45 protein-coding genes and 1 tRNA gene (1 of these 46 cut by a window edge) are annotated in these 47,093 nt (G+C 70.9%); 21 read left to right on the plus strand and 25 right to left on the minus strand.

All coding sequences use genetic code 11. From position 1 onward, the window contains the following. Positions 1–899 carry the 5' portion of an MMPL family transporter gene (locus ACTWQF_RS22270; RefSeq protein ID WP_443281374.1) on the minus strand. The gene continues 1,345 nt to the left of window position 1, outside the view, so 899 of the gene's 2,244 nt are visible here — the first part of the coding sequence; its start codon is at positions 897–899; the stop codon falls past the left edge of the window. Between the two features lie 229 nt (positions 900–1,128). Between ACTWQF_RS22270 and ACTWQF_RS22275 the strand changes: the two genes are divergently transcribed. Both ACTWQF_RS22275 and ACTWQF_RS22280 read left to right on the plus strand, forming a co-directional pair. Further along, positions 1,129–4,509, plus strand: coding sequence for a S41 family peptidase (locus tag ACTWQF_RS22275; protein WP_443281375.1), 3,381 nt, complete (start codon positions 1,129–1,131; stop codon positions 4,507–4,509). A 97-nt stretch (positions 4,510–4,606) separates the two neighbouring features. Continuing rightward, a complete protein-coding gene (locus ACTWQF_RS22280) occupies positions 4,607–4,789 on the plus strand; it encodes a hypothetical protein (protein ID WP_443281376.1) in 183 nt (60 codons plus the stop codon). Between the two features lie 156 nt (positions 4,790–4,945). Here the strand turns inward: ACTWQF_RS22280 and ACTWQF_RS22285 are convergent, their stop codons facing one another. The 3 genes from ACTWQF_RS22285 to ACTWQF_RS22295 are packed head-to-tail and all read right to left on the minus strand — an operon-like array spanning position 4,946 to position 8,402. Continuing rightward, entirely contained in the window at positions 4,946–5,836 is an 891-nt protein-coding gene (locus tag ACTWQF_RS22285) for an SDR family oxidoreductase (protein ID WP_443281377.1), read from the minus strand. Next, a complete protein-coding gene (locus ACTWQF_RS22290) occupies positions 5,833–6,789 on the minus strand; it encodes an alpha/beta fold hydrolase (protein ID WP_443281378.1) in 957 nt (318 codons plus the stop codon). Before ACTWQF_RS22290 ends, ACTWQF_RS22285 begins: the two co-directional genes overlap by 4 nt. Continuing rightward, positions 6,786–8,402 carry a flavin-containing monooxygenase gene (locus tag ACTWQF_RS22295; RefSeq protein ID WP_443281379.1) on the minus strand — a complete coding sequence of 539 codons (1,617 nt, stop codon included), beginning with the start codon at positions 8,400–8,402 and terminating at the stop codon, positions 6,786–6,788. The genes ACTWQF_RS22290 and ACTWQF_RS22295 overlap by 4 nt, the downstream gene beginning before the upstream one ends. Before the next feature lie 195 nt (positions 8,403–8,597). Between ACTWQF_RS22295 and ACTWQF_RS22300 the strand changes: the two genes are divergently transcribed. Then, a complete protein-coding gene (locus ACTWQF_RS22300) occupies positions 8,598–9,434 on the plus strand; it encodes a MerR family transcriptional regulator (RefSeq protein WP_443281380.1) in 837 nt (278 codons plus the stop codon). Here ACTWQF_RS22300 and ACTWQF_RS22305 read toward each other — a convergent pair. The 3 genes from ACTWQF_RS22305 to ACTWQF_RS22315 form a co-directional block, all read right to left on the minus strand. Further along, the gene (locus ACTWQF_RS22305; protein WP_443281381.1) at positions 9,375–10,712 is read right to left on the minus strand and encodes a cytochrome P450; all 1,338 of its coding nucleotides are present in this window, start codon (positions 10,710–10,712) and stop codon (positions 9,375–9,377) included. The two genes, ACTWQF_RS22300 and ACTWQF_RS22305, sit on opposite strands and share 60 nt — an antisense overlap. Continuing rightward, entirely contained in the window at positions 10,712–11,494 is a 783-nt protein-coding gene (locus ACTWQF_RS22310; RefSeq protein WP_443281382.1) for an alpha/beta fold hydrolase, read from the minus strand. Before ACTWQF_RS22310 ends, ACTWQF_RS22305 begins: the two co-directional genes overlap by 1 nt. Positions 11,495–11,752: 258 nt before the next feature. Further along, on the minus strand, positions 11,753–12,556 hold the full coding sequence (locus ACTWQF_RS22315) for an exodeoxyribonuclease III (protein ID WP_443281383.1): 804 nt from the start codon (positions 12,554–12,556) through the stop codon (positions 11,753–11,755). 38 nt (positions 12,557–12,594) lie between these two features. Between ACTWQF_RS22315 and ACTWQF_RS22320 the strand changes: the two genes are divergently transcribed. Together ACTWQF_RS22320 and ACTWQF_RS22325 are read left to right on the plus strand one after the other, a co-directional pair. Then, positions 12,595–12,732, plus strand: a complete 138-nt coding sequence (locus ACTWQF_RS22320) for a hypothetical protein (RefSeq protein WP_443281384.1) — start codon at positions 12,595–12,597, stop codon at positions 12,730–12,732. A 135-nt stretch (positions 12,733–12,867) separates the two neighbouring features. Beyond that, on the plus strand, positions 12,868–13,371 hold the full coding sequence (locus tag ACTWQF_RS22325; RefSeq protein ID WP_443281385.1) for a GNAT family N-acetyltransferase: 504 nt from the start codon (positions 12,868–12,870) through the stop codon (positions 13,369–13,371). 70 nt (positions 13,372–13,441) lie between these two features. On the opposite strand, the gene ACTWQF_RS22330 is transcribed toward ACTWQF_RS22325, so the two are convergent. Next, complete coding sequence (locus ACTWQF_RS22330; protein WP_443281386.1) at positions 13,442–14,197, minus strand: acyltransferase domain-containing protein; 756 nt, start codon at positions 14,195–14,197, stop codon at positions 13,442–13,444. A 163-nt stretch (positions 14,198–14,360) separates the two neighbouring features. Between ACTWQF_RS22330 and ACTWQF_RS22335 the strand changes: the two genes are divergently transcribed. Next, entirely contained in the window at positions 14,361–14,975 is a 615-nt protein-coding gene (locus ACTWQF_RS22335; protein ID WP_443281387.1) for a DUF1269 domain-containing protein, read from the plus strand. 77 nt (positions 14,976–15,052) lie between these two features. Here the strand turns inward: ACTWQF_RS22335 and ACTWQF_RS22340 are convergent, their stop codons facing one another. Further along, positions 15,053–15,637, minus strand: a complete 585-nt coding sequence (locus tag ACTWQF_RS22340) for a class I SAM-dependent methyltransferase (protein ID WP_443281388.1) — start codon at positions 15,635–15,637, stop codon at positions 15,053–15,055. Between the two features lie 55 nt (positions 15,638–15,692). On the opposite strand from ACTWQF_RS22340, the gene ACTWQF_RS22345 reads away from it, so the two are divergent. Further along, positions 15,693–16,475 (plus strand): AraC family transcriptional regulator, encoded by a 783-nt coding sequence (locus tag ACTWQF_RS22345; protein WP_443281389.1) that lies wholly within the window; start codon positions 15,693–15,695, stop codon positions 16,473–16,475. Here ACTWQF_RS22345 and ACTWQF_RS22350 read toward each other — a convergent pair. After that, on the minus strand, positions 16,400–17,422 hold the full coding sequence (locus ACTWQF_RS22350; protein WP_443281390.1) for an alpha/beta fold hydrolase: 1,023 nt from the start codon (positions 17,420–17,422) through the stop codon (positions 16,400–16,402). The two genes, ACTWQF_RS22345 and ACTWQF_RS22350, sit on opposite strands and share 76 nt — an antisense overlap. Before the next feature lie 92 nt (positions 17,423–17,514). Here ACTWQF_RS22350 and ACTWQF_RS22355 point away from each other — a divergent pair, with 92 nt between their 5' ends. Then, entirely contained in the window at positions 17,515–17,892 is a 378-nt protein-coding gene (locus tag ACTWQF_RS22355; protein WP_443281391.1) for a MerR family transcriptional regulator, read from the plus strand. An 82-nt stretch (positions 17,893–17,974) separates the two neighbouring features. On the opposite strand, the gene ACTWQF_RS22360 is transcribed toward ACTWQF_RS22355, so the two are convergent. Together ACTWQF_RS22360 and ACTWQF_RS22365 are read right to left on the minus strand one after the other, a co-directional pair. Further along, on the minus strand, positions 17,975–18,904 hold the full coding sequence (locus ACTWQF_RS22360) for a putative RNA methyltransferase (RefSeq protein ID WP_443281392.1): 930 nt from the start codon (positions 18,902–18,904) through the stop codon (positions 17,975–17,977). Positions 18,905–18,942: 38 nt separating this feature from the next. Beyond that, entirely contained in the window at positions 18,943–19,608 is a 666-nt protein-coding gene (locus tag ACTWQF_RS22365; RefSeq protein ID WP_443281393.1) for a maleylpyruvate isomerase family mycothiol-dependent enzyme, read from the minus strand. A 126-nt stretch (positions 19,609–19,734) separates the two neighbouring features. Here ACTWQF_RS22365 and ACTWQF_RS22370 point away from each other — a divergent pair, with 126 nt between their 5' ends. Both ACTWQF_RS22370 and ACTWQF_RS22375 read left to right on the plus strand, forming a co-directional pair. Continuing rightward, positions 19,735–20,676 (plus strand): LysR family transcriptional regulator, encoded by a 942-nt coding sequence (locus tag ACTWQF_RS22370; protein ID WP_443281394.1) that lies wholly within the window; start codon positions 19,735–19,737, stop codon positions 20,674–20,676. Continuing rightward, entirely contained in the window at positions 20,673–20,993 is a 321-nt protein-coding gene (locus tag ACTWQF_RS22375) for a hypothetical protein (RefSeq protein WP_443281395.1), read from the plus strand. Before ACTWQF_RS22370 ends, ACTWQF_RS22375 begins: the two co-directional genes overlap by 4 nt. 44 nt (positions 20,994–21,037) lie before the next feature. Here ACTWQF_RS22375 and ACTWQF_RS22380 read toward each other — a convergent pair whose 3' ends face one another. Then, positions 21,038–22,273 carry a macrolide family glycosyltransferase gene (locus ACTWQF_RS22380; RefSeq protein ID WP_443281396.1) on the minus strand — a complete coding sequence of 412 codons (1,236 nt, stop codon included), beginning with the start codon at positions 22,271–22,273 and terminating at the stop codon, positions 21,038–21,040. A 447-nt stretch (positions 22,274–22,720) separates the two neighbouring features. Between ACTWQF_RS22380 and ACTWQF_RS22385 the strand changes: the two genes are divergently transcribed. Next, complete coding sequence (locus tag ACTWQF_RS22385; RefSeq protein ID WP_443281398.1) at positions 22,721–23,563, plus strand: DUF2637 domain-containing protein; 843 nt, start codon at positions 22,721–22,723, stop codon at positions 23,561–23,563. A gap of 34 nt (positions 23,564–23,597) precedes the next feature. On the opposite strand, the gene ACTWQF_RS22390 is transcribed toward ACTWQF_RS22385, so the two are convergent. Beyond that, positions 23,598–24,212, minus strand: coding sequence for a helix-turn-helix domain-containing protein (locus tag ACTWQF_RS22390; RefSeq protein WP_443281399.1), 615 nt, complete (start codon positions 24,210–24,212; stop codon positions 23,598–23,600). Between the two features lie 93 nt (positions 24,213–24,305). Here ACTWQF_RS22390 and ACTWQF_RS22395 point away from each other — a divergent pair, with 93 nt between their 5' ends. Further along, positions 24,306–25,331, plus strand: coding sequence for an NAD(P)/FAD-dependent oxidoreductase (locus tag ACTWQF_RS22395; protein WP_443281400.1), 1,026 nt, complete (start codon positions 24,306–24,308; stop codon positions 25,329–25,331). Next, on the plus strand, positions 25,328–26,236 hold the full coding sequence (locus ACTWQF_RS22400) for a class I SAM-dependent methyltransferase (RefSeq protein WP_443281401.1): 909 nt from the start codon (positions 25,328–25,330) through the stop codon (positions 26,234–26,236). Before ACTWQF_RS22395 ends, ACTWQF_RS22400 begins: the two co-directional genes overlap by 4 nt. Positions 26,237–26,298: 62 nt before the next feature. Here ACTWQF_RS22400 and ACTWQF_RS22405 read toward each other — a convergent pair. From ACTWQF_RS22405 to galU, 7 genes are all read right to left on the minus strand, one after another. Then, positions 26,299–26,372 (minus strand) — tRNA-Ala (locus ACTWQF_RS22405). 72 nt (positions 26,373–26,444) lie between these two features. Then, entirely contained in the window at positions 26,445–27,941 is a 1,497-nt protein-coding gene (locus ACTWQF_RS22410) for a hypothetical protein (protein WP_443281402.1), read from the minus strand. 184 nt (positions 27,942–28,125) lie between these two features. After that, complete coding sequence (locus tag ACTWQF_RS22415; protein ID WP_443281429.1) at positions 28,126–28,755, minus strand: GNAT family N-acetyltransferase; 630 nt, start codon at positions 28,753–28,755, stop codon at positions 28,126–28,128. Beyond that, complete coding sequence (locus tag ACTWQF_RS22420; RefSeq protein ID WP_443281403.1) at positions 28,752–29,432, minus strand: MogA/MoaB family molybdenum cofactor biosynthesis protein; 681 nt, start codon at positions 29,430–29,432, stop codon at positions 28,752–28,754. The genes ACTWQF_RS22415 and ACTWQF_RS22420 overlap by 4 nt, the downstream gene beginning before the upstream one ends. After that, positions 29,429–29,935 carry a cyclic pyranopterin monophosphate synthase MoaC gene (gene moaC, locus ACTWQF_RS22425; RefSeq protein ID WP_443281404.1) on the minus strand — a complete coding sequence of 169 codons (507 nt, stop codon included), beginning with the start codon at positions 29,933–29,935 and terminating at the stop codon, positions 29,429–29,431. The genes ACTWQF_RS22420 and moaC overlap by 4 nt, the downstream gene beginning before the upstream one ends. A 66-nt stretch (positions 29,936–30,001) precedes the next feature. Further along, positions 30,002–31,342 carry a molybdotransferase-like divisome protein Glp gene (gene glp, locus ACTWQF_RS22430; RefSeq protein WP_443281405.1) on the minus strand — a complete coding sequence of 447 codons (1,341 nt, stop codon included), beginning with the start codon at positions 31,340–31,342 and terminating at the stop codon, positions 30,002–30,004. Positions 31,343–31,345: 3 nt separating this feature from the next. Further along, a complete protein-coding gene (gene galU, locus ACTWQF_RS22435) occupies positions 31,346–32,248 on the minus strand; it encodes a UTP--glucose-1-phosphate uridylyltransferase GalU (RefSeq protein ID WP_443281406.1) in 903 nt (300 codons plus the stop codon). A gap of 117 nt (positions 32,249–32,365) precedes the next feature. Here galU and ACTWQF_RS22440 point away from each other — a divergent pair, with 117 nt between their 5' ends. Beyond that, positions 32,366–32,980 (plus strand): 5-formyltetrahydrofolate cyclo-ligase, encoded by a 615-nt coding sequence (locus tag ACTWQF_RS22440; RefSeq protein ID WP_443281407.1) that lies wholly within the window; start codon positions 32,366–32,368, stop codon positions 32,978–32,980. Between the two features lie 78 nt (positions 32,981–33,058). Here the strand turns inward: ACTWQF_RS22440 and ACTWQF_RS22445 are convergent, their stop codons facing one another. After that, positions 33,059–35,878: a penicillin acylase family protein gene (locus tag ACTWQF_RS22445; RefSeq protein ID WP_443281408.1), complete on the minus strand. Its 2,820-nt coding sequence runs from the start codon at positions 35,876–35,878 to the stop codon at positions 33,059–33,061. A 213-nt stretch (positions 35,879–36,091) separates the two neighbouring features. Between ACTWQF_RS22445 and ACTWQF_RS22450 the strand changes: the two genes are divergently transcribed. The 6 genes from ACTWQF_RS22450 (at position 36,092) to mscL (ending at position 42,221) form a co-directional block, all read left to right on the plus strand. Continuing rightward, complete coding sequence (locus ACTWQF_RS22450) at positions 36,092–37,768, plus strand: potassium/proton antiporter (protein WP_443281409.1); 1,677 nt, start codon at positions 36,092–36,094, stop codon at positions 37,766–37,768. A 274-nt stretch (positions 37,769–38,042) separates the two neighbouring features. Then, positions 38,043–39,425 (plus strand): MFS transporter, encoded by a 1,383-nt coding sequence (locus ACTWQF_RS22455; protein WP_443281410.1) that lies wholly within the window; start codon positions 38,043–38,045, stop codon positions 39,423–39,425. Between the two features lie 67 nt (positions 39,426–39,492). Beyond that, complete coding sequence (locus tag ACTWQF_RS22460) at positions 39,493–39,852, plus strand: FmdB family zinc ribbon protein (protein WP_443281411.1); 360 nt, start codon at positions 39,493–39,495, stop codon at positions 39,850–39,852. A gap of 79 nt (positions 39,853–39,931) precedes the next feature. Continuing rightward, positions 39,932–40,768, plus strand: a complete 837-nt coding sequence (locus ACTWQF_RS22465; RefSeq protein WP_443281412.1) for an S-methyl-5'-thioadenosine phosphorylase — start codon at positions 39,932–39,934, stop codon at positions 40,766–40,768. Between the two features lie 241 nt (positions 40,769–41,009). Next, positions 41,010–41,492: a hypothetical protein gene (locus tag ACTWQF_RS22470; protein WP_443281413.1), complete on the plus strand. Its 483-nt coding sequence runs from the start codon at positions 41,010–41,012 to the stop codon at positions 41,490–41,492. 174 nt (positions 41,493–41,666) lie between these two features. Continuing rightward, entirely contained in the window at positions 41,667–42,221 is a 555-nt protein-coding gene (gene mscL / locus ACTWQF_RS22475; protein ID WP_443281415.1) for a large conductance mechanosensitive channel protein MscL, read from the plus strand. A 163-nt stretch (positions 42,222–42,384) separates the two neighbouring features. Here the strand turns inward: mscL and ACTWQF_RS22480 are convergent, their stop codons facing one another. After that, positions 42,385–42,585: a hypothetical protein gene (locus ACTWQF_RS22480; RefSeq protein WP_443281416.1), complete on the minus strand. Its 201-nt coding sequence runs from the start codon at positions 42,583–42,585 to the stop codon at positions 42,385–42,387. Between the two features lie 47 nt (positions 42,586–42,632). Here ACTWQF_RS22480 and ACTWQF_RS22485 point away from each other — a divergent pair, with 47 nt between their 5' ends. Further along, the gene (locus ACTWQF_RS22485) at positions 42,633–43,784 is read left to right on the plus strand and encodes a P1 family peptidase (protein ID WP_443281417.1); all 1,152 of its coding nucleotides are present in this window, start codon (positions 42,633–42,635) and stop codon (positions 43,782–43,784) included. Positions 43,785–43,936: 152 nt separating this feature from the next. Here the strand turns inward: ACTWQF_RS22485 and ACTWQF_RS22490 are convergent, their stop codons facing one another. Both ACTWQF_RS22490 and pfkB read right to left on the minus strand, forming a co-directional pair. After that, complete coding sequence (locus ACTWQF_RS22490; RefSeq protein ID WP_443281418.1) at positions 43,937–46,066, minus strand: fructose-specific PTS transporter subunit EIIC; 2,130 nt, start codon at positions 46,064–46,066, stop codon at positions 43,937–43,939. Then, on the minus strand, positions 46,063–47,031 hold the full coding sequence (gene pfkB, locus ACTWQF_RS22495) for a 1-phosphofructokinase (RefSeq protein ID WP_443281430.1): 969 nt from the start codon (positions 47,029–47,031) through the stop codon (positions 46,063–46,065). The genes ACTWQF_RS22490 and pfkB overlap by 4 nt, the downstream gene beginning before the upstream one ends. Positions 47,032–47,093: the final 62 nt, after the last annotated feature.

Genomic DNA, 47,093 nt, shown 5'->3' on the forward strand with positions numbered 1-47,093 from the left:
ACCGGGATGTTGACGACGGCGAGCCCGACGAGCGCGATCACGACGGTCAGTCCGGCGAAGACGACGGCGGACCCCGCCGTTCCGACGGCGCGTCCGGCCGCGTCCTCGCGTTCCCGGCCCTCGGTCAGCTCCGCGCGGTAGCGGGAGGCGATGAAGAGCGCGTAGTCGATGCCGACCGCGAGGCCGATCATCATGGCCAGCGTCGTCGTGTTGGCGGACAGGCCGAGGGTGGCACCCAGCGCGGTGATCGAGGAGATCCCGATCATCACGCCGATCAGCGCCGTGATCAGCGGCAGCCCGGCGGCGATGAGCGAGCCGAAGGTGAGGATCAGCACGACGGCGGCGACACCGATACCGATGATCTCGGCGTTGCCCATCTCGGGCTCGACGATGAGCGCGTCGCCGCCGGTCTCGACGGTCAGACCGGTGTCGCGGGCCGACTTCGCCGCGTCCTTGATGCCCTCACGGGTCTTGTCGGTGATGTCCTGCGCCGGGACCTTGTAGGTCACGGAGGCGTAGGCGATGCTGCCGTCTTTGCTGATCGCCCCGCTGTTCTTGAGGAACGGGTCGGAGACGGCTGCCGCCTGGCCGCCGCTCAGCTCCTTGCGGGTCTTCTCGACAGCGGCCTTGTTGTCGGAGGCGGTGATCTTCTCGCCAGTTGGCGCGCGGAAGACCATACGGGCCGTCGCGCCCTCAGCGTTGGCGTCCGGGAAGCGCTCTTCCAGTACGTCGAAGGCTTTCTGGGCCTGCGTGCCGGGCAGCGCGAAGTCGTCGTCTGGCGGGGTGGAGGCAGTGGATGCGCCCACTCCGGCCGCCACCAGCAGCGCCACCCATATCAGGGCGACGATGCGGCGACGCCGGAAGGCGAGTCTGCCGAGCTTGTACAGGAAGGTGGCCACGAGAGAGGTTCTCCGGTCTCGAGGTCGGACAGTCGGACGGTGCGGTGGTGCAGGAGCAGCTACAGCTGGGTGAGCTGAGGGAGCGCGGCGGAGGGGGGCGCCGCAGGCCCGGCAATGACAGCTCATGTCAATCGACGCTTTCTCGCACCCCTAGGGGTGACTGGGGGCCCGGAAATGAGGGACACGTCACAAGTTGCCTAGGTACAAATCCACGCGAAACATGGAATAGATGACTGACCACGGCGCGTATCTCCGCTTTCCTCACCTGCACGGCGATCTGCTCTGCTTCGTCGCCGAGGACGACCTGTGGGTCGCCCCGGTCCCGGAGGCCGGAGCGCCGTCGGGGCGGGCGTGGCGGCTGACCGTGGACCGGACCCGGATCAGTCACCCCCGCTTCTGCCCGGACGGACGGCGCATCGCCTTCACCACATGGCGCAGCCTGGACCCGGAGATCTATCTGGTCTCCGCGCAGGGCGGTCCCGCGCGGCGGCTGACGTACTGGGGCGCGACCGACACCCGGGTGCGCGGCTGGACCCCGGAGGGCGATGTGCTGGCGGTGGCCTCGCACGGGGAGCCGTTCGCCCACCGCGCGTGGGCCTACCGCGTCCCCGTCGACAGCCCCGACGGCCCGCCCGTCAGCCACCCGGACGCCTCGTCCCCGGGCAGCAGACTGCCGTGGGGGCCGGTCTCGGACATCTGCGTGGCCGAGCAGGAGGGGGAGCGGCGCACGCTGCTGCTGACCGGAACGCCGCCGCACGAGCCCGCGAGCTGGAAGCGGTACCGGGGCGGTGCCATGGGGCGGATGTGGCTCCAGGGTGAGCGGCTGCTGGCGGAACTGGACGGGCATCTGGACTCGGTGATGCTCGTGGGCGACCGGATCGCCTTCCTCTCCGATCACGAGGGCGTCGGCAACCTCTACTCCTGCTGCCCGGACGGCAGCGATCTGCGTCGGCACACCGACCACGACGCGTTCTACGCCCGGCACGCGGCCACCGACGGGCGGCGGGTGGTCTACCAGTGCGCGGGCGAGCTGTGGATGGTCGACGACTTCGCGCACGTGGCCCGTCCCCGCCGGCTCGACGTACGGCTCGGCGGCCAGCGCGCCGGCCGGCGCTCCTACCAGGTGCCCGCCGCCTCACATGTGAACGCGCTGGCCGTCGACCCCACCGGGCGGGCCGGCGCGGTCGGCGTACGCGGCAGCCTGTACTGGCTCACCCACCGCGACGGTCCGGCCCGGGCGCTGGCGGACACGCCCGGAGTACGGGTGCGGCTGCCCACCATGCTGGGCGGCACAGGGCGGATCGCCTATGTCACCGACGCGGAGGGCGAGGACGCCATCGAGATCGCGGACCTGCCCCGCGCCTCCCGTCCCCGGCCTCCCTACCGGATCGCCGCCGGACGGCTGGGGCGGGTGCTGGAGCTGGTCGCCTCGCCCTCCGGCGAACGGCTGGCCGTGGTGGCACACGACGGGCGGCTGCTGCTGGTCGACGTTCCCGAGCCGGACGAGGCCGCAGATCTCCCCGCCGAGGGCCCCGACACGGAAGGAGCGGCTCCGGAAGCCTCCTTCGCCCCGGAAGCTGCCATCAGCGAGGTCGTACGCTCCGACAACGGCCCGGTGCACGACCCGGCCTTCGCGCCGGACTCGCGGTGGCTGGCCTGGGCCCACCCCGGGGTGGGGCGGTCACTGGCCTGCATCAAGATCGCGAAGGTCTCCGAGCCGGAGGGCGAGCGCACCGTACTTGACGTCACGGACGGGCGGTTCGAGGACGAGCAGCCCGTCTTCACCCGCGACGGGCGCTACCTCGCCTTCCTCTCCTGGCGCGGCTTCGACCCGGTGTACGACGTGCACACCGGCGACCTCTCCTTCCCGCTGGGCTGCCGCCCGTATCTGGTGCCGCTGTCCTCAGCGACGCTCTCGCCGTTCGCGCTGACCCCGGAGGGGCGCCCGGCCGCAGGCGGGCTCGATCCGCAGGACCGTCCGGCCGGCGGCGACGGCGAGGAGGAAGGCCCCGAGGCCCAGGTGCTGGTGGAGGCGGAGGGGCTGCCGAACCGGGTCACCCCGTTCCCGGTGACGGCCTCCAAGTACGCGGCACTGTGCCCGGTCGCCGGGGGCGGGCTGATCTGGCTGCGGTACCCGATCTCCGGAGCGCTCGGCGAGACCTTCGTCAACCCGGCCGACATCTCGGGGCGCCCCACCCTCGAACACTTCGATCTGACCACCGCCAAGCGCACCGAACTCACCAGCGAGATCGACTGGTTCGCGCCCAGCGGCGACGGCACCCGGCTGGTCGTCAACGACGAGGGACTACTGCGGGTGATCCCGGCCGACCAGCAGGCCGACTCGGACACGACCACCTACATCGACCTGCGCCGCATCCTGCACGACGTCGATCCGGCGGCCGAGTGGCGGCAGGCGTACGCGGAGGCGGGCCGGCTGATCAAGGCGTACTTCTGGGACCCGGGGATGAGCGGCATCGACTGGGAGGCCGTACTGGAGCAGTACCGCCCGCTGGTCGAACGCGTCGCCTCGCCCGACGAGTTCGCCGATCTGCTGCGCGAGGTGCTCGGCGAACTCGGCACCTCGCACGCCTACGTCACCCCCGCGCGGCGCGACGAGGGACCGTCGCACTACCAGCGGCCCATCGGCTTCCTGGGCGCCGATCTGATCCGTACTTCCGAGGGCGACTGGCAGATCGCCCGCATCCTGCCCGGCAACTCCTCCGACTCGCGGGCCCGTTCGCCGCTCGCGGGCTCGCCGGTACGCGAGGGCGCACTGCTCACCCACGTCGACGCGCGGCCCGTCGATCCGGTCAGCGGCCCGGCGCCGCTGCTGGCCGCGGCGGGCGGAACGACCGTCGAACTGACGCTCCAGCAGCCGGGGCCGCGCCGGGTCGCCGCAGTCCCGCTGATCGACGAGCGCCCGCTGCGCTACCAGGACTGGGTGGCCCGCCGCCGGGATGTCGTCCGCGAACTGAGCGACGGCAGGTGCGGCTATCTGCACATCCCCGACATGGGCGGCTCCGGCTGGGCACAGTTCAACCGCGATCACCGGCTGGAGGTCTCCCGGCCCGCGCTGATCGTGGACGTACGGGGCAACGCGGGCGGGCACATCAGCGAGCTCGTCCTGGAGAAGCTCACCCGCACCATCCTGGGCTGGGACCTCACCCGCAACGCGCAGCCCGTCACCTACACCAGCAACGCACCACGCGGCCCGATCGTCGCCGTCGCCGACGAGGCCACGGCCTCCGACGGCGACATGATCATCGCCGCGTTCCGGCTGCTCGGCCTGGGTCCGGTCGTCGGCGCCCGCACCTGGGGCGGGGTCGTCGGTATGACGGGCAGGCACCGGCTCGGCGACGGCACGGTGATCACGGTGCCGATGAACGCCGCATGGTTCGAGGGCTACGGATGGTCGGTGGAGAACCGCGGCGTGGAGCCGGACATCGAGGTGCTGCGCACCCCGCTGGACTGGGCCGAGGGCCGCAGCTCGGTGCTGGGCACCGCCGTACGGACCGCCCTCGATCTGCTGGAGCGGCACCCCGCCCGGACTCCGCCCGACTACGGCAACGTCCCGGACCGCGCCCGCCCCCAGCTCCCGCCCCGCCACTGAGCTGCGCCTTCTGATATGGAATGCGGGCTATGCACCGGCGTGGCAGGGTGGAAAGTGCCCGTGAGGAGACACTTCCGACACGTCTGAAGGAGTGACGATGGGCTTCGCAGACCAGTTCAAGTCCAAGGCCGAGCAGCTTCGGCGCAGGGGCAAGGAGAAGAAGCAGTCCAAGTCGCGGTCCGGCGGTCAGGGTGGCGGCCAGGACGCCCGCCAGAGGGCGCAGGAGCTGAAGGACAAGGCCCAGCAGCGCGCCCAGGAGTGGAAGGACAAGAACCGCTGAGCGGTTTGTCCCGCTGCAATGGCGGGGCCCTCTCTTCTCACCGCAGCCGCGAGAGGGGCGCCCTCCTAAGAGAGTGCCCCTGTCCGCCGTCCGCAGGCTGCGGGTCTGTTGTGGCTGGTCGCGCAGTTCCCCGCGCCCCTTACGGGGCCTGTCGGTCTAGCGCGAGGCCCGCGCCCTCTCGTCCGCTTCGCCGCCCGCGCCGACGAGGCCCGTCGAAACGCCACCCGCAGCCTCCAGTCGGGGGGCGACAGCCTTCATCTCGCGCTGTCCGAGGGGGCCACCGATGAGCGGGGCCAGATAGCCGCGTATGCCCTGCATACCGCGCAGCCACCACTGCCCGTACACATGCGGGGAGCGCCGCTCGATGCCCGCGACGAGCCGGTCGACGGCGGGCCCGAGAGGGTAGGTCTTGTTGGTCGGGTACGGCAGCCGCTGCCGTACCCCGCGCATCACCTCGTCCGCGTCGGCACCGCGCACCATGTCGGTGTCGGTCCAGCTCAGATAGCCGACGCCGACGCCGACACCCTTGTAGCCGACCTCCGCGCGCAGGCTGTGCGCGAACGCCTCCACACCGGACTTGGAGGCGCAGTACGCCGTCATCATCGGTGCCGGAGTGATGGCCGCGAGTGAGGCGATCTGGAGGAAGTAGCCGCGCGACTCCTCCAGTACGGGCAGGAAAGCACGCCCCGTGACCGCGCCGCCGATGAGGTTGACCTCGATCACCCGGCGCCATGCGACCGGGTCGGAGTCCATGAACGGCCCGCCCGCTGCCACCCCGGCGTTGGCGACGGTGATGTCGACCTTCCCGAAGTGCTCCTTGACCTCGCGGGCGACGTGAGCCATGGCCTCGTGGTCGGTGACGTCCGCGTACCAGTACGCCGAGTCGGTGTGCAGCGAGTCGGCGACCCGCTTCAACTCGTCGGGCTCCAGCCCGACCAGCGCGATCCTCGCGCCGCGTGCGGCCATCTTCCGCGCGAGCAGCGCCCCCACGCCGCGGGCCGCGCCCGTGATGACGGCGACCTGGCCCTCCAGACTGACCCTGCTCATGCGCTCGTCGCCTCCATGTCCTTGGCTGCGAGGTGGTTCCGGGCGAGTCCGGCGAGTACGGCGCTGACCGTCTCCGGCTCCTCCAGCGGCGTCATGTGCCCGCGCCGTTCCAGCTCGTGCACTCCCGTGCAGCGGGGCAGCAGGGCTGCCAGCCGGTGGGCGTGCGGGAGGGGGGTGAGTCGGTCGTGGGTGCCGATGACGACGGCGGTGGGCGCGTCCAGGTGCGGCACCTTGGCCGACAGGTCGAGCCCGGCCAGCACCCCGCCCCACGCCGACCTGACGCGCGTCGCGCAGGCGTGCACGATGCGCGCCGTGACCTCTGCGGTGGCCGGGTCGGGAGCGGGCCCGAGGGTGCCGTACGCGAGGGCCTTGCGGGTCAGCGGTGTGACAGGGCCCAGCGGGGCTGCCGAGCCCAGCAGCATCCGGTGCGCGACGGCACGCATCCTTTCGGAGCGGAACGGCAGCACCCGCGCCTGCCCCGTCAGATGTTCGGCGCCGGTGCTGCACAGCAGCAACGCCGCGCCGTGCTCGTGCAGTTGCTTCCGGCCGGCCGCGGCCATGATCGTCATGCCGCCCATCGAGTGGCCACCGATCACTGCCCGCTCGCCCGGCTCCAGAGCGGCGTCCAGTACGGCACACAGATCGTCGGCGAGCATGGCGGTGCTGTACGCCATGCGGGCCGCGGCGGCGGGGCTGCGGCCGTGCCCGCGCTGGTCGTAGACGATGACGCGGTGGCCGCTCGCGGTCAGCTCCCGGATCACCGGCGCCCAGAACAGCGTCGAGCAGGTCCAGCCGTGGGCGAGGACGACGGCAGGGCCGTCGGCGGGGCCGTGCACCTCGACGGGGAGGCGTACGCCGTCCCCGGAGAGCGCGGTCAGCTCTCGCGTGGGCATGGGCGGCACATACCGACCGGTCAGTCCCCCGCGCCGGTCCGTACTGGTGATACGGCTCATCGTGCGTCCTCCCGCGCCCCCGAGGGCATGTCCTCCGCGGGGTGGAAGGCGTCGGTGGCGGCTCCGGTGCCGACGCTCCCGGCCAGCAGCGGTGCCTTGCGGCGAGCAGCAGTGCCCCCGCCGCTGCGCGGCGCCCGCAGCACCTCGTACTCCTCCAGCCACACCTCACGTGTGACCTTGCGGAACTCGGCTGTGGTGCCCGGCCACACGGCAACGGGCCGACCCTGTGCGTCCAGATACCAGCTCGTACAGCCGGTGTCCCAGACGCTGGATTTGATGCGTTCGCGCAGTTTGGCGTTGTAGGTGTGCTGCGCGATGGGCCGCACGTCCAGCGCGACCTTGTCACCGCCGCCGAGGGTGTCCAGCTTGCGCACGTAGTCGATCAGGTAGTTGAGCTGCGCCTCGATGATCAGCACCATCGAGCTGGTGCCCAGCCCGGTGTTGGGACCGATGACGAACAGGAAGTTGGGGAAACCGGTGGTGGTCGTGCCGCGCAGCGCGTTCATCCCGTCCCCGGCCCAGGACTGGGCCAGCGTCTCGCCGTCTGCGCCCTTGACGAGGTGCGCCACGGGCATGTCGGAGACGTAGAAGCCGCTGCAGAAGACCACCGCGTCGACCTCCGCCTCGCGGCCGTCCGCGGAGATCAGCGTGTTGCCGCGGATCTCCTTGAGACCGGAGTCGATGACGTGCGTATTGGGCTGCGCGAGCGCCGGGTAGTAGTCGTCGGACAGCAGACAGCGCTTGCAGCCGACGCGGTAGTCGGGCGTCAGCTTGCGGCGCAGCCCGGGGTCCTTGACGGCGCGCTTCATGTGCAGCTTGGCGACCTGCTCCACGGCAGGCAGCAGTTTCGGATAGTTGGCGAAGACCTGCGTCTCCAGCTCTCGTACGCCCCACAGTGCGAACCGGCGCAGCTTCTGGGTGGCGGGGAAGCGGGCGTGCAGCTTCCGCTCGGCCCTGCTGATACGGCGGTCGCCTCGCGGCAGCACCCAGGCGGGGGTGCGCTGGAAGACGGTCAGCTCGCCGACGACCGGCTGGATGGCGGGGATGATCTGGATGGCCGAGGCCCCCGTGCCGATGACGGCCACCCGCTTGCCGCGCAGGTCGTAGTCGTGGTCCCAGGTGGCGCTGTGGAAGACCTTGCCCTCGAAGGAGTCCAGCCCCGGGACATCGGGAAGCTTGGGCTCGGACAGCGGCCCGGCGGCGGAGACGACGACGTCGGCCGTCAGCGTGCCCGCCGAGGTCACCACCCGCCAGTGCAGCTCCTCGGCGTCCCAGCTCATCTGCTGGACCTCGGTGTTGAAGCGGATGTGCTGGCGCAATCCGAAGGTGTCGGTGACCCGCTCCAGATAGTCGCGAATGTCCGGCTGGGGCGAGAAGCTGCGCGGCCACTCCGTGTTGGGCGCGAAGGAGAACGAGTACAGGTGCGAGGGGATGTCGCACGCGCACCCGGGATACGTGTTGTCGTGCCAGGTGCCGCCGACGGCCTCCCTGCGTTCCAGGAGGACGAAGTCCGTCACCCCCGCGCGGCGCAGCCGGACAGCGGCCCCCAGACCGCCGAATCCGGTACCGATCACCGCCACCCGTACGTGCTCCTGCTCGTGCTCGGCCGCCATGCCGCCGCCTCCCGGGATCTGTCGCGTACTGCACCTTCGTGGGGGACCGTGGGGGACCACCAACTGTGCCAGTAATCACTGGCACGGTCACGAGAGTAGGGCAGCGGAATACTCATGGGTAGTGGTCGGTCCGAGGAAAGTTACCGGCGGTCGCACCTGGGTGGAGGCCCACGGCCGCCACTTAGGCTGGACGGCGTGGCGAGCGCGAACGAGCAACACACGACGGACGGGCCGGGCCGGCCGACCGGGGGCACACCTGGCGAGCCCGCCAAGAAGCGGGAGTTCCGCGCGCAGGAGCTGGCCGAGGCCGCCGGCATCACCACTCGCACCCTGCGCTTCTACCGCGAACGCAAACTTCTCCCGCCGCCCCGCCGCGAGGGGCGTATCGCCTGGTACGACGAGCACCATCTGGCACGGCTGCGCAGCATCACGGCCCTGCTGGCCCGCGGCCACACCCTCGGCGGCATCGCCGACCTGCTCGACGCCTTCGAGAAGGGCCGCGACGTACGCTCGGCCGCCGAGGTCATGGGGCTGGACAGCACCGTGTTCACCCCGTTCTCCGAGGAGACCCCCGTCCGCCTCACACCGGAGGAGCTCGCCGACTACTTCCAGGGCGAGGCCACCGCGGACAATCTGGCCGCCTCCCTGCACCTCGGCTATGTCGCCATCGACGGCGACGAGTTCGTCCACACCAGCCGCCGCCTGCTGGAGGGCTCCGCCGACCTGGTCGCCAAGGGCATCCCGCTGGCCGACGTCCTGGAGGCGGCCCGCGAACTTCGCACCCAGACGGACGAGATCGCCGCCACCTTCGCCCGCCTCTTCCGCTCCCACCTCCTGCCCCGGCAGAACTCCACCGACCCGGCCGAGCTCAACGATCTCCTCGCCCGCCTGGCCCCCGTCGCCAAACAGGTCGTCGAGGCGGAGCTCGGCCTCGCCCTGGACCGGCGGGTGCGGGCGGAACTGGAGGAATGGCTAACCGGCGGACAGGCGGACGGGGAGGGACTTGATGCCATGGATGAAGTTGGAGACTAGACGGCGCACTTCCCCCGCACCGCCTGCTCCTCCCCTCTCGGGCACCCGCTCCTGCCGCGCCGGCAGCTCGTAAGGCGGCAGCAGTCGGGCCGCCTCCTGGTACAGCACGAGCAGCTGGAGGCGGGCGAAATGGGCGCCCAGGCAGACGTGCGGGCCCTCTCCGAACGCCAGGTGCGGGTTGGGCGTACGGGCCAGGTCCAGGGTGTGCGGCGCGGAGAAGACCCGCTCGTCGTAGTTGGCGGAGGCGTGGAAGACCACCACCTTTTCCCCGGCACTGATGCGACGTCCCGACAGTTCGAGATCTCGCACTGCCGTGCGCCGGAAACTGAGCACGGGAGTGTGCCAGCGCAGCAGCTCCTCCACCGCTGCAGCCTGCGCTTTCACATTCCCGGTCCGTACCAGCCGGCGCATGGTGCGCTGTGCCTGCGGATGCTCAGCCAGTGCGAGCAGTCCACCGGGTGCCGCACTGCGCACCGTGTCGTTGCCCGCGACAGTCAGCAGGAAGAAGAACATCTCCAGCTCGGCGCCCGTCAGTTCGTGGGCGAGCGCCGTCATCACATCGTCCGCCGGATGTGCGCGCTTGTACGCCGCGAGCCGGCGCGCGTAGGCGAACATCTCCTGCAGCATCGCGGGCGACCGGGGGTTGGCCGGACGGCCGTCCGGCCCGAGGACGGTGACGGCCTGGTCCGGGTCCTGGTACCCGATGATCCGCTCGGTCCACTCCAGCAACAGGCCGCGGTCCCCTGCCGGTACGCCCAGCAGATCCGCGAGGTTCAGCAGCGCGAAGTCGTCGGTGACCCCGGCCACCAGGTCGCAGCCGCCCCGCTCTTGCAGTTCCTCGCCCGCCGCCGTCAGCGACCGCCGGGCCCGTGCCCGCACGTCCGCCTCGAACCGCTCCACCCGGCGCCGCGTGAAGGCCCGGCTGACAAGGGTGCGCAGCCGGTTGTGCGCGGGCGGATCCTGGTTGAGCATCATCCGCCGGATGAACGGCAGGTCCTCCGGATCCGGGTCCCGGATCTGGGTGGCCCCCTCGAAGGAGGAGAAGTCGGCGGACGAGCGCAGCACTCGCAGCACGTCCGCGTGCCGCGTCACCGCCCAGAACCCCGGCCCCGCGGGCCAGCCCAGCACCTCGTACTCCTCCTGCCACGCGACCGGATCACCGTCCCGCAGGGCGCGGAACGCCTCGTGCGGCAGCCCGGAGGCGTAGCGGCGCGGATCGAACACGTCCACGCCGGGTGCAGGGGCGGGCGAGGCCGCGGCCTGGTGCACGGTGCCCATCAGTTGCCGCCCTCCACGGGCAGCTCCTCCCCGGGCAGTTCCTCCGCGCGCAGGTCCTCGGCGCCCACCTCCGCGCGCAGGAAGTCCTCCACGGCCCGGACGGTCTCCAGGGGCGTCTCGTCGAGCGGATAGTGCCCGGCGGCAGGCACCTCCACCAGCTCGGCAGCCGTGTACCAGCGCAGCCATGTCGTACGGACCACCTCCGCCGACAGCACCGGATCGCCGTCGCCGACCACCAGCCGTACCGGCACCCGGCAGCCCCGCACCTGCTCGTGGAAGTCCTCCAGCGCCCAGGAGTCCAGCCAGGCGCGGAAGGCAGTCGGATCGGTGCACGACAGCGACCGCTCGACCATGAGGTCCAGCCAGGCGTCCGGGCGCCGGTTGCCGGTGCTCAGATCGATGATCGCTCTGCGGTTGGCGGGGCGCTGTGCGGCCTGGGCGAAAAGCTCCCACTGCTCCCCTTGCAACGGCACCCCGCTCGCGGGCACCGGTGCGATACCCACCATCCGGCGCACCCGTTCCGGCGCCGCGAGCGCGACACGCTGGATGACGGCGCCGCCCATCGAGTGCCCGACGAGCGAGAACCGTTCCCAGCCGAGCGCATCCGCCAGCGCCAGGATGTCCCCCGCGGCCTCATCGGTCGTGAAGGCGCCCCCGATGTCCCGCGCCTCGCCGTAGCCGCGCAGATCGGGCACGGCGTAGCTGAACGTGGCCCGGTCGAGGACATCGAACACCGGCGCATACGCCCGCCGGTCCGCGAACCAGCCGTGTACGGCGATCACATGGTGCGCGCCGTCACCGATCCGGACGGCAGGTAATACGACGGCACCGGACCGGCCACCGGCACCCCTCGCGGCTCCCCCTCCTGCGTCATCGGTTCCGGCCCCTGCGGCAGCGTCCATGGCGGCCTCCCCTGAGCACGGCGGGGCCCCGGCACCCCGCCCCGGCTCCACGGTGACCCGGCCCCTCCCGGCCGCACAAGACCACGGCAGACGGCTTCAAGCCCTCGCGGCGCCTCGAACTCCCTCTGCGGGGCCCTCTCAAGCCCCGAAGTCGACGGTCACCGGCGCATGGTCGCTCCACCGCTCCGCGTGGGTGGCGGCCCGCTCGACGTACGCCTTCACCGCACGGCCCGCCAGCCCGGGCGTGGACACGTGGTAGTCGATCCGCCAGCCCGTGTCGTTGTCGAAGGCACGCCCCCGGTACGACCACCACGAGTACGGTCCCGCGACGTCCGGATGGAGCGAGCGGACGACATCCGTGTAGCCGCCCTCGGCCGGGTCGAAGACGCGGGACAGCCAGGCGCGCTCCTCCGGCAGGAACCCGGAGTTCTTCTTGTTGCCGCGCCAGTTCTTCAAGTCGGCTTCCTGGTGGGCGATGTTCCAGTCCCCGCAGACGAGCACCTCGCGCCCGGCCGCCGCCGCGCGCTCACGCAGGTCGCACAGGTAGGGCAGAAACGCCGCCATGAAGCGCTCCTTCTCGTCCTGCCGCTCCGTACCGACCTCCCCGGAGGGCAGATACAGGCTGGCGACCGTCACGCCGGGCAGGTCCGCCTCCACGTAGCGGCCGGACTCCTCGAACTCGGACGCGCCGAAACCCACCCGCACGCTGTCGGGCTCCCGACGGGTGAGCAGGGCGACACCGGCCCTGCCCTTCGCGGAGGAGGGCGCCCAGAAGGCATGCCAGCCCTCCGGACACCGCACCGCCTCAGGCAGCTGCTCCGGCTCCGCCCGGACCTCCTGGAGACAGATCACATCCGCCTCAGTGGTCCCCAGCCACTCCGCAAACCCCTTCTTGGCCGCTGCCCGCAGCCCATTGACGTTCACCGTGCTCACCTTGCGCAAAACATGCCCCCCATCGGTACGCGGACGACCCGCACCCTATGTGGCGGTGGCGGCCACCACGGCGCGACCGTCATCCACGGCTGGAGGGCGACAAGTGCGACGACGAGGCCGGCAACACCGACAACGAACCTGAGGATGCCCCAAAAGCCGACCTCGGCGAGCTGGACGAGGAGTGAGCCATCTCTCGGCCCAGCACGGGCAGCAGCTCGGCCCAGCACGGGCAGCAGACGGCACGCTGCAGCCGCCCTCGCCCGCGGCCCCGGGCGAAAAGCAACAGGCGCAAAACCATCGGGCACCTTACGATGCCGGGCATGCAGATCGTTCCCGCCGATTTCGACCACCCGGACGCCCGGAAGCTCAACGATCTCGTACTCCAGGAGTACGCGCTGCGCTACGGCGACCCGGAAGGCGACGCGACGCCGCTTGACCCCATGATGTTCAAGCCGCCGCGCGGTCTGTACCTGCTGGCCTACGACGAGGAGCAGCGACCCGTCGCCACCGGTGCCTGGCGGTCGATGGACGCCGCGCGAGGGCCGGACGAGAAGGACGAGAACTACGCGGACGGCGACGGCGAGATCAAGCGCATGTTCGTCGTGCCCGAGGCGCGTGGCCAGGGCCTCGCCCGTCGGATCCTCACCCTGCTGGAGCGGGACGCGCGGGAGGCGGGGCGCACGCGCATGGTGCTGGAGACGGGCATGGAGCAGCCGGAAGCCATCGCGCTGTACACATCGGCGGGGTACGAGCCGGCTCCGGAGAAGTTCGGCCTCTACCGGTTCCACGAGGAGAGCCGGTGCTTTGTGAAGCCCCTTCGTTGAACAGCTCCGCGAAGCCGGTTGGCGAAGCCCATTCGCGAAGCCAGTCAGTGAAGCCCGTTAATAAACCACGTTAGCCAACAGGGAAGTCCCCCTCCCCCGCTGCATCCCCCGCCACACCCCGCGCGAAGTCCGCGGCCTCCGCGATCCCCCGTTCCTCCACCGAGACAACCTGCACCCCGGGGCCTGGCCCGGCTGCGCCGGGCCCCTCTCCCGCCAGGTGCGCGGTCAGAGCGCGCCCGGGCGGCAGCTCCACCCATCGGTCGGCCGCCGTCCGCAGGGACGCCTTCATCTCTTCCCAGCGCACCGGCAGCGCGACGGAACGGGCCAGGTCGTCGAAGACCCCGTTCGCGTTCCCGTGCAGGCACGCACCGCTCGTGCAGGCCACATAGGGCAGCGTGTGCGTGCGGCGCGGAATGGTCGCCAGGTGCTGTGCCATCCGGATGCCGATGTCGTGCGGCGGTTCCTCGGCCCGCTCCAGCAGCTCGGCACGCAGCCGGACCGCCCGCAGCGCCTCGGGGAAGGTGAGCAGCTCCGCGACGACGGCTGCGGCGTACCCCCCGAGGCCGTGCCCCGCCACGACAGCCGGTCGCACGTCCTCGTCCTCCATCAGCGCCCTGGCCCCCGCCACTCCGGCGACCAGCAGACTCACATGCCGTGCCACCTCGGACTCCGCCAGTGCCTCGGCGGTGTCCAGCTGCGCAATCCCTCCCGGGTGGCCCCACTCGGCCTCGGCGAGCACGGTCGCCGAGGCGGCGGTGTCCGGCAGCCGGTGCAGCATGCCCGCCCGCAGCGAGCCCAGACCGGGAAAGAGGAACGCGACGTTCATGGGGCCACCCTCACCCGCCGCGCCCCCGCCGTGCCAGTCGCACGCCCCCACCTGTACCGACTGCCGAACCGGTCACCCACGTCCTGCCAGGCTGCGCCGCAGGTCGCGGCGCCGGTGCCGGACTGCGGATGCCGTCCGCCGCGGGAGCGCCGATGGTGGGCGTATGACGGAAAACATCTTGTGCGCCGACTTCACCGAGCGGGGCGCCCGAGCGGCACTGAACGCGCTGGACAGGCTGGACAGCGCGCACCGCCTGGGCGTGCTCGAACTGCTCGAGGCGCGGGTGGTCGACCGGGACACGGACGGGAACGCCGAGGTCCTCGGCGAGGTGGACAACGTCAGCGGCGCCACCGGCTTGGCCGTCGGAGGGCTCGTCGGTGCGCTGCTGGGCCTGGTGGGCGGCCCGAAGGGGGCTCTGCTGGGCTTCGGCGCGGGCGGGCTGATCGGCGGTGGTCACGACGCCCGCCGGGTGATCGAGACGAACGAGGGGCTGGAGGAGCTGACCGCGGAGATCCCGCCCGGCAGCACGGTCGTGGTGGCCGACGTGAAGGAGACGTCCACCGACCCCGCGGACGAGGCCCTGGGGCCGGACGTCAGCCGTTATCTGGCCGCTACGGTGCGCAAGGAGCTGGAGGAGGTCCTGTCCACCCCCCAGCCGACGCCGAACCCCTCGGACGCCCCCACCGGCCCCGCGGCGGCAGGGCACGAGGTCGGCCCGCACGGCGAGGGCGAGCGGGAGCGGGCGAGCGGGCGCGAGGAGCACTGGTGGCGGCGGTAGACCGCTGGACCGTGGTGGAGCACTGGTGACGGCGCAGGCGGCGAGGGAGCACCGAATGGGACCGTCCTCAGCCGTCCTCAGCCGTCCTCCGCCGGGCGCCGCGCACGGAAGCGCAGCCCACCACTCTCCGGATGGCGGTCCACGGCGATGTCGGTGAACCCCGCCCTGGACAGCCGGGCGGGCAGTGCCGCAGGGTCGAGGGTGTTCATGGTGTCGCCGATGTGCAGCAGCCGGAAGCGGAAGTTCGGCTGACTGTCGGCCCCCGCGAACGTCCCTCCGGGCCGCAGCACGCGGAACGCCTCGGCGAAGATGCGGTCCTGCTGCGCTTCGGTGGGCACGTGATGCAGCATCGTGAAGCACACCACCGCGGAGAACGCGGTGTCAGGCAGCGGCATGTCCGCACCGTCGGCGTGCAGAATGCGCGCGCGGTCGCCCCACGTGTCGCGCAGCAGCCCGGCCGTCTCACCGTCGATCTCGACGGCGGTCACCCGGGGCACCTGCTCGATCAGGACACGCAGGTTGGCTCCGTAGCCGGGGCCGATCTCGACGATGTCCTCGCCCAGTTCGACGTTCTCCAGGGCCCACGGCAGCAGTTGCTCACGCACGCCTGTGGCCCACTTCTCGGAACTGCACAGTCTCCGGTGCGCTCTGTTCATCGGCATACGGAGACGCTAAGCCGGGTCGGCAGCCGTCCACTACGGCGTACGCTGCCAACTGATGCCTCCATACGGACAGCTTCCGGACTCGCTGCCCGCGTGTGACGTTCCGCCGGGAGGACAGCAGGCGGCCCTTGTCGTGCGCAGCTTCCCGCTGCCGCGGGGTTCATGGTTCGAGGAACATCGCCATCCGGCGCACCAACTGGCCTGGTGCACAAGCGGCCTGCTGTCGGTACGTGCGCCGGGCAGCACCTGGCTGCTGCCTCCTTCGGTCGCACTGTGGATCCCCGCGCACACTCCGCACGCGACAGGCGCCACCAGCACGGCGGTGATGCGCAGTCCCTACATCGCACCCGCGCACTGCCCGGTGGCCTGGCCGGAGCCCACTGTGGTGGCCGTACCGCCGCTGCTGCGCGAACTCATCAACCACCTGGCAGAGCCCGGCCTCTCCCGGGCCTCCCGCGAGCGCGCCGAAGGCGTGCTGTTCGACCTGCTCCAGCCGGTGCCCGCGCGGGACATCGGGTTGTCCTGGCCGACCGATCCACGGGCTCGCGCGGTGGCCGAAGCGCTCCACGCAGACCTCACCGACTCCCGCCCGCTCGCCGCCTGGAGCCGTGTCGCCGGAGCCAGCGCCCGTACGCTGGCGCGGTTGTTCACCGCTGAGACGGGGCTCGGTTTCGGCCGCTGGCGGGAGCGGCTACGGGTGCAGGAGGCGATGCCGTTGCTGGCCCAGGGGCGCTCCGTGGAATCCGTCGCGCACCGGGTGGGCTACGCCTCGGCGAGCGCTTTCATCGCCGCGTTCCGCCGCACCGTCGGGCTCACCCCGGGGCAGTTCTTCCGCTGAGACGCCGACCGGAGGGAACCGCCGAGGTGCGACGGCTGCTGAGCGGCCAGGCCGTGTCCGGCGGATCTTGTCCCGTCCACGCCGGGTACGCAAGATCCACCGGCCACGCCCGAACGCACTGCGTCCGGCAGCCCTGCCAGGAACTCCCGCACATGCCCGAGCCACAGCTTGCGGTGCCGCTCGCCCAGGACGTGCGCGCCGCCCGGAATCTCCACCAGGGCGGCACCGGGGATGGCCGCAGCCAGCTGCCGGGAGCAGTCGGGAAGGACAAGACGGTCACTCGTGGGCATCGCCACCAGGGTGGGAACGGAGATACCCGCGAGGTCGCCGCGTACGTCGACCCTGCGCACCAGATCGAAGTGGTCGACCACGCCTGGCGGCAGGCCCTCACGTGACGCCGCGACAGCGGCCTCCAGTGCCTCGGCGGTGAGCTTGTGCAGATCGTCGTCGAGCAGGGCTGACTGCGTGCCGATACGCGCCACCGCGTCCCACTCCCCCGCCCGCCCGAACCGGGTGATGAGCTCGGCGGCGAACGCCAGGACCGGGTCGGCCACGGCGAACCCGGCCGTCAGCACGAGCCCTGTCACCCGCTCCGGGTACCGGGCCGCTGCCCGTATGGAGACCGCCGACCCCAGGGACTCTCCCAGCAGCGTGAACCGCTCGTGCCCGCGCGAGACGGCCGCCTCCACGACGGCGTCCACCAGCGCGTCGAGGTCGAGCGGGTCCCGCGTGAGAGGCGAGGCACCGGCACCCGGGTAGTGCGGTCCGACCAGTGTGTGGTCCGACGCCAAATCCTCCAGCACATAGCCGAAGTTGGGCTCGATCCCTCCTCCCGCCCCGTGCGCGAGCAGCAGCGCCGGTCCGCTGCCCTGTACGTGCACATCGAGGGAGGAGGAGTCGATACGGGACGAGGTTGCGGCAGCTGCCGCTGTGTGCGCCTTGGTCATGTATGGGAAGCTAAACTCCGACATGAGTGTCAGAGTCAAGCCGATGCCGGAGACCGGGCGACCACGGCGCGATCCTTGAGGAGACGACCTGCATGCGCATGAAGGAAATGGTGCGCCGCACCGGCGTCCACGAGCGACTGCTGCGCTACTACGAGAAGCAGGGCCTGCTGAGCCCTCAGCGGCTGCCCAGCGGCTACCGCGAGTACAGCGAGGCGGACGTCGACACAGTGCGCAGGGTGCGCTGTCTGCTGACGGCGGGGCTGTCGACCACGATGATCGAGCAGATCCTGCCGTGCCTGCGCGACGAGGGAGACCGCCTGGTGCCGACCTGCCCCGACCTCGTCGCACAGTTGCTCGCCCATCGGGATCGGATGACCGCGGAGATCGAGGCCCTGCACACCTCTCGCGGCCTGCTCGACAACGTCCTGGCCGCCACTCCTGAGCACCTCAAAACCGGAGCGCCCGCATAGCGCGGCCGGTTCGGTCCGCTCCGCCGTTGGTGCGGGTGTCCGCGCATCCGGCGGAGCCGAACCGCCGCGGTACCAGCGAAAGTCAGGCCCTGGGCCCCGCCTTTCGGTGTGGCCGGTACACCGAGATCCCGAAGGATGCCGTCACCCCCACCGGCGCGCCCAGCCCGGCAACGCGCGCCCGCAGTTCCTCCGGTTCGACGTGCCGCGCGGCGGGTCCCATGGCAGCGAGGTTTTCCACGTCCTGTCCGGACAGCCCGACGGTGTACTCCAGTGCCTCGGTTCGCTCCCGTACGAAGTGTCCGGACAGTGTGCGCTCCAGGCGCTCCTCCTTGTCCGGATCGACCTCCAGCAGCCCGAGCCGGTCACGCAGTTCGCGCAGATGCCGCTCAGTCGGAGTGACGACCAGCAGCGCTCCACTGGGCCTCAGCACCCGGTGGAATTCCTCACCGTTGCGCGGTGCGAAGACATTGAGCACGACGTCCACACACTCGTCCCGTACCGGAAACGGCCGCCATACGTCCCAGCTGGCCGCTCCCGCACGCGGGTGCGCCCGCGCGGCACGGCGCAGCGCATACGGTGACGCGTCCAGCGCGAGTCCCACAGCGCGCGGCAGCGCCTCCAGGACGGCGGCGAGGTAGTGCCCGGTGCCCGCACCGGCGTCCAGCACAGTGCCGTCCTCGCCGTCCCCGCGCACTTCCGGCGAGGCCGCGATCCGCGCCAGTTCCTGGGTCAGCGGCGCATAGTGCCCTGCCTCCAGGAACGCCGTGCGGGCCTGCACCATCGCCGCGCTGTCGGCGTTCATGGTGCGCTTGGCGCCCGAGAGCAGACTGACGTACCCCTGCCGCGCGACGTCGAACGTATGCCGCTGCGGGCAGCGCAGCGACCGCTCGGCCACTTCGAGACCGTCCCGGCAGACGGGGCACCGCACCACCCTCGTCAGCGCCTCCCAGGGCCCGGCGTGCACCGGACCGCGGCGTGCGGGACCGGGACGCGTGGCGGGTGGTTCGGACACGGGGCGGCTTCCTCGGACGGCGGGAGGGAGCCCCCAGGCTACCGCCGCGCCGCCCCGTCCCCGCCTTCCGGAGCGGCGGGCCGGACCAGGTCCGCGGTGAACCGGTCCGCCGCCTCACCGCGCAGCCGGCCGGCGGGCAGTCTGCGCCCGAAGGCGACCAGCAGCAGATCCTGCGCCGCTCCTGACACCGGCGTACCCGTGCCGTACGACCAGTCGAGGTCGTCGGCGCGCAGCGCGACACCGTTCAGATCGGCGCCGAAGAACTTCAGGCTCCTGGGCGTGACGGTGTCCAGCAGTACGCCGATCCGCTGCTGCGGAACGCGCCGCCCGTGGCCGAGCGCGACAGTGATGTCCAGCCCGTGCACCACGTCGTGCCCCAGTGCCGCCGGGAGACCACCCACTGGAGGTTTCCAGGGGTGATGAGCGTTGTCCCGCAGCGCAGCCGCGATCTGGGCCGTGCTCATCGCGGCGGCGTCCCGCCGCGCACAGTGGTCGGTCATCCGGTGCAGGTTGCCGCGGGCCCGCAGCAGTTCGCGCAGCATCTGCGAGCGCGACGTGCGGAACCCGGCCGACATATGGGCCGCCACCTCCCGCACCCGCCACCCCGCGCACAGGGAGGGTGCTTCCCAGTCGGCTTCCGCCAGTCCGTCCAACAGCTCGGCCAGTTCCGTGCGTTCGGCAGCTATCGCCTGCTTGATGTCCATTGGCCGCTCCCTGTGCAGCATTGGCGGTGATCTTCCCAGGGTGTCCGCGGTGCAGCCCATAAGTCCAAGAGAAGGCCCTTCTGGCGATCAGAAGCAACGGTTATGGCACTGGCTAGGCTGCCGGACATGGATCTGCGGCAGCTTCAGTTCTTCGTCGCCGTGGTGGAGGAGCGCAGCTTCACCAGGGCCGCCGAACGCCTCCATCTGGCCCAGCCCGGCGTCAGCGCACGCATCCGGCAGCTCGAACGGGAGCTGGGCCACCCGCTCCTGGACCGTACGGGGCGTTCGGTGGCGCCGACCGAGGTCGGTGAGGCGGTGCTGCCGTACGCCAGGGCGGCGCTGGAGGCCGCCGAGAACGTGCGGCACAGCGCGGACGCGTTCACGTGGCTGCTGCGCGGCCATGTCGCTGTCGGACTGGTCTCCGGCGCGACCGGACAGTTCGACATCGCCTCCGTACTGGCCGACTTCCACAGCGAGCACCCACGGGTCGATATCGCCCTCACCGAGGACACCTCGGAGCGCATGCTCCAGGCGCTGCGCCGGGGCGAGCTCGACATCGGCGTGCTGGGCCTGGCGGACGAGCACCCGCCCGAGGGCACCACCGCCGAGATCGTGATCGACGAGCCCGTCACCGTCGCCGTCGCCCCCGACGACCCGCTGCTGGCCCATGGCGACGGACCCCTGCCGGTGGCGGCACTGCGCGACCGCCCCCTGATCAGCCTCCCGCGCGGCACGGGCCTGCGTGGCGTCCTCGAACGCGCCTGCTCGGAGGCCGGGTTCCGTCCCCGCGTCGCCTTCGAGGCCGCCGCCCCGCCCCTCCTCGCCCGGCTGGCGGCCCGCGGACTGGGAGCCGCCGTCGTACCGGCCATGCCGCCGGGTACGGCCGCCGCACTCGGGCTGCGGACACTGCACCTGACGCCTCAGCCGCGGGCGCGGATCGGCCTCACCTGGCGCACCGGCGGCCCGGCCGGCCCGGCAGCACGCGCTCTGCTGCCCCGCCTGCGCGCCGTCCTCAGTGTGCCCCGGACGGACGACGACAGCGACGCCCTGGGTGAATGGAGCGCATGACGTACTTCCTCACCACCGCCATGGGCGACAGCATCGACGAGCCCGGCGAAGCAGCCATGCAGCACGCCCTCGACAGCCTCGACACCGAGGCCGACGAGGAGCACCCGGACGTGTCGCTGTCCCACGAGTCCGGGTGGACGCTCAGCGCCTTCCGCAGCGGCCTGCTGTGGTGGGAGCTGATCGCGGACGCCGGAGACGACGACGGCCCCGCCCCCGGCGCACTACGCGGCGTCCCCCGAGAGGAGGTCCTGCGACTGTTCTCACTGCTGGCGGCAGGCCGGATCGACCAGATCGAAAGCCTGCCCTGGCACAGATGAGGACATCTGTGCCAGGGCAGGCTGCAAAGCCGCCCAGCGGGCCGTCAGGCGGCGAACCCGCCGTACTGCTCGATGAGTTCCACAGCGCGCCGCGTACCGCCCTCAGCGCGCGATTCAGCGCTCAGCCGGGCGCAGCGCCGGGCGACCTCGGGATCGCTGCTGAGCGCGTCCAACGCCTCGCGCAGCAGCTCCGGGGTCGCCTCCTCGGTGTCGATGCGGCGTGCGACCCCGAGGGAGACCAGACGGTCGGCGTTCTCGAACTGCTCGGCGCCCTGCGGCACGGCGATCATCGGCGTCCCGGTGAGGAGCCCTTCGGCACTGCCGCCCATCCCCGCGTGCGTGACGAACGCGTCGGCCTGCTCCAGGATGGCCAACTGCGGTACCCAGGAGCACACTTCCACGTTCCCGGGAATCTCCCCCAGCTCCGCCGGGTCGGTGTATTTGCCGATCTGGAGAACCACGTGCCAGCCCGGCAGTCCGCCGAAGGCCGCCAGACAGCGCCGGTAGAACTCGGGCTGCCTGGTGTACGCGGAGCCCAGCGAGACCAGCAGCACCCGCTCGGCGCCCGCCGGGCGCTGCCATGTCCCACGGGCACCCGGCCCGTCGGCCCGGGGCTCACCGAAGCAGGGGCCGACGAAAGTGACGCGGTCGGTGTCCACCCGCTCGGCGTTGGGCTGCATCACGCGCGGGATCATCGCCAGCGCCCGCGACGGCATGCCCAGATAGGCGTCGACGTCCGTCGTCGTCGCCCCGCAACCGGCCAGCCATGAGGCGCACTTGGCCCGGTAGGAGTCGGCGCCCGGCAGCCCCCACAACTGCGCCCCGACCTCCTCCTGGTAGCCGTCCCAGGCCACGAACGTGGGCGAGAGCTGCATGATGGGCCGGCCCTGCTCCTCGGCCAGCGCACGGGCCGCCAAGGCGCCGATGTCGTACAGATAGAGATCGGGCCGGTCCTGGTCGTAGGCGGCCCGCAGCCGGGGCAGGACGGCGATCGCGTCGTCCAGGAAGATCTCCATGGCGGCGATCGGATCGTCCGGCCAGTTGTTGTCCGCGACCGGCAGTCCGGACGTGTACGGCACCAGCTCGGCGCCCGTGGAAGCGACGTCTTCGGCAACTGCCGGATCGTTGGCGTACGTCACCCGGTGGCCACGGGCGACCAGCTCCCGGATGATCTCCAGGCTCGGCAGCACATGACTGACTGCGGGAATGCCGACCATCGCGATATGCGCGGGCCGGTCAACGGGGCGGGATTCAAGGGCCGTTCGGAATGCACGAGGCATGGGTGATTTTCCGTTCCAGATCTACGGTTCGCGCTGTCGGCGAAAACCTGCGGCGAAAGAGGACACGCTCAGCGAACCGGCGTGCGCGTGTGCACCCGGTGCGCGGAAGTGAGGCGGGGCGCCGCCTCGCGCGTGTCAGCCGTAGATCTGGTGAAAGTACATGCCGCACAGCGTACCGACATCTCGCTGTCTCACCAACGAGTTACATACCTCGTGAAAACCGCATGCTCATAAGTCTGAGTACTGCGAACAGGAGTTTCCGCTGGCTGGAGTATTCGTTGACGGGGTTGTACCCGAGACGGTCATCCCCGGCATCCGCCCCTGGCGCTGGTCATCGCGGACGACACAGGGCTGCGCGCCGTCGGTCACCACCGGAAGCGTCGTGCGCGTGCGGGACCGGTCTCGACACAGTCGTCTGAACCTGCCCGCAGAGAAGAGAGTTCAGTCTTGACCGAGACGTCGCACACGTACACGTCCTACGCACCCCCTGATCCGGACACCGGCCTCCCCTGGCCGAGACAACCGGCCGAACCGGACGTGCACTCGGCCCACGCCTGCGGCGCCTCCACGGCCAGGAACGATACTGCTGCGCGTCTGGGCCTCACCGACCCCTCCGACACCGGAACCCTCGGACTGACCCGCTTCGTCTCACCGCACCCCGAGCGCGGCGAACGCGGCGAACAGACGGAGCATGCGGACCTGGACGCGGAACTCGCCCACTTCCTCGACACGGTCGAACAGCAGAGATTCGCGGACTCTCCTGGCGCGCTCACCCGAGCGAGGCACCGCAAGGAACGTCCCCTGGAGCGTGTGAAGCAGAAGAGCCGGGAGGAACTGAGCTGGCGGCGGATTCTCAGCGCCTTCTCGGTCACGCTCACCGCACTGATCGTGGTGCTGGTCAGCTTTCTGGGCGCCAAGGCGTCCTATCCGTCGCTCTACGACCTGGCCCAGGAGTCCGCTCCCCCGAGCGTCGCGCACGCCTGGCCGCTGCTGATCTACGCACCCTGGGTCGCGGCCACGCTCTCCATCCTGCGCACCCGCGCCTACCGCCGCCGCACCGTGCACTCCTGGCTCGTCGTGCTCTTCTTCGCTGCCGTCGCCTCGCTGCTGTGCGTCGCCGACGCGCCGGCCACCCCCGCGGGCATCGCCGTGGCCGGCCTGCCGCCCATCACGGCGCTGCTCTGCTTCCACCAGCTCGTCCGGCAGCTCGACCTCCCGCCGGTGCCCGCGGCCCCCTCCCGGCACGCCCGTCCGCCCCGCGGGTCCAGCCGCCACCGTTCGGCGGGCTGACGACCGACTGCCGGCCGGGGCGCTCGGCAAGTGGTCAACCCGGTTGACCGCTCCGGCCGGCGGGAGCGTCACGACGGGGCTGCGCCCGGATGTGCATGCGCTCCCCCTGGCGGCCGAAAAGGCTGAGCATTTCGACGGGACCGCTACCCGTGCTGCCGAACCAGTGCGGCAGCCGGGTGTCGAACTCGGCGACCTCGCCCGGCCCCAGCACCAAGTCATGCTCGGCCAGCCGCAGTCGCAGTCGCCCCGAGAGGACGTACAGCCACTCGTAACCCTCGTGGGTGCACAGTTCGGGCTTGGAACGGTCAGCGGGCAACACCATTTTGAACGCCTGCTGAGGTCCCGGCTGACGGGTCAACGGCAGCACTGTATTGCCGTTGACCCGCTGCGGTTTGAGGCGCACCCGGGGATCGCCGACCTCAGGCGCGTCGACCAGCTCGTCCAGCGGCACCTGGTGGGCCTGCGCGAGCGGCAGCAGCAGCTCCAGACTGGGGCGCCGCTGCCCGGACTCCAGCCTGGAGAGCGTGCTCTTGGAGATACCGGTCGCCCGTGCGAGCGCGGCCAGGGTGACACCGCGCCGGGTACGCAGCCGCTTGAGCCGCGGGCCGACCTGGGCCAGTGCCTGGGTAACGGCGGAGCAATCTGCCACAACTCCTATTGCACCCCGCTTTTCCCAGAAACAGCAACAAAGATTGCCACCCTCTTGCGCGAGGTCGCAGCCTGCGCACAGGAGGTGATCGCGATGAGCGACACAAGGTCCCCCCGGCGCGGTGCCGAAACGGGCGACAGGGCGGCCGGAGCCGACAAGCAGGTGACCGGAGCAGGCGAGAAGGTGTACGACGCGGTCGTGGTCGGCGCGGGAGCGGGCGGTCTGAACGCCGCCCTGGTACTGGCCCGGGCCCGCCGCACAGTGGCCGTGGTGGACGCGGGCCGGCCCCGCAACGCACCCGCCGCGCACATGCACGGCTTCCTGTCCCGGGACGGCATGTCCCCGGCAGCACTTCTGGAGGCCGGCAGAGCGGAACTCACCGGCTACGGCGTCGACTTCTTCGACAACCACGTTGACGAGATAACGCACGGCTATTTCGTCCGTCTGTCCGGCGGTGCGGTACTGAAGGCTCGCCGCATTGTGGTCGCCACCGGGCTGCGCGACCAGCTGCCCGAGATCCCCGGCGTACGCGAACGGTGGGGACGTGACCTGCTGAACTGCCCGTTCTGCCACGGCTACGAGGTCCGGGACGAGCCACTGGGCGTGCTGGGCACCCACCCGGCCGGAGTGAACCAGGCGCTGCTGCTCGTCCAGTGGTCCCCCGACGTCGTCTACTTTCCGCACACCCGGCCGCTGAGCGGCCAGGACCGCGAGCGGTTGACCGCACGCGGCGTCCGCATCGCCGAGGGCGAGATCAAGTCCCTTGCGGTGGACGACGACCGGCTTCGGGGCGTCGAGCTGACCGACGGCCGTGTCGTGCCGCGAAGCGCGGTCTTCCTCTTCCCGGAGATGGTCCCGAACGACTCCCTGCTGACCGAACTGGGCTGCGCCAAGGACGAGCAGGGCCGCATCGCCACCGACCGCTCGGGCCGCACCAGTGCGTTCGGCGTCTGGGCGGTCGGCAACGTCGTCGACCCCCGCGCCCAAGTGATCACAGCGGCGGGCATGGGCGCCGCGGCAGCCTTCGCTCTCACCCACGACCTGGTGGACGAAGAGGTGGAACGCGCGGTCGAAGAACACCGTACGGCCACCCCCGCACCGCAGGCAGCCGCCATATGAGCAACCCACACACCGCGGACGTGGACTGGGAAGCACTCGGAGCCGCTCTGGAATGCGAGGCCGAACAGCACCTTCCCGCCCTCGAGGCGGCAACGGAATGGCTGCGCCGCCTGCTGGTCACGGACCCGGCCGGCGACCCGCTGGGAGCCGAACCGGCAGTCGGCTCCGCTGTCACCCGCGTCCTCGACATCGGCAGCGGCCCGGGCGTCATCAGCTGCCTGCTGGCCCACCGTTTCCCCGGCGCCGAGATCGTCGCCGTCGACCAGGCGCCCGGCCTCCTGGACCGGACCCGGGCCCGCGCAGCCCGCCAGGACCTGACCGGGAAGGTCGCCACCCAACAGGCCGCCCTGCCCGAAGACCTGGACAGTCTGGGAACCGCCGAACTGATCTGGACCAGCCATGCCGTCCACCACCTCGGCGACCAACAGGCGGCCCTCGACTCCCTCTCCACCCGCCTGCGTCCCGGCGGCGTGCTGGCCGTCGCCGAACGCGGGCTGACCGCGCGCTTCCTCCCCCGCGACATCGGCATCGGCCGCCCGGGCCTCCAGGCGAGGCTGGACGCGGCAGCCGAGGAGAGCTTCACAGCGATGCGCACCGCCCTGCCCGGCTCGACGTCCACCGTTGAGGACTGGCCCGCCATGCTCTCCCACGCCGGCCTCGTCCCCACCGGCACCCGCACCTTCCTCACCGACCACCCGGCCCCCCTCGCCCTGCCCGCCCGCGAACACCTCCACAACCACCTGACCCGCCTGCGCCACCAGTTGGCGCCCTACCTCGACGAGGAAGACCTCACCACCCTCGACCACCTCCTGCACGGCGACGCCTGCACCGGCATCCTCTGGCGCCCCGACGCCTTCTTCCTCACAGCCACCACAATCCACACCGCCCGCTCCTGCACCCCCTGACCCCTCCCAAACACCAGAAAGAGCCCCCACCGGATATCCCCGGCGGGGGCTCTGACGTGCAGTGGACCTGAGGGGATTTGAACCCCTGACCCTCTCGTTGCGAACGAGATGCGCTACCGGACTGCGCTACAGGCCCTTGCGACGGGTGAAACTTTAGCATCCCCGTCGGGGCGGGAGGAAATCCGTTGCTGCGCTGGTCATGGGGCGGTCATTCGTTGGCGGCGCGGGGGCGGTCATCGTCCTCGTACTGGTCGAAGAGGGGCGTCCGGTCCCGGTCGGAGGTGCGGCGGGAGTGAGAGCGCCCGTCGGTCTCTCCTTCCGCGGACTGCGTCTCGGTGACGTGGGCGGTACTGGAGCGCGCTGAGCTCCACGCGTCCGGGGCCTCCAGGTCGACACCGCGCGTTGCGCGGGGTGCGACCGGGGCGCTCACGTAGGTGGGCAGCGGTACCGGTACGGGATCCCAGCCTTCGCCCTCGGAGGAGTCGCGGTCCCGGGCGCGCTGCTGGTCGACCCACTCCGCGTGGTCGGTCTGCTCGACCAGGGCGCGCCGTTCGGCGGCCTCCTGCTGCTCCGCGTGGGCGCGGGCTTCCCGCCGGGCGTCCGTACGGTCCTCACGGTGCGCTTCCGGATGGGTGCTGCCGCGCTCCCGCTCGGGCGGCGCAGCATCCCGTCTGCCTTCGCGGCCCGTCCCCTGCGCGGCGAGGCCGGGCTCGGTGTCCGCCTCCCGTGCCGCGGCCCGGCGGCGGCCGGACGCGCCAGTGGCACCGCCGCGCGGCCGCTGGGCGTGCAGGCTGCGCGCTGCTGCCTCGGCCTGGCGCCGGTCCATGGTGAAGGCGAAACGGCGCCGCTCCTGGGCACGCAGGTAGACGATGTAGGTGCTCAGCAGGACGGCGGGGATGGCGGGCACCCACAGCAGGGCGAGTCCGCGGACAGCCGCGATGACGGTGCCGACGGTGAAGGCGAGGAACAGCAGCATCGTCGTACGCCGCCGTCGGGCCAGCAGCTTGGCGCGCTTGGCCTGCTTGGCGCGTCTGCCCTCCAGCACGGCAGCACGCGCCTCGGCGCTCTGCGCACGCGGCGCGCCCGCACCGCCCCCCGCGGCGGCCCGTGGGTGGTCCTGTCCGGGCTGGGCGGCATCCTCCGACTCCGGCTGCCCGGCCTGAGCCTGCCCGGGGCGCTCCGCACCGCCAGGGCCGCTGTGTACGGCGTCCGGGCCACCGTGCGCGGCAGGGCGACCGTCGTGGCCATTCCGGCTGCCGTGGGGCGCGAGCCGTGCGGGGCGGTCCGACGTGCGGTGAGCGTGCACCTCGGTCGGCGCTTCGGCGCCTGGGGCACTGACCATGGTCTTGGGGTCGGCGAAGGCCCGGACGTCCACCGCCTGCTCGGTGACGGCGCCCGGGTCGCTCCCGTACACGTCATCTTCGTAGCCGTCGTCGCCGTGCGCGCCGGGGTGGCCGGGTTCGGCTCCCGCTTTCCGCGCGTACGGATCGTCCGCTGCCCACCCCTCGCGCGCCCGGCGCCGCTCCGCTTCTCTCGCGTAACGGCGCTCCATTCCGGCCTTGCCGGACAGCAGGCGGATGGCGGTGCTGAAGCGTTCCGTCGGACGGGCTTCGTTCAGCTCGTCCTGTCGGCGAAGCCACATCGGCACCAAGTAGGCGGCCCAGGCCCCGACGATGACTGCGTAGATGAGGCCACTGCTGCTCACCCTCACACGGTAGAGGGGATTGCTTGAGCCCATCTGCCAAATAGCCCGGTGTGTCGCACGATCTGGCTGATCCCTCGAACTTTTTTTGTGACTGCTCGTCCGGGCTAAGTGGAAATGGCCGATAAATGTCCGGTGAAGGGCTGGCCATCTGGAGACTATCCGGACAACCCCACAATTCGAACGTTTATTTTATTTCTGTCGAGCGGCCGGGGTACGACCGGTGCCAGCGGGCCAGCAGTCCCTCCGGGACCTCCTCCGCAGTCAGCGCGAACACCAGGTGGTCGCGCCAGGCGCCGTCGATGTGGAGATAGCGCGGGCGGGTGCCTTCTTCCCTGAAGCCAAGCTTTTCCACCACACGGCGACTGGGGAGGTTCTCCGGGCGGATGCACACTTCCACGCGGTGCAGTCCTACGGTACGGAAACAGTGGTCCACTGCGAGTGCCACTGCAGTGGGCATCACGCCGCGCCCCGCTGCCGCACGGTCGATCCAGTAGCCGATATGTCCGGAGCACATGGAGCCCCAGGTGATGCCCGCCACGGTCAGCTGTCCGGCAAGTCTTCCCTCGTACTCAACGACAAAGGGAAGCATCCGGCCGGCCTGTGCCTCGGTCCGCAGATGCCGCACCATCTGGCGGAAGGTGGGGCGACGCGGTGGCAGGTGGCCGGGGGGCGCGGGCGGGATTGTGGCCTCCCAGGGACGCAGCCAGTCGCGGTTGCGCTGGTTGACCTCGCGCCAGGCCCGCTGGTCGCGCAGCTTTATGGGGCGGAGGGCCGTGGGACCGTCCGCCAGCTCGGCCGGCCACGGTGCGTTCAGCGGGGGTCGTCCCCTCTGGGGACGCCGGACTGGTGGGAGGTGTCCGGCTCGGCGGGGTGGTCGCCCCCGTGGATCTGGTCGACGGCGTGCGGCAGCAGCCGGGTAAGGACCGCCAGTCCGTCCTTGACGCCACCCGTGGAGCCCGGAAGGTTGACGATCAGCGTACGGCCCGCGACACCGGCGACACCGCGCGAGAGAGCCGCCGTGGGCACCTTTGCCAGCCCTTCGGCTCGAATGGCCTCGGGGATGCCCGGGATCTCGTAGTCCAGGACGTCGCGGGTCACCTCGGGGGTCCGGTCGGTCGGGGAGATGCCGGTGCCGCCCGTTGTCAGGACGACGGCGTAGCCCGCCTCCACGGCCTCCTCCAGCGCCTTACGGACGGGCTCACCGTCCGGGACCACCCGTGGCCCGTCTGCGGCGAATCCGAGGGAACTCAGGCCCTCCACGAGCAGTGGCCCGCCCTTGTCGGCGTAGACCCCCGCGGAGGCGCGGTTGGACGCCGTCACGGCGAGGGCACGGTAGGGCGGCCTGGCGCCCGGAGCACCGTGGCCGGGACCGGCGCCGGAGCCGGGTTCCCGGTGACTGCGCGAGGGCTGTAGGGCGTGGCCGTGCGAGGGCTGCGGGGCCCCGTGGCTGTGCGGATGCCGCCCGGCCTCGTGCTGCTCGGGATCGCTCATGCGCCCTCCTCGTCGGCGAGCGGCCGGCGCGTCCAGTCTCCTGACTTGCCGCCGGTCTTCTCCTCCACCCTGACGTCCGTGATGGCTGCCGACTTGTCGACGGCCTTCACCATGTCGATGACCGTCAGAGCGGCGACCGTAACCGCTGTGAGCGCTTCCATCTCGACGCCGGTGCGGTCGGTGGTCTTCACCCGGGCCGCGATCTCGACAGCGTCGTCGGCGACCGACAGGTCGACCTTGACGCCGGAGACGGCGAGAGGGTGGCACAAAGGGATGAGTTCCGGCGTCTTCTTGGCGCCCATGATCCCCGCGATCCGGGCAGTGGCCAAGGCGTCTCCCTTGGGCATGCCCTCGCCCCTGAGCAGTGCGACGACCTGCGGCGAGACGAGCACGCGTCCGGTGGCGCGGGCCGTCCTGGCAGTGACGTCCTTCTCGGACACGTCGACCATCCGTGCGGCCCCGGACGCGTCGACGTGGGTGAGGTGCTGCTGGGGGCTGGTCATCGTTCTCCCGGTCCTGTGCTGTGCCCAGACACGGTACCGGCAGCAGCAGGACTGCGGCCCGGCGCGTCAGTCGAGGAGTACCACCGTCACTTCGTCCCCTGGGGCGAGCCGGCCGGTCTTCTCGGGGATGTCGATCAGGGCGTTGGCCTGTGCGAGGGCAGCGATCAGGTGGGAGCCCGCTCCGCCGACCGCGCGGACAGTGCCCATGTCGTCCTCCTCGCCGGGCGGGGTGTAGTCGCCCCGCAGGAACTGCCGCTTGCCCTCCGGCGAGGTCAGTGCGGCATCGCCGGCCAGGCGGGCGGGTACGGTCCGGCGCCGTACGGGCTCCTGGCCCATCAGGGTGCGCAGTGCCGGGCGGACGAACAGTTCGAAGGAGACGTAGGCGCTCACCGGGTTGCCCGGAAGCGTCAGGATGGGGGTGCGGTCGGGCCCGATCAGACCAAAGCCCTGGGGCTTGCCCGGTTGCATCGCCAGTCTCCGGAACTCCACCGGGTCACCGGCGGCGTCCGTGCGGTCCTCCTCCTCGCCGCCCCGGAAGGCGTCCACCCGGGAGAGCGCTTCCTTGACGACGTCGTAAGCGCCGACGCTGACCCCGCCGCTGGTGACGACCAGGTCGGCCCGGATGAGCTGGTCCTCGATGGTGGCGCGCAGCGTCTCCGCGTCGTCGGCCACCGCTCCGACCCGGTAGGGAATGGCTCCGGCTGCGCGTGCTGCGGCGGTCAGTACGAAGCTGTTGGCGTCGTGGATCTGGCCGGGGCCCAACGGTTCCCCCGGGGTGACGAGTTCGCTGCCGGTGGAGAGAACCACGACCCGGGGCCGCGGACGGACAGTGACCGTACCGCGTCCGATGGCCGCCAGCAGGCCCACCTGTGCGGGGCCGAGGACGGTGCCCGCCTTGAGTGCGACAGTGCCCGGTTTGACGTCACTGCCCTTGGCCCGTACGTGCTGCCGGGGGAGGACCGGGCGGTGCACGCGTACCTGGCCGGAGGCGCCCTCGGGCGAGTCACTGAGCGCGGGCATGGAGTCCGCCGGACCGCCGCCTGTGCCGCCGTCCGTCCACTCGACAGGGACGACGGCTTCCGCCCCGGGCGGGAGGGGTGCACCAGTCATGATGCGGGCCGCCTCGCCCGACGCGACAGTCAGCAGGTCCGAGCTGCCCGCAGCGATGTCGCCGATGACGCTGAGCACCGCGGGGAACTCCTCGCTGGCACCCTCGACGTCGGCCGTCCGTACGGCGTAGCCGTCCATGGAGCTGTTGTCGAACGGCGGGAGAGCCGCGGGGACGATGACGTCATCGACCAGGGTGCAGCCCTGCGCGTCGAGCAGGTTCAGCTCGATGGGGTCCAGCGGGCGGATGCTGCGGAGGATGTCCTCCAGGTGCTCCTCGACCGACCAGGTCTTGCTCAAGACTTACATCTCCTCGGTGACGTAGCCGCGCAGCCAGTCCCGGAACTCCGGGCCCAGGTCCTCACGTTCGCACGCGAGCCTGACAATGGCACGCAGGTAGTCCGCCCGGTCGCCGGTGTCGTAGCGACGACCGCTGAAGACGACACCGTGCACAGGGCCGCCCAGGGACTCGTCGGCGGAGAGGGCCTGGAGGGCGTCGGTGAGCTGGATTTCGCCGCCCCTGCCGGGCTCGGTCTTGCTGAGGACCTCGAAGACGGCCGGGTCGAGCACATAGCGGCCGATGATGGCCAGATTGCTGGGAGCCTCTTCGGCTGAAGGTTTCTCCACGAGGTCGGAGACTCGCACCACGTCGCCCTCGGAGGTGGGGCCGGCCGCTGCGGCGCCGTACAGGTGGATGCTGCCCGGGTCGACCTCCAGCAGCGCGATGACACTGCCGCCGCGCTCCTCCTGCACCTCGATCATGCGGGAGAGCAGGGGGTCGCGCGGGTCGATCAGGTCGTCGCCGAGCAGTACGGCGAAGGGCTGCTCCCCCACGTGCGGGGCTGCGCACAGGATGGCGTGCCCCAGGCCGCGCGGGTCGCCCTGCCGGACGTAGTGCATGGTCGCCAGATCGCTGGACTCCTGGACGCGGGCGAGCTTTCCGTCGTCGCCCTTGTCACGGAGTACCTGCTCCAGCTCATAGTTGCGGTCGAAGTGGTCCTCCAAGGGGCGCTTGTTCCGCCCGGTGACCATGAGGACGTCCGAGAGCCCGGCTGTCACGGCTTCCTCGACCACATACTGGATCGCGGGCTTGTCGACGACCGGGAGCATCTCCTTGGGTGTGGCCTTTGTCGCAGGCAGGAAGCGCGTGCCCAGGCCGGCTGCGGGGATGACTGCCTTGGTGATCCGTGCGCGGGGAGAAGTCATGTCCCGCACCATAACCGCTGACTTGATGTGGAAGATAAGCGTCCACGGTGTTCATCGCGTTTGTAGGGTTTATTGGGTTTGTTGCGTATTGCGGCACGGAAGGGGTTGGGCGTTCCCATGGGCGAGCCGGAGGCCGTCGGCCACCGTAGTAAGCGCGAGTTGCGCCGCACTGTCCTGTCGGTGAGGAGAACATTGACGGCGGACGACCTCCAGGCAGCCGCGCACGCTCTGGCCCAGCACGTGCTGGAGCTGCCGGAGCTGGCCGGAGCCGCCACGGTCGCCGCCTATGTGTCGGTCGGCAGCGAGCCGGGCACCGGCCCTCTTCTGGAGGCGCTGCGCGGGCGGGGCGTACGGGTGCTGCTGCCGGTGCTCCAGGAGGACAACGACCTCGACTGGGCGGTCTACGAGGGCCTGGAGGGGCTCGTAGCGGCCGGGCGCGGGCTGCGCGAGCCGTCCGGGGCATGCCTCGGTCCGGAGGCGGTCACGCAGGCCGACGCGGTGCTGCTGCCGGGGCTGGCCGTGGACCGCAGCGGACTGCGGCTGGGACGTGGTGCCGGCTGCTACGACCGGGTGCTCGCCCGGCTGGCGGCCCGCGGCGCGCAGCCGGCGTGTGCGGTGCTGCTGTACGACGGTGAAGTGGTCGACCGTATCGACGGCGAGGAGCACGACCGGCGGGTGGAGACGGCCGTGACCCCGAGCGGAGTACACCGCTTCGGGGTCACCGAGAGCTGAACGGACGGCTGAAGGGGCACTGGGCGACCGCGCCCCGACCGGCGTCACGGCGTGCGGCCGGCCGGGGTGTGCGGGCGGTCAGGGGGTGAGGGCCATCTGGTCCTCGGTGGCCTTGTTGACCGCCTTCTCGCTGTAGGGCCACTTCAGGAACTCGCCCTTGGCCCACTTGTCGGTCTGGTCGGTGTAGTGCGCGTTGTAGGCGTGCCCGGACGCTCCAGTGAGGTTGATCCACCGGGAGTTGTCCATGTCGCTCATGTCGACGACCATCCGCATCGACGGCACCCAGGTCACGTCGTACCCGCCTGCCGCGTTCCAGCCGGTGGCGTTGACGGCTGCCTCGCCGCCGCCCAGGTCCCAGGGGCCGCGGTTGAGGAGCCACTGCATGAAGCCGGGCCCTTCGGTGCCGATGGTCTGGTTCTTGAGCATCAGCCGGTGCAGCCTGCCCCAGCTCCAGGTGTTGATGTCCTTGCCGAGCTTCGAGGTGAGCTCCCAGCGCGCGTCCTTCATGGCGTGCGCCAGCAGGTCGTCGCGGTTCTTGTCGCCCTTGTGGGTGGAGGTGTCGCGCGTCTTCCACCACTCGCTGTCGGGCTGCTTGAGCAGCTTGCGTACGACCTCGAACCAGCGGTCGCCACCGTCGGGCTGCGCCTCATCGGGGGAACGCTGTCCGCACTCGCGCACCAGTCGCTGGTTGCCGTCCAGGTCGTCGACAGGACCGGAGTCGTCGGAGGGCGCGACGTACAGACAGTCGCCCTTCACCCGCAGTTCCTTGGGCAGCTTGTCGCCGAAGGCGAGCTTGAGGAGGTTGCGCCAGACGGCGTTGAAGTAGGCGGCGGGCGCCGAGTCGGAGTCCTGGGTGTAGTCCCAGCCCTCCAGCAGCTTCTGTGCGTTGCGTACGTACTTGTCGTCGACCTCGATCTTCAGCAGGTAGGGCACCAGCAGCTTGGCGATCTCGCTGCTGTTGTCCATCTGCATCGTCTCCATGTCGTCCATGGAGATCTTCCCGCCGTCCTTGATCTTCGACTGGATGAGGTCGTTGATCCGCTGACTGCGCGCTCCGTAACCCCAGTCGTCGGTGAGCAGGTAGGGGTACTTCTCCCGGTCCACAACGGCCTGGTTGGCGGTCACGATGTAGCCGCGCTTCGGGTTGTACTCCCACGGCAGGGCGCGCTGGGGGACGTAGCCCTTCCAGCGGTAGCTGCGGTCCCATCCGGGTGCCGGGTAGCGTCCGTCGCCCTTGCCCCGCACCGGGATACGGCCCGGTGCCTGATAGCCGATGTTGCCCTTGGTGTCGGCGTAGATGAGGTTCTGCGAGGGGACGGCGAAGTCGCGGGCAGCCGCGCGGAATTCGGAGAAGTCCGAGGCCCTGTTGAGCTTGAAGACCGCGTCCATGGTCTTGGAGGGCTCCAGCGCGGTCCACCGGAGCGAGACCGCGTAGCCGTCCCCGCGGTCGGGTGCGGCGTTGCCGACGGGGGATTTGTCGCCGACCTTGCGCAGTTCCTTGTCGCGGTCGGAGACGATGGGCCCGTTGTTGGTCTCGCGCACGGTGATGGTGCGGTCCTTGCCGCCGGCGACCTTGATGGTCTCCTCACGGGTGCGGTACGGGACTTCCTTGCCGTCGTAGAGGTAGTGCCCGTCGCGGACCTTCTCCAGGTAGAGATCGGTCACGTCGGCGCCGAGGTTGGTCATACCCCAGGAGATCTGCTGGTTGTGGCCGATGACGACGCCGGGCATGCCGGAGAAGGTGAAGCCGGAGACGTCGAAGGGACAGGACTTGTCCACCGAACGGCAGTGCAGGCCCATCTGGTACCAGACGGAGGGCAGTTGCGGCGCCAGATGCGGGTCGTTGGCCAGCAGCGGCTTGCCGGTGGTCGTGTACTTCCCGGAGACGACCCAGGAGTTGGAGCCGATGCCGCTGCCGTTCGGGCCGAGCAGCCCGGGGATCTCGTCCAGCTTCTTGGCCACGGTGCCCATCTGCGTACTGGCCCCCTGAGCCGCCTCACCGGCCGCCTGAGCGCCGTTCGCGCCCTCGGAGGCACCGGGAGTCGTCCCACCCGATCCCGAGCCCGCAGCGGGCTGTTCACCGCCCGCTCCCGGCTGTCCGGTACCGGTGCCGTCGGATCCGCTCCGGGAACCGCTCTGCCCGCCCTCGGCCTTCGGGTCGAACTTCTTGGTGGCGGGGTCGACAGAGCCCTTGTCGACTATCGGCTTGTTCCTGTCGGTCGGGTAGTCCGGGTACAGGTCCTCGATCTGGTCCTTGTCCAGGCGGCTGGTCATCAGCGCCCGGTCGGTCTCGTCCGAGAGGTTGCCGCGCAGGTCCCAGGCCATCGCCTTGAGCCAGGCGACCGAGTCCACCGGGGTCCAGTCGGCGGGCTGGTAGTCCTTGCCCGCAAGGTCGAGGGCGGCGTACTCGACGGAGAGCTCCGAGCCCTTGTGGTCCTTGAGGTAGGCGTTGACACCCGCTGAGTAGGCCTTGAGGAAGTCCTTGGTCTCTTCCGGGAGTTGCGCGTACTCCTTCCCGGCCACCTTGCGCCAGCCGAGGGTGCGCAAGAAGGCGTCGGTCTGCACCTGACCGTCACCGAACATCTCCGAGAGCCGCCCGGCGGTCATGTGCCGGCGTACGTCCATCTCCCAGAAGCGGTCCTGCGCCTGGACGTACCCCTGAGCCAGGAAGAGGTCCTTGGAGTTGTCGGCGTAGATCTGCGGAATGCCGCTGCTGTCCCGCTTCACGCTCACCGGCGCGGCCAGCCCCTTGAGTTTGAGCGTGCCGGTCGTCTGCGGGAAGGAGTCCCGGACGGTGCTGATGCCCCAGTAGGTGCCGCCGCCGATGCCTGCCACGAGCAGCAGCACGACGACGATCACGATGAGGCGGGCGCGTCGCGAGGTCTTCTTGGCGGGCATCGCTGTCCTTCGAGGGGCAGGGTGGACCTTGACTGAGGGGACCGGACGGGCTCGATCCGTACGGAGCAACCATAGGCCGACCCTCGATTCGCCCGGACAGCGAGTCACCCCCTACGAATTCTCCCGGGGGCATATTCAAGCAATGGTAAATTGTTAGCTACCCAAACGAACTAGCCGGGCTGCCGGACACCTGTCCGGGAGCCACGCCCAGCCATGGGTGAGGCGTTAAGAACTCGTCAGGAAAGCGTCAGGAGGCCGTCAGAACCACCACACGCAGCCACTCGCCCACTCAGGAACCCGCGCTCCGACGCCGATCCCCCGCGCCCGGAGCATCCCGCTCGTGCACTCAAGGAGAGAGCCCCGGCCAGAGAGGACCGTGCCCTGACCGTCCACAGCCTCAACCAGCTCCTGCTCTTCAGCGCCCTCGTCCTGCTCATCGCCGTCGCGGCGGTCCGTCTCTCCTCGCGCAGCGGACTGCCCAGCCTGCTCGTCTACCTGGGGATAGGCATCGCCATAGGGCAGGACGGCATCGGCTTCGCCTTCTCGGACGCCGCGCTGACCCAAGTCCTCGGATACGCCGCCCTGGTGGTGATCCTCGCCGAGGGCGGGCTCGGCACGAAGTGGCGCGACATCCGGCCTGCCATCCCTGCCGCCGCCGTTCTGTCGACGTTCGGCGTGGCCATCAGCGTGACCGTCACAGCACTGGCCGCGCACTACCTGGTCGGACTCGACTGGCAAGCGTCGCTCCTTATGGGCGCCGTGGTCTCCTCCACGGACGCCGCAGCCGTCTTCTCCGTACTGCGCAGAGTGCCGCTACCCAAGCGGCTCACCGGCGTACTGGAGGCCGAGTCCGGGTTCAACGACGCGCCTGTCGTGCTGCTGGTCGTCACCTTCTCCTCGCTCGGCTCCGAGCACCACGCCTGGTACTTCCTGCTGGGCGAGATCCTGCTGGAGCTCGCCATCGGACTGGTGGTGGGCCTGGTCGTCGGCAAGCTCGGCGAACTGGGCATGCGCCATGTGGCACTGCCCGCGTCCGGGCTGTATCCCATCGCCGTGCTGGCACTGTGCTTCCTGGCGTACGCCGGAGGCGCCATGGCGCACGGTTCCGGCTTCCTGGCCGTCTATGTGGCCGCGCTGATCCTGGGCAACGGCAAACTGCCGCACCGGCCCGCTGTGCGCAGCTTCGCCGACGGTGTGGCCTGGATGGCGCAGATCGGCCTCTTCGTCCTGCTGGGCCTGCTCGTGACCCCGCACGACCTTTGGAAGGACTTCTGGCCCGCCATACTGATCGGGCTGGCCCTCACCCTGGTCGCCCGCCCGCTGTCGGTCTTCCTGAGCCTGGACCGGTTCCACATGCCCTGGCAGGACAAAACGCTGCTCTCCTGGGCCGGGCTGCGGGGCGCTGTGCCCATCGTGCTGGCGACCATTCCGATGGTCGCCGAGGTCGAGGGCAGCCAGCGCATCTTCAACATCGTCTTCGTACTGGTGGTCGTCTTCACCGTGCTGCAGGGACCCACCCTTCCCTGGCTGGCGAGGAAGCTGCGACTGGACGAGAGGGACGAAGCGGCGGACCTCGACATCGAGTCCGCACCCCTGGAGCGGCTGCGCGGACATCTGCTGTCCGTGGCCATCCCGCCGTCGTCCCGGATGCACGGTGTGGAGATCACCGAACTGCGCCTCCCCGCGGGCGCCGCCGTCACCCTGGTCGTACGGGACGGCGCAAGTTTCGTGCCTCTGCCCTCCACGGTGCTGCAGCACGGTGACGAGCTGCTGGTCGTAGCGACCGACCAGGTACGCGATGCGGCCGAACGGCGGCTGCTGTCGGTCAGCCGCGGCGGCAAGCTCGCCGGCTGGCTGGGCTCGGGAGGGAGCACAGCAGTGCGCCGGTGACTGCTGGAGAGGTGCGGGAGGTGGGCCGACTTGTGGTGCGATCGCTGCCGGGCTTGTGGCACGTTTTACGAAAAACTGCCTCTGCCCGTTATCCTCGTGGCGGAAAGATTCACCCCGACTCTGCCTGAAGCAGAGCTGGCGCGACCGCTCGGCGGCCACGGTCCGGAAAGCCCACCCCCTGCACCGGACCGGGTATCTACCCCGGTCCTGCGCAAGAGGACAGCTCTCGGCGCTTCACCCTGAACGCGCTACCAGGCGGCAGAAAGGCCCGGCCGTGGAATCCCCGGCCACCGAGAACGACCACGCACAGACCGGCACAGCACACGAGAACCGGCGCTCCAGGCGCTCCTCCGAGCGTCCCGGATACGGACAGCTGCTGCGCACCGAGGGAGCATGGTCCTTCCTGCTGCCGGGTTTTCTGGCCCGCCAGCCCTACGCGATGCTGACCATCAGCATCGTCCTGCTCGTCCAGCACACCACCGGATCGTTCGGGCTGGCGGGCGCCGTGTCTGCGACTGCGGGCATCTCCATGGCCCTCATCGCGCCGCAGAGCGGCAGGCTCGCCGACCGGTTCGGGCAGGGCGCCGTTCTCGCTCCTCAGGTATTCCTGCACGCCCTCGCCGTCGGAGCGCTGATCTCCGCCGCTCTGCTGGACGCGCCGCTGTGGGCGCTGTTCGTCGCAGCGGTGCCGGCGGGCGCCACCGCTCCGCAGATCAGCCCCATGGTGCGCGCCCGGTGGGCGGCGCGGCTGCAGGGGTCGCCACTGATGACAACGGCAGCGGCCTTCGAGTCGGTGACGGACGAGTTCACGTTCGTGGTCGGCCCGGTGCTCGCCACGGCGCTGTGCACCGGGGTGCATCCGGCCGCCGGACTCGTCGCCGAGGCAGGCGTCTCACTGGCGGGCGGGCTGGTTTTCGCCGCGCAGCGCCGTACGCAGCCGACACCCGTCCGCACGGCCGCGGCCACGGGCGCGGGCGAGCAAGGCGAGGCCGCCGACGACGCCGCGCAGCAGGCGGGCCGTGCCACGTCCGCACTGGCCGTCCCTGGAGCACGTGTGCTCGTCGCAGCAGTGCTCGGGATCGGGATGGTCTTCGGCGGTATGCAGGTCTCGCTCACCGCGTTCACCGAGTCGATCGGGCAACCGGGCATCAACGGCGTGATGTACGGCGCTTTCGCGGCGGGCAACATGCTTGCGGCCGTCGCCGTGGGTGCTGTCCGGTGGAAGCGCGGACCGCAGACCCGGCTGCTCATCGCGTATCCGGGGCTTGTGGTTGCCGCGGCACTGGTGGCCCTCACAGCGCAGTTGGGACCGTGGGTGGTGCTGCTGGGCGCACTGGGGACGCTGATCGGGCTTTGTGTGGCCCCCTGCATGATCACCTGCTTCACGCTGATCGAGACGCTGGTTCCGGCGGGCGCCCGTACAGAAGCGTTCACCTGGCTGACAGGCGCGGTCGCGCTGGGGCAGGCGGCGGGCTCGACAGTGGCGGGCCAGCTCGCGGACCACTCGGGAGCCGGCATCGGTTTCCTCACCCCGCTGGCCGGTACGGGCCTGGCCCTGCTGGTGCTGCTGGCGTTCAGAAAGGCGCTGCATCCTCCGCACGGCGGGCTGGTCGCGGCACGTGGGCTGGGTCACCGAACGACGGTCTCAGTGGACTGACGCGCGGGAATGCTGCACTATGGAGCGTTGTTAGCACTCAACGAGTGAGAGTGCCAGGAGGAAGAACGTGCCGACGTACCAGTACCAGTGCACCGAGTGCGGCGAGGGCCTCGAGGTGGTGCAGAAGTTCACGGACGACTCGCTGACCGAGTGCCCCAGCTGCCAGGGCAACCTCAAGAAGGTCTTCTCGGCGGTCGGCATCGTCTTCAAGGGCTCCGGCTTCTACCGCAACGACAGCCGCAGCTCCTCGTCGAGCAGCAGCTCCGCCTCCAAGAGCTCCTCCTCGGACTCGTCGAGCAAGAACGGCGACTCCAAGAGCTCGTCCTCCACTTCGGACTCGGCGTCTTCCGGCACGTCCTCCTCGGAGTCGAAGTCCTCCGGCAAGAGCGACAGCAAGAGCACTGCCAAGGCGGGCACTTCGGCCTGAGCCGCCGCTCCGCGGGCCTGGTGACGGGCCCGCTCACTCCCCCTGCCCAGCGCCAGGCGTACGCCCTTAGGGTGACCGCATGAGCGAACAGGCAGAGATCGGTGTCATCGGCGGTTCCGGCTTCTACTCCTTCCTCGACGATGTGACCGAGATCACCGTCGAGACGCCCTACGGCCCGCCGAGCGATTCCCTCTTCCTGGGAGAGACCGGCGGCCGCCGAGTCGCCTTCCTCCCGCGCCATGGCCGCGGCCACCACCTGCCCCCGAACCGCATCAACTACCGAGCCAACCTCTGGGCGCTGCGCTCGGTGGGCGTACGGCAGATCATCGCGCCCTGCGCGGTCGGCGGTCTCCAGCCGCAGTACGGCCCCGGCACGCTCGTGGTGCCGGACCAGCTGGTGGACCGTACGAAGTCGCGGCAGCAGACCTTCTTCGACGGAGAGCGCCTCGCCGACGGCACCGTTCCGCAGGTCATCCACGTCGCCTTCGCCGACCCGTACTGCGAGGCCGGCCGCCAGGCCGCGTTGCGGGCTGCCCGGGGCCAGGGCTGGGAGGCGGTCGACGGCGGAACGATGTGCGTCATCGAAGGCCCTCGCTTCTCGACCCGCGCCGAGTCCCGCTGGCACGCGGCGCAGGGCTGGGCCGTCGTGGGCATGACCGGGCACCCGGAAGCGATCCTCGCCCGCGAGCTGGAGCTGTGCTACTCCTCGCTGGCCCTGGTCACGGACCTGGATGCGGGCGCCGAGGCCGGTGACGGTGTCTCCCACGAGGAGGTGCTGCGCGTCTTCGGCGAGAACATCGGACGGCTGCGCGAGGTGCTTTTCGACGCGGTACGCGAAATGCCCGCGGCGGACGAACGCAAGTGCGAGTGCGGGGCGGCGTTGGGCGGGCTGGAGCCCGGGATCACGCTGCCCTGACCGGGCGCGTCCCTCTCCCGGGTGACGGAGTTGTCCACAACTCCCCAGTCATCCACAGATTTTCGACGCCTTCAGCGGGATTTCGCCGAGGGGTTCACCGTAGTCACCGAAGGCCGTGACCAGGCGGTGCTTCTCCCTGTGATGGCTGGTGGTGAGCGTCGTGCCCCGATTTCGGAACCCGGTTCCCGAGCAGTCCCTTCCTCGTACGCGGCTGCGCGCCCCCGTTCCCGACTTCCCACCCGTGCGTACTGGACGGGACTCCCGCCGACTGCGGCGGGGGCTGGGGCGCCGCAGGGCCCTCGCGGCCGCGCTGGCCGCCTCGGCTGCAGGTCTCGCGGTCGGCGCCCCGGGCGGCGGTGCGGCAGATGACGGCGGCAGCGGTGGGTCCGGCGATCCCGGGGGACGGCGGGGCGCTGAGAGATCCGTCACGGAGCAGGGTGCACAGACGGCTCCCGTCTCCTCGCCGGTAAGGATCGCCGACCCTGCAACGGTCCGGCTGCTGAACCCCGGCGACAGGATCGATGTACTGGCGAGCACGTCCAAGAGCGCTTCCGCCCGGGTAGTGGCCACAAATGTCCGAGTGGCCCATGTGCCGAAGTACGGCGACACTGTCTCGGGCGGCGGAGCCGAGGGCGCGCTGATCGTTGTCGTCGTGCCCCGGCGCACAGCGGCAGCGCTGGCGGGCGCCGCGGCGAAGTCCCGGTTGGCGGTGACGCTGTGCTGAGCCGTCTCCTGCCTCTGCCGCGCCTGGGGCGCCAGGGTCGTATGCGCATGAACCACTGCGTTCGAGGGCAGGTGAGCCGCCGGTCCCGTTCGTGGGCGCTGTCCGCAGTGCCGTGTGCCCTCGGTCTCCCGCTCGCAGTCAGCATCGTCACTTGGTCCTGGAAGAGGAAGTCCGTTGAGCAACGACGCACCCGCACCCGAGAAGAAGGGCGTCCTGGCCGGCTTCAAGGAATTCCTGATGCGCGGCAACGTGGTCGAACTGGCCGTTGCCGTCGTCGTCGGAGCAGCCTTCAGCAAGATCGTCGACGCAATCGTCAACGGCTTCATCAACCCGCTGGTCGGTGCCATCGGGACCAAGGATCTGGACAAGTACCGCTCCTGCCTCAAGGGGCCTTGCGAAATCAGTCCCACGGGCGAGGTGACCAAGGGCATCACGATCCACTGGGGCCCTGTGCTCAGCGCCACGCTGACCTTCCTGATCACAGCGGCGGTCGTCTACTTCCTGATGATCCTGCCGATGAACAAGTTCAAGGAGCGCCAGCAGGCAAAGGCTGGCCCGGCGGAGGTGCCCAAGACCGAGGTCGAGCTGCTCACGGAGATCCGCGACGTGCTGCTCGCACAGCACGCGGGCCAGGATGGCTCCCCCGGCTCCCAGGACGGCTCCGGGCCGGCTGGTCCGGACGGCTCGGTCGGGCCGCAGCGCGGTGGTGGCGTCAGCACTCACAAGTAGCGCGGCAGTCCGCAGGAGGGGCGCAGCCCTCCCGGCCGGGCAGCGGGAACAGTGCTTGCCCGGGTGGCGGCATCGGCTCCTCCGCGGACGGCCGGACCGTGCGGAACTGGAAGCAGGCAGTCCGGAGCTGCGTGCGGATGTTGGGCGGGCTGCTGGTCCGGGCTCAGATGTGGTGGGGCGGCTTCTCTGCGAGGAAGCGGGCGAGGTCGGCGTTCGCTCCCCCGGACGCGCCGCCTGCCCCCTCGCCCCAGCCCTGGTCGGCGTCGTCAGAGGACGGGCGGCTCAGCGGGTCGTCGAAGACCAGCGAGGCCGCCGCATCACGCGGCGTTTCCGGCCGGAGTGAGGACTGCGGTTCGACGCTCATGGCTCAAGCGTACGGCCGTCGCAAGCGCCTGCTGGTATTGATGCTTCATGGACACTCACGACGCCCAGGGGCCGCGCCCCGCGCAGGAGCCGCCGACCGGTACTCGGGACGCGCTGACAGACGTGCTGGGCCTGCGCGTGGGCCACGCGCAGCGGACGGAGGAGGGCTGGCTGACCGGTACGACGGTGGTGCTGGCCCCGGAGGAGGGCGCCGTCGCGGGAGTGGACGCGCGGGGCGGGGCACCGGGAACGCGCGAGACGGACGCCCTGGACCCGCGGAACCTGGTCGAGCGCATCCACGCCGTCGTCCTCAGCGGGGGCAGCGCGTTCGGTCTGGACGCCGCCTCGGGCGTGATGAGCTGGCTGGAGGAGCAGGGCCGCGGCGTACAGGCGGGTTCCGATCCCTCGCAGGTGGTCCCGGTGGTCCCGGCAGCGGTCATCTTCGACCTGGGGCGCGGGGGGCGCTGGACCGCGCGGCCGGACGCGGCACTGGGTCGTCAGGCGGTGGAGGCGGCGGCCGCGACGGAGCCGGGCGCGCCGGTTGCGGAGGGCGGTGTGGGGGCCGGGACGGGAGCTGTTGTCGGCGGCCTCAAGGGCGGGATAGGCACGGCGAGCACCCGGTTGGCGTCGGGAGTGGTGGTCGGCGCTCTGGTGGTCCTCAATGCCGCAGGCTCGGCGACGGACCCGGCGACGGGCGTCCTCTACGGCGAACTGGCCGACGGCCTGCCGCACATCCCGTCCGAGGACGAGCATGCCGAGGCCGAGATGCTGCGCTCGGAAGCGAAGGAGGAAACCGCCAGACGGGCCGCGGGCACGCTACGGCCGGCCCTGAACACCACGCTGATAGTGCTCGGAACGGACGCGTGTCTCAGCCGTCCACAGGCACAGCGGCTGGCGGGCAGCGCGCACGACGGGCTGGCCAGGGCGGTGCGCCCGGCGCACCTGATGCACGACGGCGACACGGCCTTCGCGCTAGCCGTGTGCTCACACGAGCTGCGGGGCGGCGAATTCAACGAGGTGCTGGCCGCAGGCGCCGACGTGGTGGCCCGGGCCGTGGTGAAGGCGGTACGGGCCGCGGATGGTGTGGATGGGCCCGGCGGCGTCTTTCCCTCGTACACCGACCTCTACGGCCCCGCACTGTCCGGACCGGAAGGGGACAGCTCCCCGGAGGAGGACCCCGAGCACGGCGCCGGGGGCTGACGGGGCCGTGGCGCTGGGAGCCGGCGGGAGCACGGGGCTCGGAGGCGGCGGGACCACAGCGCCGTGAGGCGGAGGGAGCATCCGCCGGGGTGGCCCCGGCGACGGACCGCGGAACGGTGCCGCCGCCGGGTGGGCCGTCGGGTGGGACCGGCTCAGACGCTCGCCGGAATGCGGGCCTCGGCGCCGTCCTTCGCCCGAGTGGTCTCTACCTTCGGGGCCTGCTTTCGGGCGCCCTTGAGGAGGAGGGTCGTACCGGCCGTGACGACGGTTCCGGCCGCGATCGCGACGAGGTAGAGCAGCGGAGAGCCGATCAGCGGCACGACGAAGATGCCGCCGTGAGGCGCCCGCAGTGTGCTCCCGAAGGCCATCGAGAGCGCGCCGGTGACCGCTCCGCCCGCCATCGATGCGGGGATCACCCGCAGCGGATCGGCGGCGGCGAACGGAATCGCTCCCTCACTGATGAAGGAGGCTCCGAGCACCCAGGCGGCCTTGCCGTTCTCCCGTTCGGTCTTGGTGAAGAGGCTTCCGCGCACGGTCGTGGCAAGGGCCATGCCCAGGGGCGGCACCATTCCGGCTCCCATGGCGGCGGCCATCACCATCAGGCTGCCGTTGCCGGGGTCGGCGCTGGCGATGCCTCCGGTGGCGAAGGTATAGGCGACCTTGTTGACCGGCCCGCCCAGGTCGAAGCACATCATCAGGCCGATGAGCAGCCCGAGCAGGACGGCGTTGGTCCCGGTCAGCCCGCTGAGCCAGTCGGTCATGGCCTTCTGCGCGGTGGCGATCGGCTTGCCGACGACGACGAACATCAGCGCGCCGACGATCGCCGACGAGATCAGCGGGATGACGACGACCGGCATGATGCCGCGCAGTACGGCCGGGATGCTGACCTTCTGAATGGCCATCACGAGGCCACCCGCAAGCAGACCCGCCACCAGGCCGCCGAGGAAGCCCGCCTCGATCTGGACGGCGACGGCACCGCCCACGAAACCGGGCACGAGACCGGGCCGGTCGGCCATGCCGTAGGCGATGTATCCGGCGAGGACGGGCACGAGGAAGCCGAAGGCGAGCCCACCGATCTGGTTGAGCAAGGCGGCCCAGCTGTTGGCCTCGGTCCACACGAAGTGGTCGGCCACGGACTTGGCGTTGGCGACCTCGTACCCGCCGATGGCGAACGACAGGGCGATCAGCAGGCCGCCCGCGGCGACGAACGGAACCATGTAGCTGACGCCGGTCATCAGCCAGGTCCGCAGCCGGGTTCCGAACCCGTCTCCTTCCTCCGCGCCCTGGTCCATGGGGGCGGTGGCAGAGGACTTGGGCGCGGTCTCCCCGCGTGCGGCCTTGTTCCGCGCCTCCTGGAGGAGTTCGGCGGGACGGTTGATGGCGGCCTTGACCCCCACATCGACGGTGGGCTTGCCGGCGAAGCGTCCGCGCTCCCGTACTTCGACATCGTGGGCGAAGATCACGGCGTCGGCGGCGGCGATCACCGAGGGGTCGAGCCGGTGGAAACCGGCGGAGCCCTGGGTCTCCACCGTGATCACAGTGCTGGACGCGCTTTCCTCGGCCGCTCTCTCCAGGGATTCAGCGGCCATGTAGGTGTGGGCGATCCCGGTGGGGCAGGAGGTGACGGCCACGATCCGGAAGGGCTCGGAGGCCGGCGCCGCATCACCCCGGGTGCCGGGCTCCGGCGGCTGCGCCGACAGCTGCGTGGGATCAGGCCGCTCGGGCCCTGTCTCCGGATCCGCCGGCCGTGGCTCCGCCGCGCCGTGCGCCGACTCAGTGGTCTCGTTCGGCGTCTCGTTCGACGCCTCGGGCTGCTCTGCCGACGAGGGGGTCGCCGGGTCGGCGTCCCCGCGTATGAGCGCACCAGCCCGTTCCGGGTCCGCCACGGAGCGGAGAGCCTCGGTGAACTCGGGGTCGGCCAAGTGGCGGGCGAGCGAGGACAGGATGGTCAAGTGGTCGCTGTCCGCGCCGTCGGGGGCCGCGATCAGGAAGACGAGGTCCGCCGGACCGTCCGTGGCACCGAAATCGATGGGCGACCGCGGGCGGCCGAAGGCCAGCGTGGGTTCGGTGACGTGAGGGCTGCGGCAGTGGGGTATGCCGATGCCTCCTTCGAGGCCCGTCGGCATCTGTGCCTCGCGGGCCTCGACATCGGCGAGGAACCCTTCGAGGTCGGTGACGCGACCAAGCGACACCATCCGCTCTGCGAGCGAACGGGCGGCATCGGACTTTGTGGTGGCGGACAGATCGAGGTCGACCAGTTCCGCTGTGATCAACTGGCTCATCGGCCGGCTCCGTTGGCATCGGGGAGAAGGGGGAGGTCCAAGGGGACGTCGGTGGTCACGGTGACCGCTTCCGGACGGATGTCGCCCGGAGTGGGCATTTGGCTGCCGGGCAGCTGGACGGCGGCCGCGCCGTGTGCCACGGCCGAGACCAGCGCCTGGGCGCGGGCGCCGCCGGCCGTCAGAAAGCCCGCCAGCGAGGCGTCGCCCGCGCCCACATCGCTGCGGACGGTGGCGACGGGAGCGGTCGCGAAGTAGGTGCCAGTGGCGTCCACGAGGAGCTGTCCTGTGGCGCCGAGGCTGGCCAGTACCGCTCCCGCGCCCGCCGCCCGTACCTCGTCGGCTGCCTTGACGGCGTCCCCGACGGTGGTGAGGGGGCGGCCGACGGCCTCGGCGAGTTCGTCGGCGTTGGGCTTGACCACGTCGGGCTGTGCGGGGAGGGCTGCCGCGAGAGCGGGTCCTGAGGTGTCGAGCGCGACACGGACCCCGTTCTCGCGGGCCCGGGTGACGACTGCCGCGTACCACTCATGGGAGAGGCCGCGCGGAAGGCTGCCGCAGCACACGAGCCAGCGCGCCCTGCTCCTGGCGGCTTCGGCGGCCAGCGTGTCCAGGAGGGCCCGGGATTCGTCGGCGCCGATGTCGGGCCCAGCGGCATTGATCTTGGTCAGGGTGCCGTCCGGTTCGGCCAGGGAGATGTTGACGCGGGTCGAGCCCTGCACCGGTACGCCGGCCACCGCGATGCCGAGATCGCTGAGGAGTTGCGAGAGGAGGGCGCCTTCGGGGCCACCGACCGGGAGTACCGCGACTGTGGGGTGCCCCGCCGCGGCCACCGCGCGAGAGACGTTGACGCCCTTGCCGCCCGGGTCGACACGGTCGGCACCGGCCCGCAGTACGGCCCCGCGGTCAAGAGCCGGTATCTCGTACGTGCGGTCCAGGCTGGGATTGGGGGTGACGGTGAGGACGGTCATAGGGGGTCCAGAGGGTCGGGGCAGTACGCCGGAGCGTCGGCGGGAGGGACGGGGTGGGGGCG

Source organism: Streptomyces sp. 8N114, assembly GCF_052245835.1.
Lineage (GTDB): Bacteria > Actinomycetota > Actinomycetes > Streptomycetales > Streptomycetaceae > Streptomyces.

Bases quoted from the DNA above. Each gene is read 5' to 3' on its own strand.
- ACTWQF_RS22375 (WP_443281395.1), top strand. From the start codon at position 20,673: ATGACGTACTTCCTCACCACCGCCATGGGCGACAGCATCGACGAGCCC.
- ACTWQF_RS22365 (WP_443281393.1), bottom strand. From the start codon at position 19,608: ATGGACATCAAGCAGGCGATAGCTGCCGAACGCACGGAACTGGCCGAG.
- moaC (WP_443281404.1), bottom strand. From the start codon at position 29,935: ATGACCAGCCCCCAGCAGCACCTCACCCACGTCGACGCGTCCGGGGCC.
- ACTWQF_RS22480 (WP_443281416.1), bottom strand. From the start codon at position 42,585: ATGAGCGTCGAACCGCAGTCCTCACTCCGGCCGGAAACGCCGCGTGAT.
- ACTWQF_RS22335 (WP_443281387.1), top strand. From the start codon at position 14,361: ATGACGGAAAACATCTTGTGCGCCGACTTCACCGAGCGGGGCGCCCGA.
- ACTWQF_RS22325 (WP_443281385.1), top strand. From the start codon at position 12,868: ATGCAGATCGTTCCCGCCGATTTCGACCACCCGGACGCCCGGAAGCTC.
- ACTWQF_RS22285 (WP_443281377.1), bottom strand. From the start codon at position 5,836: ATGAGCAGGGTCAGTCTGGAGGGCCAGGTCGCCGTCATCACGGGCGCG.
- ACTWQF_RS22290 (WP_443281378.1), bottom strand. From the start codon at position 6,789: ATGAGCCGTATCACCAGTACGGACCGGCGCGGGGGACTGACCGGTCGG.
- ACTWQF_RS22355 (WP_443281391.1), top strand. From the start codon at position 17,515: ATGCGCATGAAGGAAATGGTGCGCCGCACCGGCGTCCACGAGCGACTG.
- pfkB (WP_443281430.1), bottom strand. From the start codon at position 47,031: ATGACCGTCCTCACCGTCACCCCCAATCCCAGCCTGGACCGCACGTAC.
- ACTWQF_RS22485 (WP_443281417.1), top strand. From the start codon at position 42,633: ATGGACACTCACGACGCCCAGGGGCCGCGCCCCGCGCAGGAGCCGCCG.
- ACTWQF_RS22445 (WP_443281408.1), bottom strand. From the start codon at position 35,878: ATGCCCGCCAAGAAGACCTCGCGACGCGCCCGCCTCATCGTGATCGTC.
- ACTWQF_RS22465 (WP_443281412.1), top strand. From the start codon at position 39,932: ATGAGCGAACAGGCAGAGATCGGTGTCATCGGCGGTTCCGGCTTCTAC.
- ACTWQF_RS22295 (WP_443281379.1), bottom strand. From the start codon at position 8,402: ATGGCGGCCGAGCACGAGCAGGAGCACGTACGGGTGGCGGTGATCGGT.
- ACTWQF_RS22490 (WP_443281418.1), bottom strand. From the start codon at position 46,066: ATGAGCCAGTTGATCACAGCGGAACTGGTCGACCTCGATCTGTCCGCC.
- ACTWQF_RS22380 (WP_443281396.1), bottom strand. From the start codon at position 22,273: ATGCCTCGTGCATTCCGAACGGCCCTTGAATCCCGCCCCGTTGACCGG.
- ACTWQF_RS22280 (WP_443281376.1), top strand. From the start codon at position 4,607: ATGGGCTTCGCAGACCAGTTCAAGTCCAAGGCCGAGCAGCTTCGGCGC.
- ACTWQF_RS22275 (WP_443281375.1), top strand. From the start codon at position 1,129: ATGACTGACCACGGCGCGTATCTCCGCTTTCCTCACCTGCACGGCGAT.
- ACTWQF_RS22350 (WP_443281390.1), bottom strand. From the start codon at position 17,422: ATGACCAAGGCGCACACAGCGGCAGCTGCCGCAACCTCGTCCCGTATC.
- ACTWQF_RS22340 (WP_443281388.1), bottom strand. From the start codon at position 15,637: ATGCCGATGAACAGAGCGCACCGGAGACTGTGCAGTTCCGAGAAGTGG.
- ACTWQF_RS22395 (WP_443281400.1), top strand. From the start codon at position 24,306: ATGAGCGACACAAGGTCCCCCCGGCGCGGTGCCGAAACGGGCGACAGG.
- ACTWQF_RS22320 (WP_443281384.1), top strand. From the start codon at position 12,595: ATGTGGCGGTGGCGGCCACCACGGCGCGACCGTCATCCACGGCTGGAG.
- ACTWQF_RS22305 (WP_443281381.1), bottom strand. From the start codon at position 10,712: ATGGGCACCGTGCACCAGGCCGCGGCCTCGCCCGCCCCTGCACCCGGC.
- galU (WP_443281406.1), bottom strand. From the start codon at position 32,248: ATGACTTCTCCCCGCGCACGGATCACCAAGGCAGTCATCCCCGCAGCC.
- ACTWQF_RS22420 (WP_443281403.1), bottom strand. From the start codon at position 29,432: ATGAGCGATCCCGAGCAGCACGAGGCCGGGCGGCATCCGCACAGCCAC.
- ACTWQF_RS22370 (WP_443281394.1), top strand. From the start codon at position 19,735: ATGGATCTGCGGCAGCTTCAGTTCTTCGTCGCCGTGGTGGAGGAGCGC.
- ACTWQF_RS22345 (WP_443281389.1), top strand. From the start codon at position 15,693: ATGCCTCCATACGGACAGCTTCCGGACTCGCTGCCCGCGTGTGACGTT.
- ACTWQF_RS22450 (WP_443281409.1), top strand. From the start codon at position 36,092: ATGGGTGAGGCGTTAAGAACTCGTCAGGAAAGCGTCAGGAGGCCGTCA.
- ACTWQF_RS22440 (WP_443281407.1), top strand. From the start codon at position 32,366: ATGGGCGAGCCGGAGGCCGTCGGCCACCGTAGTAAGCGCGAGTTGCGC.
- ACTWQF_RS22330 (WP_443281386.1), bottom strand. From the start codon at position 14,197: ATGAACGTCGCGTTCCTCTTTCCCGGTCTGGGCTCGCTGCGGGCGGGC.
- ACTWQF_RS22400 (WP_443281401.1), top strand. From the start codon at position 25,328: ATGAGCAACCCACACACCGCGGACGTGGACTGGGAAGCACTCGGAGCC.